Below are 47,219 nucleotides of genomic sequence, written 5' to 3'. Positions count from 1 at the left end.
GCGGCTCACCCCGGTCTCGCGCGTACGGCGCTGTTCGATCATGGCGTCAAAAGCCGCGCGGTGGTGGGTAGTCTCTTCAAGGTGTTGATGCCGTGGATCAGCCAGACCGCCGCCGCGGGTGAGTAATGACAACCCGTTCAGCGAAAGCCAGTTCAAGACCAGCAAGTACCAGCCCGACTATCCCGGGCGCTTCGAAAGCATTGTCCATGCCCGGCAGTGGTACCGCGCCTATGTCGACTGGTACAACCTGCAGCACCCTCACAGCGGGCTGGCTTCACCCCGGAGCAGGTCTTCACCGGCCGATATCGCGAGATTGCGGAGGTCCGTCAGCGAGCGCTCGATGACAGCTTCGAGGCGCACCCCGAGCGGTTCCTACGCGGACGCCCCAAGGTGGCGATGCCACCGGCCAGTGTCTCGATCAATCCGGTACAGCCCGATGACGACGACCCGGCCCCTACAGCGCGGTGAACTTCCCGACACTGGCGGCGGCAAGCGGCACCGCGACGAAATCGACACTAATTTTTAACGATCTGTCCGAATCAGGTTGACAGGTTCCGACTCGGTCGAGAACTGACGACGGGTGCGCTTCTCCAGCTTGGGGTTCGGCGTGACCTGATGGTCGGGCAGCTCGGTTGGCGGTTTAGGCATGATACGGGCTCCTGAACCTCGGGCTCTGATATTGAGCTTAACTCACTGAGCCGGTGTATGGATTCAGGTTGACACACAGGGTCATCAGCTGTTGGGTTATAGGCTTAACTGACTGGCATTAGCCAGTAAAGGCAGGCTTTCGTATGAGACGGGCGATGCAGCGGGGCTAGGCGGCTCTCGTCTGCCCTACTCGGCCATTACTCCCACTCGATCGTCGCTGGCGGCTTGCTGCTCACGTCGTACGTCACCCGCGATACACCGCTGATTTCGTTGATGATCCTATTGGAGACTTTCTCCAGCAGCTCGTACGGCAGGTGCGCCCAGCGGGCAGTCATAAAGTCGATGGTTTCCACGGCGCGCAGGGCGATGACCCATTCGTAGCGGCGGCCGTCGCCGACCACGCCGACGGATCTCACCGGCAGGAACACGACGAAGGCCTGGCTGGTCTTGTGGTACCAGTCGGCGTTGTGCAATTCCTCGATGAAGATGGCGTCGGCTTCGCGCAGGATGTCGGCGTATTCCTTCTTCACTTCGCCGAGAATGCGCACGCCCAGGCCCGGCCCCGGGAAGGGGTGGCGGTAGACCATGTCGTAGGGCAGGCCGAGTTCCAGGCCGAGCTTGCGCACCTCGTCCTTGAACAGCTCGCGCAGCGGTTCGACCAGCTTGAGCTTCATGGTCTCGGGCAGGCCGCCGACGTTGTGATGCGACTTGATCACATGCGCCTTGCCAGTCTTGCTGGCGGCGGATTCGATCACGTCCGGGTAGATGGTGCCCTGGGCGAGGAAGTCCACACCCTCGATTTTGGCGGCCTCGCGGTCGAACACGTCGATGAAGGTGTTGCCGATCGCCTTGCGCTTGGCCTCGGGGTCGTCCACGCCCTTGAGCTTGTTGAGAAACTCGTCCTCGGCGTCGACGCGGATCACCCGCACGCCCATGTGCCGGGCGAAGGTTTCCATCACCTGTTCGCCCTCGTCCTTGCGCAGCAGGCCGTTGTCGACGAACACGCAGGTCAGCTGGTCGCCGATCGCCTTGTGCAGCAGCGCGGCGACCACCGAGGAGTCCACTCCGCCGGAGAGGCCGAGCAGCACGTGGCGGTCGCCGACCTGGTCGCGCACGCGGGCGGAAAGGTCCTCGATGATCTTGGCCGGGGTCCACAGCTGTTCGGCGCCACAGATGCCCAGCACGAAGCGCTCGAGCAGGCGCTGGCCCTGCAGGGTGTGGGTTACTTCGGGGTGGAACTGTACGCCGTAGAAGCGCTTTTCCGGCCAGGTCATGGCGGCGATCGGGCAGCTCGGGGTACTGGCGGTAATGTTGAACGCCTCGGGCGCCTGGGCGACCTTGTCGCCGTGGCTCATCCACACGTCGAGCAGTGCGCTGCCGTCGTGGTCGACGTGGTCCTTGATGCCGCCGAGCAGGTCGTCGTCGCCGTCGACCTTGACCTGGGCGTAACCGAATTCATGCTTGTTGGAGCCCTCGACCCGGCCGCCCAGCTGCATGGCCATGGTCTGCATGCCGTAGCAGATGCCCAGCACCGGCAGGCCGAGTTCGAACACGCACTCGGGGGCGCGCGGCGAGCCATTGGCGACGGTGGATTCCGGCCCGCCGGAGAGGATGATGCCGTTGGGCGCGTACGCGCGGATCTCTTCCTCGGTGATGTCGAAGGCGCGCACTTCGGAATACACGCCGATCTCGCGCACGCGCCGCGCGATCAGTTGAGTGTACTGGGAGCCGAAGTCGAGGATCAGGATCTTGTGGGCATGAATGTCGGTCATGGAGGGGGCCACCGCCAGAGAAACGAGAAGGGACAAAAGGTAGAAGAAGGAAGGATGAAGGGGGAGAAGCCGTTTCTTCCCTCTTACCTCTTCCTTCTTCTTTATCTATTTTCGGGGCTGGTCAGCCAGCTCTGTAATTAGGAGCCTCTTTGGTGATCTGCACGTCGTGCACGTGGGACTCGGCGAAGCCGGCACCGGTGATCTGCACGAACTCGGGCTTGGTGCGCATCTCGTCGACGCTGCGGCAGCCGGTGTAGCCCATCGAGGCGCGCAGCCCGCCCATCAGCTGGTGGACGATGGCGCTCATCATGCCCTTGTAGGGCACGCGGCCTTCGATGCCTTCCGGCACCAGCTTCTCGGCGCCTTCGGACTTGTCCTGGAAGTAGCGGTCGGCGCTGCCCTGGCTCTGCGACATCGCGCCCATCGAGCCCATGCCGCGGTAGGCCTTGTAGGTACGCCCCTGGTAGAGCTCGACCTCGCCCGGGGCTTCCTCGGTGCCGGCCAGCAGGCCGCCGATCATCACTGTGCTGGCGCCGGCGGCGACGGCCTTGGCCAGGTCGCCTGAGAAGCGCACGCCGCCATCGGCGATCAGCGGGATGTCGTAGGGCTTGAGCGCCTCGGCGACGTTGGAGACGGCGGTGATCTGCGGCACGCCGACGCCGGCGACGACGCGCGTGGTGCAGATCGAACCCGGGCCGATGCCCACCTTGACGGCGTCCGCGCCGGCCTCGGCAAGATCCCGGGCGGCATCGGCAGTGGCGATGTTGCCGCCGATCACCTGCACGTCGGGGAAGTGCTCCTTGACCCAGCGCACCCGCTCGATGACCCCGCGCGAATGGCCGTGGGCGGTGTCGACCACGATGGCGTCGACGCCGGCCTCGGCCAGCGCGGCGATGCGCTCGGCGGTTTCCGCGCCGGTGCCCACCGCGGCGCCGACCAGCAGACGGCCGTCGGCATCCTTGGCGGCGTTGGGGTAGGTGCGCGCCTTCTCGATGTCGCGCACCGTGACCAGCCCGCGCAGGCGGAAGGCGTCATCGACGATCAGGATCTTCTCGATGCGGTTTTCCTGCAGCTTGGCCTTGATGGCGTCCAGCGGCGTGCCCTCGGGCACCGTGACCAGCTTGTCGCGAGGCGTCATGATCGCCTCGACGTGATCGCTGTGGTCGGGCTGGAAGCGCATGTCGCGGCCGGTGACGATGCCCACCAGCGTCTCGCCCTCGACCACCGGGAAGCCGGAGTAGCCGTACTCGTCGGCCATCGCCAGCAGGTCGGTGAGCTTGGCCTGCGGGGCGACGGTCACCGGGTCCTTGACGATCACGCTCTCGTGCTTCTTGACCTTGCGCACTTCGGCGGCCTGGGCGGTGATCGACATGTTCTTGTGGATGATGCCGATGCCGCCTTCCTGGGCCATGGCGATCGCCAGCCGGGCTTCGGTCACGGTATCCATGGCGGAGGAGACGAGCGGGATGTTGAGCGTGAGGTTGCGGGTCAGGCGGGACTTGAGGCTGACGTCCTTGGGCAGGACATCCGAGTAGCCGGGAACGAGTAATACGTCGTCGAACGTAAGAGCTTCTTGCGCCATACGTAGCATATCGGAAACACCCAATGAGCAGATGGTGGGAGACGGGGCGTTGGAGAGTTAATCGACCATTATAAACCTCGGCCGTTTCGCACTCAACGTAGCCGTGCGCGATTGCATCCTCGTGTCCGTGGGAGGCGCGGTGGGAGGAAGGCATTCCCGGCAGCGGCGGCACGGCAGCTCGGGTGGCCCATTCATCGCGAACAAGTTCGCTCCCACGCAACCCGGCCCGGATGGCCATGGGAGCGTGGGCTGGTGGTCTTGTGGGAGGGAACTTGATCCCGCTAGCGGCGGGCACATCAGCCTGGGTGCCCATTCATCGCGAACAAGTTCGCTCCCACAGGTTTCTTGCCCGTAGCTGGCCTCGGAGTCTGGCCTTGCAGGAGCCTGTATTTGTGGGAGCCTGCCTTTGTGGGAGGCGTATTTGAAGAAAGGCATTCCCGATGGCGGTGGCGCGGTGGCCCGGGAACGATTGCGCTGCTTGCCATGCGGCAAGTGCACACATAAACTATCCATAAATAGTTTTTGAGTGTACTTATGGACCAGATCACCGCTCGCGCCCGGCTCGACGACTGGGACCGCCAACATCGCTATGTATTTACCCTCTCGGACCTGGCCAAGATCTTCCCCGAAGACAGTCCGAAGACCCTGCAGGAAGGGATCAATCGACTACGCCGGTATGGCCTGCTCGAGGCAGCCAGCCGTGGCGTGTACGTCTACAAGCTGTCACGGCACCAGGACGCCGATCTGCTCGAGCGTATCGCCAAGGCCATGCGCCGCGGCGAATACAGCTATGTCAGCCTCGAGTCCGCGCTTTCGGAATATGGCGCGATCTCACAGATCCCTGTCGATCGGCTGACGGTAATGACCACCGGACGCAAGGGCGAGTATCGAACCCCTTATGGCACCATCGAGTTCACCCACACCAAACGGTCCATTCCCCAACTGCTCGACCGGATGCGCGATGTAGGGCGTCCCTTGCGGCTGGCGACACCCCAGGCTGCCTGGGCCGATCTCAAGCGAGTCGGGCGTAACACTCACCTTGTCGACCAAACGAGCCTGGCGAATGAACACTGAACGCGCCGACTTCGACGAACTGGTCGCCCCGCTCGAAGGCCCTGCGCCGGGATCGAACAGCCCGGAGTTTATTCTATAGATCCGGAAAGCCACCTCACCGCCAGGTGAGATACGCCAAACACAAATCGCCCCGATCTTTCGGACCGGGCGTCGTCGTTGCTACAGCGTAATTGCCCGGTCGTTTCGGGCCGCTGTTATCGCGATGCGCAACGCCTGATCAGGATTTTTCCTCGAGCATCTTCTCGCGCTCGCGCCGTGCCTGCTCTTCCGCGTAGGTGGGGAAGTCCACGTAGCCGCGGGCATCGCCGCCGTAGAAGGTGTTCGGATCGAAATCCGCCAGCGGCCAGCCGTTTTGCATGCGCTCCACCAGATCCGGATTGGACGTGAACGGGCGACCGAATACCGGCAGGTCGATGGTGCCTTCATCGATCAGCTTTTGCGCCTCGGCCTGATCCAGGTTGCCGGCGAGCAGCAGCGTGCCGTTGTAGGCGTCGCGGAACCGGCGCAGATAATCGCGGGGCATCGGCGCCATGCCCTGGCCGCCCTGGTCGTGCAGGTGCACATAGGCCAGGCCGCGCTTGTTGAACTCACGCGCCAGATGGAGGTAGGTCTCGCCGTTATCGTCGTACTCGGGCATGTCGAACAGCGTGCCATGTGGCGAGAGACGCACCCCGACACGGCGGGCGCCGATCATCTTGCTGACCTCGTCGACCACTTCCAGCAGCAGCCGGCAGCGGTTTTCCCGCGAGCCGCCGTATTCGTCGTCGCGGTCGTTGACGCCGGGATTCAGGAACTGCTCGAACAGGTAGCCGTTGGCGCCATGGATCTCGACGCCGTCGAAGCCCACCTCGCGTGAATTGACCGCCGCCTGGGCGAAATCGCGCACGATGTCTTTGACTTCCCGGGTTTCGAGCCGGCGGGGCCGGCTTGCCTTGAGCATGTCGGGCTGGCCGTTTTCGTTGTAGCCAAAGGCCATGCCGCCGGGCTTGTCGCTGGGGCCGACCGGCGCGGCGCCGGCAACCTGCACGGTAGTGTGCGAAACCCGCCCGACATGCCAGATCTGGGCGAAGAACACGCCGCCGCGCTCATGCACCGCGCGGGTCGCCTTGGCCCAGCCGGCGAGCTGGTCGGGGCCGAAGATACCCGGGTTGTAGAGATACCCCTGCCCCTGGCGCGAGATCGGCGTGCCTTCGGAGATGATCAGCCCGGCACTGGCGCGCTGGCGATAGTAGAGCGCCCCCAGCTCCGTGGGGATGTCCTCCGGGGCGCGGGAGCGGGTCATCGGCGCCATGACGATGCGGTTGTTCAGGCGGGTACCGGCAAGATCGAACGGTTCGAATAACGAAGCCACGTAGCGAACTCCTTTTAACGATGGGGTCTGGCCAAAACGAAAGCGAGCCACGGTGGCTCGCCGATGTAGACCAAAGTCTAGGAACTAATTAGCCAGTTAACAATGAATCTTGCCGACCGCCGCGATGCAGGAAAGCTATGGACAGGAAAGCGATGGCCAGGAAAGCGATGGCCAGGAAAGCGATGAACACCCTGGAACGGCATGCCGACCGGGTCATTCGGCGCTGGCTATCGGCGCTGACCAATGCACGACTGGAAGGGATGAACAGCTTGTTCCAAGCCGCCCGATCACGGGCTCGCGGGTACCGCAACGAGGGCTACTTCATCACCATGATCTATCTGATTGGCAGCCCGGTGGGGAGCCTGCTGGATCAGGCCAAATCCACATGAAACGACGAAGAGCCCTCAGGCCGTCTCGCCGATGGCCGTGACTTGCTCGGTTTTCTCGGCCTTTTCGATTTCCTCGACGCCGAGCATGCTGACGCCTGTCGCGTCGAGATCCGCCGCATCGGCGACTGCCGGCAACTGCCAGTGATTGGCGCTGAAGCCGCTATCGATCTGGATGCGCTCGGCGACCATATCGACGAAGCTGCGCACCTTGGGCGAGATCAGCTTGCCGCTGGGAAACACCGCGTTGAGCTCGGTTTCCTGCCCCGACCAGCCTTCCAGCACGCGATGCAGCTGTTCCCCTTCCGGGCCCCAGCACGCCACGATCTCGCTGGCCAGCATTAGTCCATGGCCCTCGACGAGCAGGCGACGCAGCACGAAGGGATCGTTGGCCACGGCGATGGGCTCGACCGCGACCTCTTCGTGGTGCGAACCGTTGTGCAATTGCCAGAAGTAACGCTGGTTGCGCCGGTCGCTGCTCTTCGCCAGGACCGGATGCCGGGCCAGCTCGTCGGGAGTGCGCGGCGCGCCGTGCCGGTCGATATAGCGCTCGCTGGCATACACGAACGAGCGGTAGCGGGCCAGCGGCCGGGCGACCAGGCTGGAATCCGGCAGGTTGCCGACCCGCAGCGCCACGTCGATCTGATGGGCGACCAGGTCCAGGTGCTCGTTCGACAGCACCAGGTCGATCCTGACCTCGGGATAGAGCTCGCGAAAATCGCGAACCAGCGTCGAGGTGAATTCCGTGCACATCGTGAACGGCGCGGTGACCCGCAGCCAGCCACGAGGGCTGCCCTCGAGCTGGTGCACGGCGCTTTCCGCCTCGCTCAAGTCCTGGGTAATCCGGCTGCAGTATTCGTAGTAGACGCCACCGGCCTCGGTGAGGCTCAGCCGACGCGTAGTGCGCTGCAGCAGGCGGGCACCCAGGCGCTGTTCGAGCCCCTGGATCTTGCGACTGACCGTGGTCTTGGGGATGCCCAGCAGCCTAGAAGCGGCGGTGAAGCTGCCCTGTTCCACGACCTTGGCGAAGATCAAGGCGTCGTTGAGATCCTGCACCATAGCGTTGTCCTTGCCGTGCGTGGACTTGAGGATACCGCGGGGCAACGGGGGCACGAAGACTATCCCGCCGCTGGAACAGTATTTCCCTCCAAACCCGACTAATCAAGTCGGGTTAATCTGTTTAATCTTTCCGCTCAACCAACACCGACTGTCGATTTTCTCCGCCCCGCAACGACTGTTGCGAAACCCGGGCACGACAACTATTACCCGCCACAAGCTGGCTGGCGTTGGTGCCGATAAGCGACTGGCTACAGAGGCCCACCCATGAACGTCCACAAGATGTTCCGTTCGTTGCGCCATCCGCGCGCGACGCTGACGATTCCCGCCCTGCTGGGGCTGGCCCTGCTCGCGGGTTGCGACACCCAGGCGGAAAGCCCCCAGCAGGCTCCGCCGCCGCCCCAGGTCAGCGTGGCCGAGGTGCTGGTGCAGGACGTGCGTTACTGGGACGAATTCACCGGCCATGTCGAGGCGGTGGAATCGGTCGACCTGCGTCCGCGTGTCGGCGGCTATATCGAGCGCATCAACTACACCGAAGGCCAGCTCGTCGAGGCAGGCGACGTGCTGTTTGTCATCGACCAGCGCCCCTACCAAGCGGAGTTGTCCCGGGCCCAGGCCGAGCTCAAGCGCGCCGAGGCGAATGCCGAGCTCACCCGCGCCCAGGCGGCCAGGGCCGAGACCCTGGCCAAGAGCCGCGCCATCGCCCGCGAGGAACTCGACCAGCGTCGCGCGGCGAGCGCCCAGGCGGCCGCCGACGTGCTGGCCTCGCGGGCCGGTGTCGCAAGGGCCAGCCTGGACATGGCCTACACCGAGGTACGCGCGCCGATCGCCGGGCGCACTGGCCGCGCGCTGGTCACCACCGGCAACCTGGTCTCCGAAGCCTCGCCGCTGACGACCATCGTGTCGATGGATCGGGCCTATGTGTATTTCTACGCCGATGAGCAGAGCTACTTGCGCTACGACGCGATGGCCCGTTCCGGCGAGCGCCCCAGCTCCCGCGAGGAGCGCACCCCGGTACGGATCGGCCTGGCCTCGGACAGTGGCTATCCCTACGCAGGGCAAGTGGACTTCGTCGACAACCAATTGAATGCGGCGGCCGGCACCATCCTGATGCGCGCCGTGCTCGACAATCGCGACGGCCACTTCGCCCCGGGCATGTTCGCCCGCGTGCAGTTGCGCGGCGGCAGCAAAGATCGCGCGGTGCTGATCGACGACAAGGCGGTGCTGACCGATCAGGATCGCAAATTCGTCTACATCGTCGACGCGCAGGGGCTCGCGGTGCGCAAGGACATCCAGCTCGGCCGCAAGGTCGATGGCCTGCGGGTGGTGGAGTCCGGGCTCGAAAGCGGCGATCGCGTGGTGGTGCGCGGCACGCAACGGATCTTCTTCCCCGGCATGCCGGTGGCCGCGCAAAGCGTCGCCATGCGCGATTCCAAGCCCTCGATGGAGCTTTCAGCGGCTCATTGACGAGCGCCTGACCTGTATCTACGGCTCGGGCAAGGCCCGGGCCGACGATGGAGTAATGTCCCATGGATTTCGCCAAGTTTTTCGTCGACCGGCCGATCTTCGCCGCGGTGCTGTCGCTCGTCATCTTCATTTCCGGTCTGATTGCGCTGCCGCTGTTGCCGATCGGCGAATATCCCGAGGTAGTGCCTCCATCGGTGGTCGTGCGCACCGTGTATCCCGGTGCCAACCCCAAGGTGATCGCCGAGACCGTGGCGACGCCCCTCGAGGAAGCCATCAACGGCGTCGAGGACATGATGTACATCAAGTCCGTCGCCGGCTCCGACGGCGTGCTGCAGGTCACTGCGACGTTCAAGCCAGGCACCGACGCCGACGATGCCGCGGTGCGGGTGCAGAACCGGGTCGCCCAGGCCCAGGCGCGGCTGCCCGAGGACGTGCGCCGCCAAGGCATCACCACGCAGAAGCAGTCGCCGGTGTTCCTGATGGTGGTGCACCTGACCTCCAGCGACGGCCGTTACGACTCGCTGTACCTGCGCAACTACATGCGGCTGAACGTGAAGGACGAACTGGCGAAGATCAACGGCGTCGGCGACGCGCAGCTGTTCGGCGGCGGCGACTACGCGATGCGCCTGTGGCTGGACCCCGACCGCATCGCCGCGCGCGGCATGACAGCGAGCGACGTGCTGCGGGCGGTGCGCGAGCAGAACGTCCAGGTGTCCGCCGGCCAGCTCGGGGCCGAGCCGATGGCGAACGGGAGCGACTTCCTGCTGCCGATCAACGCCAAGGGCCGGCTGGAGAGCGTCGAGGAGTTCGGCGATATCGTGCTGAAAGCCGGTGCCAACGGCGAACTGGTGCGCCTGGCCGATGTTGCCCGCATCGAGCTCGCCGCCGGCGACTACACCCTGCGCGCGCGCCTCGACGGCAAGAACGCCGCCGCCATCGGCATCTTCCAGGCGCCGGGCGCGAACGCGCTGGAGATCCGCGACAGCGTCGTCGCCAAGATGAAGGAGCTGCGTCCTACGCTCCCGCCCGGGGTCGAGATCCAGTCGATCTACGACACAACGATCTTCGTTCGCGACTCGATCGAGTCGGTCGTCACCACGTTGCTGGAAGCCACGCTGCTGGTGGTGCTGGTGGTGATCCTGTTCCTGCAGACCTGGCGGGCGTCGATCATCCCGCTGCTGGCGGTGCCGGTCTCGGTGGTGGGGACATTCGCGGTACTTTACCTGCTGGGCTTCTCGATCAATACGCTGACGCTGTTCGGCCTGGTGCTGGCGATCGGCATCGTCGTCGACGACGCCATCGTGGTGGTCGAGAACGTCGAGCGCCACATCGAGCTGGGCGCCACGCCACTGGCCGCCGCGCACCTGGCAATGAAGGAAGTCAGCGGGCCGATCATCGCGATCGCGCTGGTGCTGTGCGCGGTGTTCGTGCCGATGGCGTTTTTGACCGGCGTCACCGGCCAGTTCTACAAGCAGTTCGCCGTCACCATCGCGATTTCCACGGTGATCTCGGCAATCAACTCGCTGACGCTGTCGCCGGCCCTGGCGGCCATCCTGCTCAAGTCTCACGATGCGCCCAGGGACCGGGCCTCGCGGCTGATCGACCGGCTGTTCGGTTGGCTGTTCCGTCCGTTCAATAGATTCTTCAGCGCCAGCTCCTCACGCTACGAGAACGCCGTGTCGCGCACGCTCGGCCGTCGCGGCGTCGTGTTCCTGGTCTACGCGGTACTGCTGGTGGGCGCGGGCCTGATGTTCAAGACCGTGCCCGCGGGCTTCATCCCGGTACAGGACAAGCTGTACGTGATTGCCGGCGTAAAGATGCCTGAAGGCGCCTCGATCGAGCGCACCGATGCAGTACTCAAGAAGATGGCGGCGCTGGCCGACGAGACCGATGGCGTCGCCAGCGAGATCGCCTTCCCGGGCCTCAACCCGCTGCAGTTCACCAACACGCCGAATAACGGCGTGATCTTCTTTACCCTCGAACCCTTCAGCGAGCGCTCGCGCACGGCCGAGGAGATCACCGCCGAGCTCAATCGGAAGTTCGCGACGATCCAGGAAGGCTTCACCTTCGCGTTCATGCCGCCACCGATCCAGGGGCTGGGCAACGGCTCGGGCTGGTCACTGTTCGTCGAGGATCGCACACGGCTGGGCTACGGCGAGTTGCAGAGCGCGGTGCAGGCGTTCCAGGGCGCGGCGGCGCAGACCCCTGGGCTCGGCTATCCGATCAGCAGCTATCAGGCCAACGTGCCGCAGCTCGACGTCGACGTCGACCGCGCCAAGGCCAAGGCGCAGGGCGTGCCCTTGACCGAGCTGTTCGACACCCTGCAGACCTACCTCGGCTCCGCCTACGTCAACGATTTCAACATGTTCGGTCGCACCTGGCAGGTCATCGCGCAGGCCGACGGTGCGTTCCGCGACGAGGTGTCGGACATCACCAACCTGCGTACGCGCAACGCCGCGGGCGAGATGGTGCCGGTGGGCTCCATGGTCGAGGTGCGCCAGAGCTATGGCCCGGACCCGGTGATCCGCTTCAACGGCTACCCGGCCGCGGACCTGCTGGGCGATGCCGACCCGCGCGTGATGTCCTCGGGCGAAGCGATGGCCGTGGTCACGGCACTCGCCGAACAGACTCTGCCGGCGGGGATGGGAATCGGCTGGAGCGACCTGAGCTACCAGCAGTCCACCCAGGGCGGCACGGCACTGGTGGTGTTCACGCTGGCGGTGCTGCTGGCGTTCCTGGTGCTGGCCGCGCTCTATGAAAGCTGGACACTGCCGTTGGCGGTGATCCTGATCGTGCCGATGAGCATGCTTTCGGCGCTATTCGGAGTCTGGCTGGCCAGTGGCGACAACAACGTGTTCATGCAGGTCGGGCTGGTGGTGCTGATGGGCTTGGCGTGCAAGAACGCTATCCTGATCGTCGAGTTCGCCCGCGAACTGGAGATGCAAGGCAGGACGATCGCGGGGGCGGCGCTGGAAGCCAGCCGTCTGCGCCTGCGGCCGATCGTCATGACTTCGGTCGCCTTCATCGCCGGCACCGTGCCGCTCGTGCTGTCGTCCGGCGCCGGTGCGGAGGTGCGCTCGATCACCGGCATCACGGTGTTCGCCGGCATGCTCGGGGTGACCCTGTTCGGGCTGTTCCTGACCCCGGTGTTCTACGTGGCGCTGCGCAAGCTGGTCGAACGCGGCCACCGCCAGCCGCAGGCGAGCGACCAGCCGGCAGGAGGCGAGTACCGGGCGTGATGGAGCGTTGCGGCAGGCATGGCTTCCGACCTGACTGGTTCAGTCGCCGAGCTGTTCCTCGATCGCTGGCGAATCGAACGCCAGCCTTCCATGGATAGCCGCGACGCCCGCGAGCAGCGCGGCCATCGCCAGGCTGAAGCCTTTGAGGATTCTGGGGTTCCCGCGGCGCCTGACGCACGGCCCCCAGGTCGATGCTCGAGCGGGCGATCTTGATGGCCAGGTAGAGGATGTATCCGCAGCCCAGCGCGCCCACCATGGCGAGCATGTCGTCCTGCACCCAGGCGGCGCCGGCCCAGCCGAACAGCAGGAACAGGATCAGCATGGCCAGCCCCACCCCGAGGTAGAACCCCAGCGAGGCCCTGGCCTGGCCTTGGAGCCCGGCATTCAGGCCGAGCAGATTCACGGGCCCAGGCGTGTACATGACGCCCAGGGCATAGGCGACGATCGCTAACATGGCGGGCTCTCGGTTAGGGGGTGACGCTGCGCTGGTACTGGTACGGCGTCATGCCGTAGATGCGCTTGAAGCGGCGATTGAAGTGGCTGAGGTCGGCGAAGCCGTAACGGAACGCCACCTCGCTGGGCGGCGCGCCGGTTTCCAGGGCATGACGCGCGGCGTTGATGCGGCAGTTGATGACGTACTGGTGCGGCGTCATGCCGAACTGCTGCCGGAACAACCGCAGGAAATGGTATTTCGAGAGATGCGCGGCCTGGCTGAGGTCATCAAGCGACATATCCTCCTCCAGGTGAGTGAGCACATAGTCCTTGGCGCGTTTGAGCAGCGCATCGGGCCGGCCGGCGGTAGCACCCGGCTGGAACCGGCCGGCACGCTGGACGAGGCGTCCGGCGATTCGGTAGAGGGCATATTCCTGATCGATACGGCTGCCGACCTGCTGGGTGACCAGACGCACCAGTTCCAGAATGCCGTCACGCAGCAGCGGATCGTGGATCAAGGTATCCCGGCTTCTGAAGTGGCCAGCGCTCTCGCGCCCCGTCGCATCGGCGAACGCCGCCTCGAGCTGAGCGGTCGACACGTAGGCCATCACGTAGCCGAGCGTGCTGTCGCCGCCCGGCTGGCCGTCGTGCACCTCGCCGGGGTTGAACTGAATGACGTTGCCGGGCGGGCTGCGATGAAACCGGCCGCCGCTGAAGAAATCCTGGCGCCCGGCGAGAGTGACGCCGAAGGCGTACTCGTCATGGGCGTGGGGATCGTAGCGAAAATCGCTCATCGCCGCCCGCAGCACGGTAAGCTCGGGCACGTGCCGACTCTTGAAGAACCGAAACTGGCTGGTCTGCTTCGCCATGCCCCACCTCCCTGAATGCTGACCTGCCTAGCTTGGGCCGACCGACATGCCGGCGGCTTGGACATTATTGCGCAAATGGCATACGGACAGGATAAGTGCCTCCACGGTGCGTATGCTGAATAAACCACACGACGCAGGGAGCGGGAGCGCACATGGCCACTTCTTCATACCAAACTCGGCCGCGCGGAGGGCGCTGGCCAAGGCTTCTGGCCTGGCTGAGCGTGCTGGTGGCGATCTCTTCGGCGCTATTGCTCGGCGTCACGGGGCCGGCCCACCGGCTGGAACTGATCGACCTGGGCGCGGCTTTCGGACTGTTGCGCCAGGGGGCGTACCTGGCCCTCGGCGCGGCGGTTCTGGGGCTGACGACGCTGCTGGTGGCAAGCCTGTGCAGGCGGCTCAAGCCGGCGCTGGTGGGCGCCCTGGTGCTCGTCGCGGTGACAGCGATGATGATCGTGCCCTGGCAGATGCAGCAGCGCGCCCGAGAGGTACCGCCGATCCACGACATCACCACCGACATGCAAGACCCGCCCGCCTTCGTCGCCCTGGCGCCGGCGCGCAAAGCCGCGCCCAACGCCGTGGCCTACCCCGGCGACGCGACCGCGCGCCAGCAGCGCGAGGCCTATCCGGACATCCAGCCGATCACCCTGGATCTGCCGCTGGCCGAGGCGATGGACGCCGCCGAGGCGACCGCGCGGAATCAGGGCTGGGAGGTGATCAGGGTCGGCGATACCACGCTCGAGGCCACCGCGACCACCCGCTGGTTCGGCTTCAAGGACGACGTGGCGATCCGCCTGAGCGAGGTCGCGGACGGCGTGCGGGTGGACGTACGCTCGGCCTCGCGGGTCGGACGCAGCGACGTCGGCACCAACGCCGCGCGGATTCGCGCGTATCTGGCGGCGCTGAACCGACGCACTGAATAGGGACGCACTTCGGCTCACGAGACAACGCCCGGCTCCTGCAGCGCGGCGGCCTGGGCCACCATGCTCGTCACCGTGGCGCCGACCACGCGGATGGCCTCGGCCACCTCGGCGGTCATCGGCGAGGCGTAATTCAGACGCAGGCAGTGGCGGTACTTGCCGGAGGCGGAGAACAGCGAGCCCGGTGCGATGCGAATCCGCGAGACCGCCAGCCGCTCGTTGAGGCACACGCAATCGACGCCGGCCGGCAACTCCAGCCACAGCAGGAAGCCACCCTGGGGGTAGCTGACGCCGGTCCCGGCGGCACGTAGCGTTCGCCGATGATCTCGACGTTGTGAGCGCGCTGGAATACCCGCCCGCCGCAGCGCTCCCAGCCTCAGACATAGTTCGAGCCGACCAGGTAGGCCCGCTTCAGCTCCTGCGTCTTGTCAGCTTGGCCGCATGTCAGTTCTTCTTGCCCTCCGCGGCTTCATCCTACTCCTCGATCTTGTCGCCGGAGGGCGCCACCAGGTACCACTCGGCGCCAAAGCTGTCGACGTCCTGGCCATTTGTGTCGCCCGGGTTCTGGTCCTTATTATAATAATATACCGGCCAGCCGCCATAGGTGACCTGCATGGTGCCGTCGTCGCGCTCGACCGTGCCAATCCTGTCGGCCTGCACCTTGTCGCCGCCGGCCTGCGCTGGGTCCTGGACGATCAGGGGCGGCCAAACCGTGGCGCAATAGCCCTTGCATGTCGACTTCGCCTGCGAGCTGCCCCCACCCTGGGAATCGGCTTCGAACATGTAAAGGGACATGCCCTTGCCGTCCGTGACGTAGTCGCCGTACTCGGAACTGTTCTTCATCATGAGCTTGGTCTGGTCCTGCGCCCAGGATGGCGCGGCGGACAAGACGCCGAGCGCCAAGGCGGCGACAGAAATGAACATCGTGGTGCGCATGGGTGACTCCTTGGATTGGAACGGAGCAGGAACAGCTAGAATAAAGTATAAGAAGGATAAGCGCCCTTTTCCAACCCGGGTCAACAGACAATTCACGGGCGACGAAGGATCCTGCTGCTGCCACAAAATCTTGCTCGGCTCAGTCTCCGTATCGAAATTCCCCCTTGCCAGCACCGCTTTCCAGTCCAACCCAGACATCGAGCCAAAGGCTCTCCTGCCGTGCCCTGAGATGACAGCGTCAGAAGCATCGACACCTCGAATGAGCGTTACAACCCTTCGACGGCCAGCGCCAGGTTGGGCGTCAAGGGCAGTCGCGGCAGCAACGTGGCCTGGTAGGCGTGGTAGAGATCGGGCTTGACGTCGCTTTCGGCCGGATCGATCGCCAGCTGGCTATCGAGTTCCTGCTGCCAGCCGCCCCGCGCGCGATCGATGAACGTCGTGGCGATGAAATCCCACAATTGCCGATACCAGCGTTCGTAATGGGCCTCGTTGGTGCGCCTCAGGAACGCGGCCGCGGCGGTCAGTGCCTCGGCATGAGTCCAGTGGCGCCGCCGACGGGAATTCGGCCGGCCCTGCCAGTCCACGGTATAGGCCAGCCCCGACGCGCCGTCGCTAGCCCAGCCATCGCGCAGGCTGGCGTCGAACAGCTCCGCGGCGTCGGCAAACAGCCAGGGCGGTGCCGCCCGGCCGCGAGACTCCAGCGCCGCTTCCAGGTGCAGCATCAACCGCGACCACTCGAAGCCGTGCCCCGGCGTGGCGCCATAGGGGTAGAAGCCGTCGTCGGGCCGGTCGACGTTATAGTCCGGCCACTCGGACCAGTCGCCATGGAAATGTTCGAGAATCCGGTAGTCGCGGGCGGCGGCGTGACGATGAATCAGCCGCTCGACGATGGCCAGCGCCCGGTCGAGCCACGCCAGCTCGTCGCGCACATCGGCCAGCGCCAGGCACAACTCGACGCCGTGCATGTTGCTGTTGCCGCCGCGGTAGTCGGAGAGCTCGCTCCAGTCCTGGCTGTAACGCTCGACGAAAGCCTGCTCGTGGGCCGACCAGAAGCGGGTCTCGATCACCTCGACGACCTCGTCGAGCAGCGCGGCCGCGCCGGGGATGACGGCGTGGGCCGCGGTAGCGGCGCCGAGAGCGACAAAATGGTGGAGATAGCACTGCTTGGTGCGGTCCTCGGTGACGGCGGGATCGGCCGCGAACCAGCCGCCGTGACGCTCGTCGCGCAGCACCCCGCGAAGCGCGCGGATGGCGTGCTCGGCCAGCGCCGCGGCTCCCGGGACGCCCTGCAACGCCGCCAGGGCGTAGCTGTGCGCCATGCGCCCGGTGATCAGGGTGTCGGCCCCGGCGTCAGCGGGAATGCGCCCGTTGCCGTCGAGCGCCGCGAACCCACCGGAGGCCAGCCGCGCCTGGCGGTGGAAATCGAGCAGCGCGAGCCCTTCGCGGGTCAGCCAGTGGTGATGGAGGGCGCTATCGAGCCAGCGCCGGGGCTGTTGAGCAATCTTGTGGTTCATCGCAATCATGCCTTGTGCAACGAGCGGAACTCGGCTTCGCCTCGGCCGTTGACCACACTACCACCGTTGGAGTGAGGCGTCTGGCCGCGGTGAACCGGCGTCGAGGCTTGCCGGAAGTCGTCTACAAAACACATCTTTCCGTAACCAGCACTGACATTGATGGCCAGCCATCCGACTGTTTTCACTTATACAAATAAAACTTATTCTTGAACAAGCGTTTACTAATCGCCTGTGCGTCGGCAATGACCGACACACTCTCCCCGCCTCTCTGCGCTGGCCGTCAACACAGCCGCCACTCGCTTGCCTGGGGTTTGCTTCGCTGGGTAGCATCCCGCCTCGCTTGAGCCCGACACACAAAGGCAACCCTCGGCAACAAGGATTCCGGTACGCAGTGTCTCACCGGGGCTGCCACCGACAGCGGGCCTGGCATGACTTCAAGGGCAACGGATCTGCCAGAAGCGTTGAAGCTTTACTGGAGACATTGCATGAGCAGCACCCTGACTATCGATCAAGGCATCACGGCCCGCCAGCTCGAAGCGCGGATCGATGCCGCCCCGGCAGACGCCAAGCTGGTCTTCGGCACGGGCGAGTACCGGTTCGACGAAGCCATCACCATCACCCGCTCCGATATCTCCCTGATCGGCGCCGGTTCGGACAAGACCACGCTGACCTTCACCGACGAGGCGCTGGACAATGGCGATGAGCAGTTCGCGCTTCGCCTGGATGGCAGCGATAGCGACACCGTCGGTACGCTGACCTCGAGCGTCGACGATGGCGAGCGCCAAATTCGCCTGGATGGCGGTCGCAACCTCGAACCGGGGGATACCCTGCGCCTGTGGCAGGACAACGACGCGCAATTCTTCGAGGCGATCGGCGACACCTCGTGGCGCGAGCAGAATGCGCCGCTGCGCACCAGCATGGCGCAGGTTGAAGATGTCGAGGGCAACACCGTGACCCTCGATCGCGGTGTGCACTTCGATTTTGACGCTGGCAAGACCCATGTCGAGCGTATCGATGCGCTGGAAAACGTGCGCCTCCAGGGCTTCAGCGTCGGCTTCGAGCTGGGCGATGCGGACGACGACGTCTTCGAGAATACCTTGAGCGATCTCGAGGGCTATCTCGGCGTTTCGCTCGAAGGCACGGTGGCCAGCCAACTCAACGATATTCAGGTGCTTGACGGGCCTTCGGTGGCCTTTCACTTCGCCAAGACGCTGGATACCCATGCCGAAGCCACCGAGGCGCATGGCGCCTTCAACAAGGGCAGCGGCGGTAACGGCTATGCCTATGAATTACGCGAAAGCTACGACGGCAGCTACACCGACCTCGCCGACAGTGGTATGCGTCACGGCTTGCTGTTCGCTTCCTGGCGCTCGTCAGTGGGCAACGAGGTCGAGGTTCGTTCCACCGATCGCGATATCAATTTCCACGGTGGGCGCGATCATGACAATACCGTGCACGTCGAACAGTCAGTACGCGGGGCCGACACTATGTCGACCTCGCTGTGGCTCAACGAGGGCGGAGTCAGTTGGGGTGCGATTACCGATGCGGACGCCAACCAGGTCACCTTCGACTACGTGCTAGGTTCGCGTCGTGACGATGAAATCCAAGGCAGCGACCATGGCGTATTCTTGAACGGTCAGCTCGGCAACGACACGCTCATCGGGGGCAAGGGTGACGACATCCTGCAGGACGGCCCGAGTGATGACTGGGGAGATGACCTGCTCGATGGCGGGAGCGGAAACGATACGGCGCTATTCGCTCAGGAATATGATGCCTATGACATTGATTTCGATGATGACCAGACCGTCATCGAAGAAGGTGGTAGTAAAACCACGCTGGTAGATATCGAGCAAGCCATCTTCGCCGATGGAACCGAACTCGACATTGACAGTGGTGATACGTCCACAGGCAGCAGTAACGAAGCGCCCTCCGCTGAATCGATTCTTGACGACAACGACTCGGACGAGGATGAAGAGGACGACGCACCATCTAGCCGGGAAACCACTGACAGTGGGACGTCATCCAAGGACGAGGACGAGGATATTGATGCACCGGAGTTAACCCTCGATAGCGAAGTCCACAGCGCTTGGTCTGGAGGCTATATGGCGGAGGTCTTCGTCGAGAACACCTCGGACACCACGCTTAGCAACCCCGAGCTTCACTTCGACCTATCGGAAGATCTGGACAAGCTCTGGAACGGTCAGGTCAGCGAAGTCGACGACGGCTATCAGGTGACCCACGATGGCTCCCTGGCCCCCGGCGACGTCTGGCGCTTCGGCTTCAAGGCCGATAACGCCAATGGTAGCGGCGACGACTTGGCCACTGGCGAGGCGGCGCCGCTGATCGGCCTGGAGACGCCCTCGTTCGACCTATCGATCCTGTAAGCCTCGCCGGTCTCCGAGCGAAGCTCCAGGGCTTCGCTCGTTTCGTATCCCTCCGCCTTTCGTGAGCGGACGCCGCTCAGCCGTGCGGGTCGAACAGACGGACTTCGCGGATATCGATCTGGTCCCAGACCCGTCCGGTCATGTAGGGCTCGGTTTCCAGCCAGGCATCCAGCGCCTGGCGATCGGGGAAGGCGAAATGCGCGTTGGAGCCAACCATTTTGCCGGCCTCGTCGAGGATCGCCCCGCCGCTGAGAAAATGCCCCTGGGCGGCGAGCCGGCGAACGCCCTCCAGATGCGCCTCGCGATTGGCCAGGCGCCGCTCGAGCGCCTCATCGTCGGTGTAGTCGTAAGCCACCACGGCGTATTGCTTCATGCTCACCTATCCGTTCTTGCCCATGAATGTGCCGGATAGCATAGCGTTCTATCTCCTCAACGGCGCGCTGGCGGCGCATGTTAGCCGCCTACTTAGACTGATTGTCGCACCCCCAAGCCCCATCGGATCAACTAGCTCTTCGCGCTTTTCGCCTCTTCGTTGCGACGCCGCTGACGATAGCCATATGTGGCGTTTCTGACGGTTTCTTCGTCTTCCAGGCCGGCCCCCAGGGCGCCGACGATGGTGGCCACGGAGGTCGCAAGCCAGGCGAGAACGATGTAGTCGAGAAGGCCGGCCGCATGGCCGAGATTCGATTCCAGCATGTTGGCCGGAACGAAAACGAGCACCGCAAGGAAGAACAGACCGAGTAGGATCGCGTAATAGAAGACGACACCGGCGCTCAGCGTCAATACGGTGACCGCGTTGTAGAGTCGCGCCAAGTGTGGCGAGAACGCTTTTTTAACCGGCTCCCACAGGTTATGGGCGAGGATGATCCAAGTAATCATGGCCGTCATGGCGACGCCCATCAGCAGGACGAGACGTGGCCAGCCATAATTGGCGCTGAGCTGCCAGAGTGTGGGAAACACCAAGCCATAGGCGCCGGTCGCGAACGCGGCGGCGATGACGCCCTTGAACGCGGGGAAGATGGTCCAGGGGCGGTTGGCGCGCACCATGCCGGCGAGGATGCGAAGGTTGCCGTTGATCCAGGTGTCGGCGATGAAGCGAACGTCGAATGACTCCCCCTCGCCGGCTAGCGTTAGCCGACGAATCGGGAACAGCTTCTCGTAGAGGTGTTTGCCCAGCAGCTGCCAGGCGCCTTTGCCACGCAGACTCTCGTGAACCTTGTGGGATTGCTCGGTACGCCGCTCTTGGCGAAGGCGGTCCTCTTCCGAACTGCCATGATGCATTTCGTTGGCCAGTTGCAGTATCGCTTCGTTCAGGCGGCGGCGTAGCGCGGTAATGCCGAAGGTAGGCAGGGAGATCAGCGCCACGCCATGCACCTTGCTGGTTTCAGCGATCACGAAGCGCTCGTGCTTGTAGATCGGCAAATCAGTGATACAGATCGCATAGTCCCACTGCCGATGCCGCTTGTACTCGCGCATACTCTCGATGATATCGGTGGAATCCTCTGCGGCGCCGATCAGCGGATCGACGACCAGCTGCACCTCCCAACTCAATCGGTCGTCGACGTAGTTGGCCAGGAGTTCGGGCAACTGGCCGGTCACCCGCTCGGCCATCTCGGCGGACATCTCGGGGGCGGGTACCAGGCCCACCACTCTCCGGTGCGCGTCGACCGTCGGACTCCCTCCTCCTCCGGGCTCCCTGACGTGGGCCTCGTTTGGGGCCTTGGACATAAGCGCTCCTCGACGATTGGGCTACTGCAATTAGAGTGCAATTCTAGGGAAGTCGCAATCGAACAGGGCCCTGCAAGGACCCGCCCTGGCATATCCAGGCTTCCATGAAGGTCACCACGCCGCGAGTCACGCTATAGTCGTTGTTCATGCTTTATTGGCCGCTTGATTAGGGGAGCACATGGCGGATCTGTTGTGGTACCAGTACGCGCTGATCGGCTTGATCTTCGCCTGGAGCGGTTTCGTGCGCACCAGCCTGGGGTTCGGTGGCGCGGTACTCGCCCTGCCCTTCCTGCTGCTGGTCGTCGATGAGCCGCTGTTATTCCTGCCGATCATTGCCATTCAACTGCTGATCTTCTCGAGCTGGATCGCCTGGCGCGGTCATCGCCAGCTGCGTGCCGCCAGCGGATCGACCGCGCCCGAAAGCAACATCGACTGGCGCTATCTGACCAAGGCACTGAAGATCATGATCGTGCCCAAGCTGATCGGGGTGGTGGGCCTGCTGACGCTGCCAGGCAACATCATGACCACGGTGATCTTCGTGATCGTCATCGTCTACGGGGCGAGCTATGCGCTGAACAAGCCGTTTCGCAGCCAGAGCAAGACCCTGGATTGCGTATTGCTGGCCCTCGGCGGCTACGTCAGCGGCACCTCGCTGATCGGCGCGCCGCTGATCGTCTCGGTCTTCGCCAGTCATGTCGCCAAGCATCAATTGCGCGATACGCTGTTCGTTTTGTGGTTCATCCTGGTGGTGATCAAGATGGTGTCGTTCGTGATCGCCGGCGTGGACCTGCAGTTGATCCATCAGCTATGGCTGCTGCCCTGCGCGCTGGTCGGCCACCTGCTCGGCGAGCGCGTTCACCGCTACATGCTCTCGGCCGACGCCTCGGTCTTCTTCCGCGTACTGGGGGTGGTGCTGATCCTGGTCAGCGTGGTGGGGCTGATCAGCGGCGTGGGGTGAGAGTCGACATGCGGCGACGACAGGACGGTTCGTCAGTCTTTGATCGCCGAGCCGTTCGCACCCAGGCTGCAGGGTATAAGCTCGGCGGACCGGCGATAGGCTCATCCCTCGGGTAACGAGCGTTGGCAGCGCGAATGGCCGTTGGCCACTGGGCCACGTAGGATTGCGTTAGGCCTCGACGAGAACCCGACATGCCCGTGCGCCGTTATTCCGTGATGCTGATTCTGACCCTGAGCGTGGCACTGCCATGGATGGCTGCGGACCCCGTGCGGGCCAGCGAAACCCAGATGGCCGAAACCGCCGAGCGGAAAGCCGAAATACTCGAACAGCAGGCTTCGGCCGAGCCCAACGAGACGCCACCCGCCCCCCGCCAGGCATTGACGCCAAGCGGCGTACAGGCAGTCGACCCGCAGGGTGACGCCCCGCTCGACGACCCCATTACCTGCCTGTCGCGAACCATCTATTGGGAGGCTCGCGGTGTCGGTGCCAGCGAGATGGAAGCGGTCGCCAATGTAGTGATGAACCGGCTCGGCGATGCCGATTTCCCCAACACGGTCTGCGAGGTCGTCCGCCAGGGCTCCGAGCAGGGCAATTGCCAGTTCTCCTGGTGGTGCGACGGCCGTTCGGACAGCGCCTTCGAGGAACGGGCCTACGCCGAGTCCAAGAAGATCGCCCGTCGCGCGCTCAACGGATCGCTCGCCGACGCCACCAATGGCGCGCTGTTCTTCCATAGCAAGAGCGTCACGCCCAGCTGGGCGAGCCAATTCACCAAGACCGCCGAGACCGACGCGTTCGATTTCTATCGACCGGATGACGGCTAGCCGGGCTTGAGCCGCCCAGGCGACTTCATGATCGCTCGACGTCCGGCTGCGCGCACTCACGGGCCGCTGTCTTTGGCGGGTTAATTTATTAGCCAACAAACGATATACTCACTAGCGACTAGCGCGTTACCGGAGGCGGCTCCGGAACGCCGGCAGCTGAATACGCTCCACGGCCCGACCGACAAGGCCGTGGAGCGTCGTTTATGCGCCCATCCCAGCAATACAACGCCCAAAGGAAGACCGTGTTCGTTCCCGATACGCAGGCGGCGCGCCCGCGCCGCAGGTTCAGGTCATGAGTCAGGTGGAGCAGCTGTTCGAGCGTTACGGCCCGCGCTACAAGCTGTGGGTCACGCTCACCGTCATGCTGGGCCTGGTGGCGCTGGGCATGTCGATCACCATCGTCAACGTGGCGATTCCCTACATCAAGGGCGCCTTCGGCATGAGCGATTCCCAGGTGCAGTGGCTTTCCACCGGCTTTCTGGCCTCGACCACGGTATCGCTGCTGGTCGCGCCGTGGCTGGTGTCCGCCATCGGCCAGCGCGCCACCTTCATCGGCCTGCTGGCGGTGTTCATCGGCGCGTCGATCCTCGGCGGCCTGGGCCAGGGGATGATGGCGCTGATCGCCGCGCGGGTCGTCCAGGGAGCGATGACCGGGCTGATTCGTCCGGTCGCCATGCAGGCGCTGTTCGCCGCCTACCCGCCCGAGGGGCGCGGCATGGCCATCGCCATGTACGGCATGTGCCTGGGTCTGCCGCTGACGCTGGCCACCGTGATCGGCGGCTGGCTGGTGGAGAACTTCACCTGGCGCTACGTATTCTTCATCACTCTGCCGATCTGCATGGCGGCGGCGGTGATGGGCTACTTCTTCCTGCCCACCCGCGAACACAAGGGGCCGCGCCCGCCCTTCGACTGGGCCGGCGTGGTGCTGCTGTTCGCCGCGGTGTTCGCGCTGCTGGCGGCGCTCTCCAACGGCCAGCGCTGGGGCTGGTACGACCCGCGCGTGCCCGAGCTGGTGCTGTTCGCGCTGGTCTGTGCCACGGTATTCGTGGCCTGGCAGAAACGTACCGCGCATCCGCTGCTCGACCTGTCGATCTTCGGCTACCGCATCTTCGTGGTCGGCACCCTGGCGATGCTGCTGTTCGGCGGTTCCTTCTACGGCATCATGTACCTGCTGCCGCAGTTCGTGCAGTCGGTCCTGCATTACAGCCCGGTCACCGCCGGGCAGATATTCCTGCCCTCCACGGCGGTACTCGGCGTGCTGGTGCCGCTGGTGGGCTGGCTGAGCGATCGCTACCCGCCGCACTGGATCACCCTGCCGGGGCTGGCCTGCACGCTATTCTCGGTATGGCACATGGCGCAGATGGACTGGAACACCTCGTTCGCCTACCTGGCCGGTGCGATGGCGGTGATGTCGGTGGGCATGGCGTCCTTTCCCCCGCCGACCCTGTCAAACGCCATCGCCGCCCTGCCGCGCCATTTGACCGGCCATGGCTCGGGGGCGATCAACTTCGCCATGCAACTGGGCGGGGCACTGGGCACCGCCGGGCTGGTGATCCTGCTCGATCGTCAGACCGTTCAGCACGGCCAGCATCTCAACGCCGGCGTGACTGCCGGCAACGCCATGGCCCAGCAGCAACTCGGCGAGCTGGCCGAGCTGGCCGCTCGCCTGGGCGTGTCGGCCACGCATCAGCAGGCCATGGCCGGCTACCTGATGGGGCGCGTGGAGGCGATCTGGGCATCGATTCTGGCCTATCAGGATGGTTTCTGGCTGCTGGTCGGCAGCCTGATGATCGTCACCATTCCTTCCATACTGCTAAGCCGCTGGCAACGGGCCGGTCAGGCTTGACCCGCACTCGTGATTGTCTCAAGGATCCCTGAACATGACATCGTCGTCGACCAACCCGCTACGTCGTTTCACCACCAAGGCCAAGTATCAGCTCGCGGGTCTCGCGATCGTGCTGATTCTGGTGCTGCTGTGGGGCGCCCAGGCGATCTATTACGGCCTGTCCCACGTCAGCGCTCAGGACGCCCGGGTCATGGCCAGCCAGGTCACCGTCAGCAGCCGTCTGTCGGGGTGGGTCACCGGCTTCTCGATCACCGAGGGCGACCGGCTCGCCAAGGGCGATACGGTGGCCCGCCTCTACAGCGAACCCGACGCGCAGGAGCTCGCGATGCGCAAGGCCAGTGTGGCGGCCATGCAGGCGCGACGCGATTACGAGCAGGCCCGGCTCGAGCTCGCCGAGAAGCAGTTCCAGGGCGGCTTGAACATCGCCGCCCAGCAGCTCGAATCGTTCAAGGCCGCCGAAGCCGCCGCCAAGGCGCGGCTGGTCCAGGCGCGCAAGGATTATCAGCGCTCGGATGCGCTGCTCGACAAGCGCTCGATCTCGCAGCAGCAACGCGACGAGAACTATTATGCCTATCTCGCGGCCCAGGCCGAGTACCGCCAGGCGCAACAGCAAGTGGCCGTCGGCCAGGCGCAATCCGACAACGCCCATGTGGGCTTTCTCAACGGCGCGCAGATGCCACTGCCCAACCCATCGGTGCTGCGTATCCAGCTACGAATCGCCGACCAGGAACTGGCCCAGGCCCAGGCAAAGCTCGAGCAGGAAAAGCTGCGCATCGCCGATCTTCAGGTACCCAGTCCAATCGATGGCGTGGTCAACAAGACGCTGATCGACGAGGGCGAATACGTCAGCGCCGGCCAGCCGATCCTGATGATGCACGACCCCGATAAGCTGTGGGTCGAAGCCAACATCAAGGAAACCGACATCGGCGAGTTGCGTGTCGGTCAGCCGGTGGCAATCAGCGTCGACGCCTACCCCGACGCGACCTTCGCGGGCCACGTCAGCGTCATTGGCCGCGCCGCCACCAGCCAGTTCGCGTTATTGCCGAACCCCAACCCCTCGGGCAACTTCACCAAGATCACCCAGCGCATCCCGGTGCGCATCGCCCTCGACGACGGCCCCATCGAGCTGATCGGCCCGGGGATGATGGTGGAGGCGAACATCGACGTCAGCGACGCCAAACCTCGCCAGCATGCAGGCTGAGCGGGCCGGCATCGACCTGCGCCCGCCTGACCGATTGCTATCCGACACTCTGACGCCCGGGCTGGGCGTCACGGGCCGTCGTCGGACGCCGCTTCGTCACCCTGTGTCCGCCGGTCAGGCGTCCTTGCCCTTCTTCTCGCTTTCGCTTTCGCCTTCACCCTCCGGCTTGGCCGAGCCCTGGTGGCTCAGCGGCGTGGCGCGGTCGAGACGCGGGTGGTTGTTGCGGAACTCTTGATGCGGATCGTCTAGGGCATCCAGCGCCTGGACGGTATAGGTCAGCGCATGGATCGCTGCCAGCACATCCTGGGTATTGCCGGTCTCGGAGATGGTGTGCATGTTACGGATCGGAAAGCCGATCGAGGTGGCGGCGCAGTCCACCGCCGCCAGCACCCCGGCCATGCCGTCGGTGCCGGTATCGACACCGACCATGTCGCGCTGCATGGGGATGTCGTGTTGCTTGGCGGTGCTCTCGACGATTCGGTTGAGCTGCTCGCTGACGATCGCGCCCACCGCCATGGTGAAGCCCTTGCCCATTTCCAGCGGCTGCATGCGCCGGTCGCCGATGCCCGGCGCCGCCACGTAATCGTGGTTGACGTCGACGCCGATCAGCACGTCCGGCTCGAGCTCCCCGGCCAGCACGCGGCTACCGAAGCGGCCGATCTCCTCGTAGCTGGCGATGGCGAACAGCACCCGCACCTGCCGGGTGCCGCCCGCCTCGGCGATCAGCCGCGCGACCTCGCTGGTGACGAAGCAGCCCAGGCCGTTGTCCAGGTAGGCGCCGTAGAAGGTGTTCGGGCTGAAGCCGCGGCGGATGGGACGATCCATGATGATCGAGTCGCCGGGGCGCACGCCGAGATTCAAGACCTGCTGCTTCTTGTGCTCGCCGTGGATCTGCAGCTCCAGGTAGAGCTGCTCCTTCTTGATGCCCTTCTCGCCGGAGCGCACCGCCGGGTCGGCGAAGTGGATGGCGCCCAGCGCCTCCACCGTGCCGCCCTGGATCACCCGGTAGCTGCCGGGATTCTCGGGATCTTCGCTGAACAGCTTGACCTCGTGGCCAATCAGTACCGTAGGCAGGAAGGAGTCGCTGTTGATCCAGATCTTGCCGTCGTCGCCGATCGAGCGCACCTGCATGCGGATCTTGTCGGCATGCCCGATCAGCATCACCTTGAACAGGTCGTCACGGCCGGGATGGGTATCCAGCACCACGCCGGCATGGCCCTGATACTGGTGCAGTTGCCAGTCGCCGGGCGCGAACGACTCGAACTGCGGCTTGAGCACGCCGTAAGTCATCGCGCCTTCCAGCCCCACCGGGCTGGGTGCGTCGAGGATCTCGCGCATCAGCTTGAACTGCTGCTCCGGCATCGGCCGGTTCCAGGGTTGATTCGTCTCGCTCATCGACTCGCTCTCTTGCGGATTCATGTTCTTCACTGCAAACGCTAGCGTAGAGCGATCCTCAGCGCGAGAAAACGATTTATGGCAGCGGGGGCCTGCTCCCGATCAAGGTCCCGAATCGCTCATGCCGGCTCGTCTTCGTGCGATGAAGGCTCGAAGAACGACTCGCCGAGCCAGTAGTCCAGCCCTTCGACCCAGCCCGCCGGCCCCGGATTGCGGGTGCGATAAAGGTGCGGATTGGCGATGGTGACCGGCCGGCGATGCGCGCCGCGAATCAATACCGCCTGGTCCACCGCCTCGAGCATCGAGGTGTCGTTGGGGCCGTCCCCCAGGCCCAGGGTCGCGGGCACCTCGCCGCGCAGCGCCTCGAAGCGGGCCATCAGCCAGCGCAGCGAGCGTCCCTTGTCGACATCGCCCACGACATGCCAGAAACGCCCGCCGCGAGTCAGCGTCAGCCCGTCGTTGTGCAAGGCTCTGCGGAAGATCTCCAGCGCCTCGTCGCTATCGTCCCAGAGCAGCGGCTCGCTGCCCTCGCGGATGCGCGACTGACGGGCCTGCGGCTCGTCGAGCCCGGTCGCGCGCATGATCTCATCGACGGTCATCTCGCGCATGCAGCGGTAGCGCAGCTTGAGCCGCTCGCGCAGCACCTCGAGACGCCGCCACAGGAAGTCGCTGTCCACGCTCGGCAGCTTGATGCACAAGCCGTCGAGGTTGCGCGGGTCGCGATCCAGCCGGGCGTGCTGCCAGCTCGCCGGCAAACCGATCACCGCACCGTTTTCGGCGATGAACGGCGCGTCGCCGAGCCCCAGGTCGAGCCGCAGCGCCATCAGCTCGGCGCGGGTCTTGCTGGTTACCGGAATCACCGGGACACCGGCCTGTTTCAGGCGCTTCAGCCACGCCACGGCGGGTGACCAGTCATAGCTGTAGTGATCGAGCAACGAGCCATCCAGACCGGTGAAGATCAGGCGCGGGCGTTGTGGCGTGGGTTGCGTCATTACGGCCTCCAGGAATGCGTGGCGACTCGCGAGCCAGCGGGGATCCGATCACTCCCTCACGATAGCCGATACTTGCGCTTCGTTCAGGTACCCGAAAGCGCCTGCGGATCGGCGCGACGCCAGAGCGGCCACGGCGTCAGTTCGGACCCGGCGCGGCCCGCCGGAACGGAGGGTCGACAGCCCGCCCATTGGGCGCTGAAAAATGCTAGTATCGGGGCCAAATTATCTTCAAGAAACGAGTGATTCCCGACATGGAAAACACATCGCATTGCATCCTGGTCATGGGGGTTTCGGGATCGGGAAAGTCGCATATCGGGCGCGACGTGGCAGCATCGATCGGTGCCGAATTCGTCGACGCCGACGATCACCACAGTGCGCTGAGCATCGCCAAGATGTCGCGGGGCGAACCCCTCAACGATAATGATCGTGAGGGCTGGCTGGCCACGCTAGCCGACATCTTCAAGCGGTATAGAAGCGAGAACCGCCACGTGGTCGTCGGTTGCTCGGCACTCAAGCGTCATTATCGCGACGTGCTGCACCAAGGAGCGCCCAACCTGAAGATTCTCTATCTCCACGGCAGCCGCGAAGTCCTGTTGCAACGCCTCAACAGCCGCGGATCGCACTTCTTTTCCGGCGAGCATATGCTCGACAGCCAGTTGAGCACGCTGCAGCCACCGACTGCCGACGAGGCCTGTCGCATCGATATTCGCGAATCGCCCAAGGCCATCGTCGAGCAGTTCGAAAGCTACCTTCGTCTCGAATGAACTCGCCCACCGGCCATGCAATCTGGTGGTTTTTGAGAGAGGGACTTGCTCCCAAATATCAAGGCACCGAGCCCTGAACCCGGGAGCTTTTGTGGGAGGGAACTTGTTCCCGATTATCAAGGCACCGAGCCCTGAACCCGGGAGCTCTTGAGTGGGCGTCTAATGCCCATGCCGTTCCGCCAAGGCACACAGACCGGCCAGCGTCGCCTGGTCGCTATCGATCTCGCGGACGCCGAAACCCACTGCAGTCATTGCCCGACGATAAAGCGCGTTGAGGGTACTCGACCCGACCAGAATCACCTCGCCGGCTTGCGGATGAATACGTCGCTGGCTCAGCACTTCGCTGCCGATGGTCACCCCCGAGAGATAGCTCCCCACCTGCTCGCTGGCCAACCCTGCATAGAGGTGACGACTGCGCGCCTCGAACAGCGCGTGGAGTATGCCCGCCGGGTGACCGGCCGCCTCCAGCCCCTGGTCGAAGGCCGCCGCATCGAACTCGGCCGACTCGCGTGCCGGCTCGCCGGGCAGGGTGTGAAAGCGCACCGCATGATAGAGCTCGCCGGTCATTGCGGTGGTGAAATCGACCAGTTGCGCGTCGGCAAGCCGCGCCCACTTGCTGTGCGTACCCGGCAGGCAACACAGCGCCTCACGGGTAGCGCACAGCGATAGCGCACCGAAGGCCTGGATCTCCTCGCCGCGCATCACGTCGACATGCTCGGCAGCGACGATCTTCACCCCGGGCACGATCCAGGCATTGTCGACCCCCGGCGCGGCCACGACATGTGCCGCCAGGTCGGTGGCGCTCACCGGTAGATCCAGCTGCGGGGCCTCGCTCCAGCCGCGCTTGGAACCGACCATCCCGGCCAGATAGATCGGCACGCTTTTAGCGCCCGACGCCGCGCCGCCCTCTTCTTTAGCGCCCGACGCCGCGCCGCCCTCTTCGCGCCAGTCGCCGACCTGGGCGGCGCAGTAGTGCGGGAATTCGGCGCTGGAGAGCGAGCGCAGTCCCGCCTCGGAGCGTCGGCTATCGAGGCATTTACCGCTCTCGCGATCGACCAGGAAGGCGCGAAAGTTGCTGGTCCCCCAGTCGATGGCGATCAAGCGAGCGGGGCTGTCGTTCGCTGCTGCGCTCATGCGTCGGCCTCGCGCTCGAGTTCCGAGGCCTGGCTCAGGCCCTCCTTGACGCGCCGCCACTCACTGATCAGCCCGCGCGCCTTCTCGCCGACTTCATCGGCCGACCAGCCGGGTCTGTAGACACTGCCGCCGAAGCCGAAACCGTCGATCCCGGCGGCGATCCAGTCGCTCATGTTGTGAATGTCGATGCCGCCCACCGCGAATATCGGCAGGTCGAGCGGCATGACCGCCTTGATATCCTTGAAGTAGGCCGTGCCCAGGCTGCCGGCGGGGAACAGCTTCAGCGCCGTCGCCCCGGCCTGGGCGGCGGCCAGGGCCTCGGTCGGGCTCAGACAGCCGATCATCGGTGCCAGCTCGAGCCTGGCGGCTTCGCCGACCACCAGCGGATCGCTGTTGGGAGTGATCACCAACGGGGCATCGAGATCCGCCAGACGCTGGCAGACATTGGGATCGAGCACGGTGCCGGCGCCGATCACCACGTCGTCGGGGCAACGCTTGGCGATCCGCTCGAGGCTTTCCCACGGGCGCGGCGAATTGAGCGGAATCTCGATCATTCTGAAGCCCGCCGTGACCAGCGCATCGAAGATAGCGTCGATCTCGTCCGGCCTGACGCCGCGCAGGATCGCCACCAACGGTAACTTCTCGAGAGCCGCATCGAGTGCGGCCCGGCGTGTCTCGTTCATAATTGCCTCCTTTACCACTCCGCTATCGAGCCATCCTCGTGGGTCCACACCGGGTTGCGCCAGCGATGGCCGACCTTGGCGCGCTCCTCGACGAACGCCTCGTCGATCTCCACGCCCAGGCCGGGACCCTGCGGAATCTCGCAGAAGCCATCCTTGATCGACAGCGCCGACTTGTCCACCAGGTAATCGAGCACGTCGTTGTCCCGATTGTAGTGGATGCCCATGCTCTGTTCCTGAATGAAGGCATTGTGGTTCACGGCATCGACATGCAGCGAAGCCGCCAGCGTCAGCGGACCCAGCGGGCAGTGCGGTGCCAACGCTACGTCATGGCAGGAAGCCAGCGAGGCGATCTTCATGCCTTCGCTGATTCCCCCGCAGTGCGAGAGATCGGGCTGGACGATATCGACCATGCCTTCGGCGAGCAGATCGCGGAACTGAAAGCGCGTATGCAGCCGCTCGCCGGTGGCGATCGGATAGCCCAACCCGGTGGCGATATGCTTGAGGCTCGGTAGGTGCTCGGGCAATACCGGCTCTTCGACGAACATCGGGTGATAGGGCTCGAGTTCGCGCAACAGGGCCTTGGCCATGGGGCGATGCACGCGGCCGTGAAAGTCGATGGCGATGCCGACATCCGGCCCCACCGCCTCGCGGGCCTCGGCGACCCGGGCCACCGCTTCGTCGACCTTGGCGTGCGAATCGACGATCGCAAGCTCCGGCGTGCCGTTCATCTTGAACGCCGTGAAGCCCTGCTCGACCAACGCCTTGGCGCCGACGCCCACCTCGCTGGGCCGGTCGCCGCCGGTCCAGGCGTACATGCGCATCCGGTCGCGCACCTTGCCGCCCAGCAGCTGATAGACCGGCACGCCCAGGTCGCGCCCCTTGAGATCCCACAGCGCCTGGTCGATACCGGCGATGGCACTCATCAGGATCGGCCCGCCCCGGTAGAAACCGGCGCGATACAGGGTATTCCAGAGATGCTCGATACGATGCGGATCCTCGCCGATCAAATAGTCGGAAAGCTCATGCACCGCCGCCTCGACGGTGGCCGCGCGACCCTCCACCACCGGCTCGCCCCAGCCGTAGCAACCCGCGTCGGTCTCGATCTTGAGGAATAGCCAGCGCGGCGGCACCTGCCAGGTTTTCAGCTTGGTAATTTTCAAGAGTCACCTATTCAGAAATTTTGCCATCTCGGGAATAAATTCCCTCCCACAAAAAGCCCACCAGTTCGGGGTTCGTGGGAGCGAATTCATTCGCGATGGGGTTGGCCGGTCACACCAGCCACATGGCCAGGTTGGGGAAGAACAGCAGCGCGAACAGCACCACCAGCTGAATGGCGATGAACGGCAACAGCGACATGAAGATGTCCTTGAGGCTGATGCTCGGTGGCGCCACGCCCTTGAGATAGAACGCGGCCGGGCCGAACGGCGGCGACAGGAACGACACCTGCATGTTGACCGCGAACAGGATACCGAACCAGATCGGGCTATAGCCGAGCTGCTCGACAATCGGCACGAAGATCGGCAGCGTCAGCATCGCCACGCCGATCCAGTCGAGGAACATCCCCAACACCAGCAGGATCGCCATCATTACCAGCAGAATCACGATCGGCGCCACGTCGAGCCCCAGGATCACACTCGAGATGAAGCGGTTGCCGCCCATCAGATTGTAGACCCCGACCAGCGCCGCCGCGCCGATGCCGATCCAGATGATCATGCCGCAGGTCATCAGCGCCTGATTCAGGCTGGCATGCAGCATCTTGAACGAGAACTCGCCGCGCGAGATCACCGCCAGGAAGACCCCGAACACACCCATCGCCGCCGCTTCGGTCACCGACGCCACGCCACCATAGATCGAGCCGAGCACCAGAAAGGCAATCAAGCCGGGCACGATGATCGCCCGCAGCGCCTGCCAGCGGTTGGAGAAGGTTTCCTCGCGGTCGGCCTCGGTCAACGGCGGTCCCAGCTTGGGATTCTTCAGACAGCGCACCAATATGTAAGCGATATAACTGCCCATCAACAGCATCGCCGGGGTGATCGCCGCGGTGAACAGCTCGGCGATCGACACGCTGGCGATCAACCCGTAGATGATCAAGACGATCGAGGGCGGCATCATCGTGCCCAGCGAGCCGCCGGCGCACACCACGCCGATCGACAGGTGCTTGTCGTAGCCCAGGCGCAGCATCTGCGGCAAGGCCAGTATGCCCAGCAGCACGATCTCGCCGCCGATGATCCCCGACAGCGCGGCCAGGAAGAACGCCACCACCACGGTCTGGATCGCCACACCGCCGGGCAAGCGGCCGGCGAATACCCGCATGGCGTTGAACAGATCCTTGGCGATTCCCGAGCGGTCGAGCAACGAGGCCATCAACACGAACATCGGCACCGCCACCAGCGAATACTCGGTCACGAAACCGTAGACACGGGTGGTGACCAGCGGCAGGGCCATCTCGCCGAACCAGCCGAAGGTGAACGCCAGCGCCACCAGGCCGGTAATGAAGGCCAGCGGCAGCCCGGTGACCAGCAGGGCGAAGATCGCCACGACCATCAACAGTGTTCCGTCGGCAATACTCATCAGACCGCTCCCTCATCGCTGGGCGCCGGGGCCGGCTTGCCGCGCAGCGACTGAATCAGGTGAATGAAGGCCTGCACGCACATCACCATCAACGCGACCATGATCATGCCCTTGACCAGCGCCGGGAACGGCGGATTCCAGGCCGTGCCGGAGCGTTCCAGCGACCATTCGCCCAAGGGGTTGTGGGAGGCGTCCCAGAACATGGTGTAGGCGGCATAGCTCATCACCAGGCAGAAGCCGAAGGTCACAAGATCATTGAAACGATCGAGCCACAACTTGAAGCGCGGCCCGACACTGTCGTAGAGCACCCGTACGCGAATATGCCGGTTACTGGCCAGCGCCGCCGGCCCGCCCAGCGCAAACGCAATCGCCACCAGCATCACCGTGGACTCGTGAACCCATGAGGTCGGCGAATTGAAGCCATAGCGCATGACCACCTCGAACACACTGATGGCCATGGCAATGAAGATCAGCCAGGCAGCGCCGCGGGCACACCACAGCACGCCACGGTCGAAGGCGCTGCGCGCCACATCCGGCGCCGACTCGGGCTCGCTCGGGACCGCGGCGGCCCGGTCGTCGTTACGGGATTGGGAAGACATGGAATGTACTCTCCACGATGAAAATTCGGGTCGTCGTGACGCGCGACGAGGCCCCAATGGGCCCCGTCACGTTCAGCTGTCACGGCATGCCGAGATCAGGATTTGTCGGCGGCTTTCTCGCTTGCCTTGGCGGATGCGCTGTCTTCGGCTTGCAGAAGGTTCTGATTTTCCAGATAGCTCACCACGGACTTGTAGAACTCCTGAGTGATTTCATTCTTGTCGGCCCACTGGCTCCATTCCTTCTTGGCGATGGCGCGAAACTTGGCGCGCTCCTCGGCGGGTAGATCGACGATAGTGATGTCCGGATCCTGGCGTGCTTCGCGTACCGCCTGGAGGTCACGCGTCTTGAGCTCGCCGACCATCTTGTAGGCCATGGCATCCACCGAGGTGGTCAGGATGGCCTTGAGATCTTCCGGCAGCCCGTCCCAGATCTCCTTGTTGAGCGACACGGCGACCATCGGCAGCGAATGGAAGCCCGGATAGCTCGGATAATTGGCAAACTCGTGCAACCCCTGGGCCTGGTTGGTGGCGAATACCGTGTAGTCGGCGGCATCGATCACGCCCTTCTCGAGCGAGGTATAGACTTCGGACCCCGGCAGATTGACCGGCGTCGCGCCTGCTTTCTCGAAGACGTTGGAGACCATGCCCTCGGGGGTACGCAACTTGAGCCCCTGAAGATCCTCGACGCTCTTGATGGGCCGGGTCGAGGGAAGTGATTCGAGGCCGGTCGCCGCGGCGCCGATCAGGTGAACGCCGTACTGTTCGGCCAGCTTGTCGTAGATTGCCTCGCCACCGCCGTTGTTCATGTAATCGAGAAAATTGTAGGGGTCGCTCCAGGCCCCCACCAGGTTGCCCATCATGCCGAACGCCGGGTTCTGGCCGCTGAAGTAGCTGGGATCGGTCAGATGGCCCTGGAGGATGCCGGAGCGCACCGCCTGCAGGGTCTGGTTGGCCTGAACGACGGCACCGACCGGCAGGATTTCAATCGAGATACGGCCGTCGGACATCGTCTCGACGTTCTCGGCCCACTGTTTCTTCATCTCGAACTGCGGCTCGCCCGCGGTCTCGGATGTCTGGAAGGTCCATTCGTATTCGGCGGCCTGGGCACTGAAGGCCATGGCACCGAGAACGGCAGCGGTTAGCGTCTTGAGCGGAGTGCTTAGCGTCATGGGATAGGCGTCCTTTAATCGCTTGTTATTTGGGTTTCGAGAGTGGGAAGTTGACGGGTCAAGTCCTCGAGGCCGAGATCCCGCCCGGTGCGATCCAGCACCACCAGCGCCGCTTGTGCGGCCTGTTCGGGTTGCCGCAGACGGATGGCCTCCATCACGCGGCGATGGCGTTCCATACTGTCGTTGAGTTCGTCGGCGCTATGATTGGAGCGCTCGACCAGCAAGGCGATCGCCGGCTTGAGCACATGGCTGATCTGAGCCCAGACCAGATTGTGCGAAGCGGCGAACACGGCTTCATGGAATGCCACGTCGTATTCATCGTGCGTCTGCCCCTGCCAACATAGGCCCTCATCGTCGAGGGCGCGAATCATGCCCTCGTAGGCGGTCTCGATGGCGAGCAGATCGACGGCGGTGGCGTTCTCCGCGGCCAGCCGGGCGACGAACGGCTCGACGGCGACCCGGAAGGCGAATATCTCGCGCTGAATGCGCGGGTTGGGCTGGGCGAAACGCGCCATCCAGGCGCTGACCTGGGGATCGAGCAGGTGCCATTCCTGCAGCGCCCGCACCCGCGTGCCCTGCCCCGAGATACGCTTGAGCAGACCGGCGGCCACCAGGGTCTGTAGCGCGCTTCGCACGGTACTGCGACTGACCCCGAACTGCTCGCACAGGTCCAGTTCCCTGGGCACGAACTCCCCCGGCGCGTAGCGGCCACTGAAGATGGCTTCGGCGAGGTATTCGGCTATGTCCGGTCGCGGGCTGCGACCTGTGGCGGCAGGGGCGTTGCTCATCGGATCCCGACGTTTCCTTGTAGGACTAGATACTGACTATGTCCGACATAGAATCAAACAATCGCCGGCACAGCGCCTTTATCCTTTGGTCGACCATGGCGGGGCCAGGCCAACCCCATCACGGCTGAATTCGCTCTCGCGAAACCCTTCCGCGAACTCAGCGCTTGAGGTTTTTTTGTGGGAGGGAATTTATTCCCGATAGCGGAGGCACCGGCTCGTAGCTCGTAGCTCGTAGCTCGTAGCTCGTAGCTCGTAGCTCGTAGCTCGTAGCCAGAATGCTAGACTGCCCTTCCCACACTGCCCGACCTGCGAGGCCCGCGATGGACGACACCGGCACCCCGACCCTTTCGGTCAGCGAGCTCAACCGCCAGGCGCGGATGCTGTTGGAGCGCGGCTTCGGCGACTGTTGGGTCGAGGGCGAGGTCTCGAGCGTGGCGCGGCCGGCTTCGGGGCACGTCTACTTCACCCTCAAGGACGATCGCGCCCAGTTGAAGTGCGCGCTGTTTCGCAACCGCGCGCGCTTCACCTCGCCGCTCGACAACGGCGACCAGGTGCGGCTGCGCGGCAAGGTGTCGATCTTCGAGCCGCGCGGCGATTACCAGATGATCGTCGAGGCAGTGCAGCCCGCCGGCCAGGGCGCGCTGCTCGCCGCCTTCGAACGCCTCAAGCGCCAGCTCGACGCCCAGGGCGTGTTCGCCAACCAGCGTCCGCTGCCCTGCCCGCCGCGCCACCTGGCGGTGATCAGTTCGGCCAGCGGCGCGGCGATCCGCGATGTGCTGGCGGTCTTGCAGGCGCGCTGGCCGCTGGTACCGGTCACGCTGCTGCCGGTGCCGGTCCAGGGCAAGGAGGCGGTGCCGGCGATCATCCGCGCCATCGCCATCGCCAACCGGCTTGCCGAGATGCCCAACGGTCCGGGCTTCGATGCGCTATTGGTGACTCGCGGCGGCGGCAGCCTGGAGGATCTGTGGGCGTTCAACGACGAGCACCTGGCGCGGGCGATCTTCCATTCGCGGCTGCCGGTGATGGCGGCGGTGGGCCACGAGGTCGACACCACCCTGGCCGATTTCGCCGCCGACGTGCGCGCACCGACACCCTCCGCCGCCGCCGAGCAACTGGTGCCCGACCAGCGCGACCTGCGCCGGCGCCTGCAGGATGCCGAACGCCGCCTGTTGCGCTGCCAGCGCTCGCGCCTGGAGCGCGAGGCGCAGTGCCTGGATCATCTGCGCGCGCGGCTGCGCCATCCCGGCGAGCGGCTGACCCAGCAACGCCAGCGCCTCGCCCAGCTCGAAAGCCGCCTGAGCCGCGTCATGGATCAGCGCCTGCGCGGCGAACGGATGCGTGTCGAGCATCTGCAACGCCGGCTGGCCGGCTACGATCCGTCGAACCGCGTGGCCCGCGCCCGCGGCCAGCTCGACGGCCTGCAGCAGCGGCTGTATCAGGCCATGCCGCGCCAGCTCGAACAGCGCCGCCAACGGCTCGGCGCCCTGGCCCGCGAGCTCCAGGCGGTCAGCCCGCTGGCGGTGCTCGGGCGCGGCTATGCGATCCTCGAGGACGACGAGCGGCAGGTGGTGCGCAGTGCCGCCGACACCCAGCCGGGCCAGATGTTGACCGCGCGGCTTGGCGAGGGACGCCTCAGGCTGGAAGTGAAGCGGCGGCTGCGCAAGGGCTGAGCGTCCGACAGACGCTTAGTGGCACTCAGGCCTGATTGAGCTGCTCGGCGTCGGCGCCAGGCTTGAAGGCGCCGGGTTCCAGCGAGTGGCGGCCCAGCAGCTTGTAGAAGTCGGTGCGGTTGCGCCCGGCGATGCGCGCCGCCTGGGTGACGTTGCCTTCGGTGATCTTGAGTACCTTGATCAGGTAGCTGCGCTCGAAGCCGGCGCGGGCGTCGTTGAACGACGGCAGCGCGTTCTCCTCGGCGGCCAGCGCCTGGGAGACCAGCGCCTCGGGAATGATCGGCGAACTGGTCAGCGCCACGCATTGTTCGACCACGTTGACCAGTTGGCGGACGTTGCCCGGCCAGGCGCTTCCGGCCAGCAGGTTGAGCGCCCCGGAGGAGAAGCCCTTGACGAACGGCTTGTGCCGCGCGGCGGCCTGGGTGACCAGGTGCTTGGCGAGCAGCGGCACGTCCTCGGCGCGCTCCTTGAGCGGCGGCAGGCGCAGGTTGACGACGTTGAGGCGGTAGTAGAGATCCTCGCGGAAGTCGCCCTCGGCCATCGCCCGGTCGAGATCGCGGTGGGTCGCCGAGATGATCCGCACATCCATGGGAATCGAGGTGGTCGAGCCCAGCGGGCGTACCTGGTGGTCCTGCAACACGCGCAGCAGCTTGACCTGCAGCGGCAGCGGCATGTCGCCGATCTCGTCGAGGAACAGCGTGCCGCCGTCGGCGGCCTGGAACAGCCCTTCGTGCTGGCTGATCGCGCCGGTGAAGGCGCCCTTGGCGTGGCCGAACAGCTCGCTTTCCAGCAACTGCTCGGGCAACGCGCCGCAATTGATGGCAATGAACGGCTTGTCGGCCCGGGAGCTGGCCTGGTGAATGGCGCTGGCGAGCAGCTCCTTGCCCGAGCCGGAGGCGCCGGTGACCAGTACGCTGACGTCGGAGCCGGCGACCATCCGCGCCTGCTCGAGCACCTTTTCCATGTGCGGGCTGCGGGTGATGATCGCCGAACGCCAGGCATCGTCGCCCTCGACGCTGGGACCGGGGGTCTGGGTCAGGGCGTCGTCGATCGCCGCGAACAGCTCGTCGCGGTCGACCGGCTTGGTCAGGAAGCTGAACACGCCCTGGCGGGTGGCGCTGACCGCGTCGGGAATCGAGCCATGAGCGGTGAGGATGATCACCGGCAGGCCGGGAACGCGCTTTTGCAACTGCTGGAACAGCGCCATGCCGTCCATCTCGTCCATGCGCAGGTCGGAAAGCACCAGGTCGGGGCGCGCCCGCTCCAGGCACTCCAGCGCCTGGCGGCCGTTATCGGCGGTAGTCACCCGGTAACCGCGGCTCTCCAGACGCATGCCCAGCAATTTGAGCAGGCTGGGATCGTCGTCCACCAGTAGGATGTGGGCTGCGTGCTTCACGGTGTCGCTCCTCCGCTCTGTGAAAAGTGCTCGCCGACTTTTCAGGCAAAGCTTAGTTCAGGGCGCCAGCCGCCCTCTGGGGGCTCGGACTATTGCTGGCGCGAATTGATGCTTTGTTCGATCGCCGTCAGCGCGTCGAGCTTCTCGGCCAGCGCGTCGCGCTCCTGGATCGCCTTGTTGCGCGCGCTCTTGCTGGCAGCGATCTCGTCGAGCAGCGCGCGACGACCCTCGAGGCCGTTGAGCCATTGGCGCAACAGCGGCTGCAATTCACTGGGCGCGGCGGCCAGGTCGGCCTTGTAGAGTTCCGAGGCATCCTTCCAGCGCTCGCGTTCAGCCCACGACAGCACCACTGCGCGGGCCAGGCGCTGGCGCGCGGTATTGCCCTCGAGTTCGGCCAAGGTGTTCTCGCGCCACACGGCATCGCCACGCTGGGCGGCCAGGCCGAAAGCGATCCACGATTCGATCAGGCAGCTGTTGGTTTCGAGGCTGGGTATCTCGGACAGGCACTGGTCGGTCGTCATGTCGAGGGGCTCGTCGCGCTGCGATAACAATTGCTGGCAACCGGCCAGCACAAGCGAAACGCTCAGCACGCCGGCCATGAGTATCGGATGCTTCATTGATCAGTTCCTTGCGTCATTGCTTACCGCTGTGAGCCTGGCTTGCGGCGTATTGGTCTCGTTGCCCGCTTCGGCATTCCACGGCAGCGTCAGCCGAAAACACACGTCGAGCGGGTCATCATCATTGAGCGTGAGCGTCCCGTTCTGGGCTTTGGCGCAATCGGCGGCTACCGACAGGCCGATACCCGAGCCCTTCAGCGCGCCCTTGCGTCGCGCCCGGCCCTGGTAGAATGCATCGAACAGCTGTCCGCGATCCTCATCGGCGATCGGCTCGCCGCTGTTGGCAACCTCGATCGCCAGCGTGCGGCCACGGCGCTGGGCGCGCAGCTCCAGGTCGCCGCCATCCTCGCCGTAGGCAATGGCATTCGACACCAGGTTGTCGAGAATGCGCATGGTGCGGCTGCGATCGGCGCGCCATTCGAGCGGTTGATGGTGGGCGATCACCTGCATGCCCTTCTTCTCCAGCGCCAGCTGATGCTTGGCGAGGACTTCCTTGATCACCGTGGCGATATCGAAACGCTCGTTGATCACGCCCTGATTGTGCTGTAGCAGATTGTAGTCGAGCAGCTGTTCGATCAGGGTCTGCAGCTCCTCGCCACTGGCGTCGATCAGCTCGACGATTTCGCGCTGGCGCGGGCTCAGCGCGCCGGCCACGTCGTCGCTCAATAGCGCCGTGCCTTCGCGCACGCTGGCCAGCGGCGTCTTGAGCTCGTGCGACATGTGGCGCAGGAATTGCTGCTTCTGGGCCTCGAGCTCGTTGAGCCGGGCCGATAACCAGTCCAGCCGCTCGCCGAGGCTGACCAGCTCGGCAGGGCCCTGGATATGGTGCGCCAGGGGCGGCTCCGCCCCGCTGCCCAGGCTGAGAATGCGCCGCTCGAGCTGGCGGATCGGGCGGATGATCAGCCAGGTGAACAGCAGCATCAACAGCAGGCTCGCCGAGACCAGCGCTGCAGTCTGCAGCCATAGCCGCCGCTGAACCTCGCCGGCGCGATCGCTGATCGACTCGATGCGATTGTCGATCTGGCGGTTGGTGGCCTTGCGCAGCGCCTCGGTATGCGTGGCGAAGCTGGCGAACCGGTCGAGTTCTTCACTGACTGCCTCGGGGGTGAGCGCGGGGAGCCCGGTAAGCCAATCGAGCTGTTGGCGCAACGCGATCAGGTCGGGATTGCCGGGCAGCAGGCGTTGATGCTCGTCGAGCAGCTTGGAAAACGCCTCGGCCTTGTCGCTGAAGATCTCCATCAGGCCGGGTTGCTCGACGACCGCATACTGGCGGGCACTGCGCTCCATCTCCACGGCCAGATTGGAGAGTTCGCGGGCCCGGCGCGTCTGATCGACGGCCTGGCGCGCGCTGACGTTGGCCAGTTGCGAGAGTTCCGACAAGACTTCGCCGGCCTGAAACATCAGGACGGCGAGGGGCAGCATCACGACCAGAAAGGCCAGCAATACGAGCTGCAATAGCGAGCGCGGGCGCCAGCGGCGCGAGACCTGGGAGGTCATGGAAACAGTTCTATGCAGAAAGAAGGTCAACGTCATTCATTCTCTCCGCACAGCATAACAGAGTTACCGTTCGGGTAAGCGGTGGGACACCGGTGCTACGAAAAAAGCGGGCCGGCAGAGCCGGCCCAAGGTACGCAGGGAACTGAAGGGTCATGTGAGTACTCATGATGATCTGCCTGGCCAGACACGCATGAGACTCGGAGTCGGCTCCCCGTGGGAGCCCGAAACCGTGAAATCGCCTTGAGTCTGCCAGGGACTGCGATTTCACTTCTGGCGGCGAACCGCCTGGCTTCGTCCGGTTGACGCGTCGCCTGGGCGTCGCGCCGTCAATATGTCCCCCGTAAGGGGGAGTGGCATCCTTGCCTGGGCATCCATGCCCTACAGGTACACATCCTTGCTGGCTAGCAGTACCCGTCTCATCGCAACCTAAGTCACACATCGCGTGGAGCAGACGCTACCGAGCGGTTGGCGGTCTCGGCACAGGGTCGTGGAAGACCGCCTGGAGCCCGGTCGGGTAGTGGATCGAGCCGTTGAACCACTTCCCGTTGCTCGCCCTATATCATTGCGAATGGCGTGCCAGAACGATAGTTAATTATTTAATTTCAATAACTTAAAAATAGAATATCTGATTGCCGGAAGCTTGGCGCGAAGAAAGCATGGCAAGAAGCGCCATTGCACAGCGCAAACTGTCTGCAATCGAAGACACTCCCAGGAAGCTACGCACAAACACTTTTTAATTCATAAGCTTGACGCGTATCCATTTAGCAACGATCGGGCAGAAGCGAGCATGACGGGTACAGCCCGAGCGCTGAACGGGCCCCAAGGCGGGCTCAATTCAGGCTTTTGACGAGGATCTTCGACTTGCGGGCATAGTTGTAGGCCTCGCGGCGTAGCGGCGGCAGCGATTCGATATCCGCCAGCCCGAAGCCGTGCTCGAAGAACCAGTGGGCGGTATGGGTGGTCAGCGCGAAGAGCGCGGCGATCCCGTCGCGCCTGGCGCGTCGCTCGAGCTCGGCGAGCAGCAACGCGCCGCGTGCACCGCCACGATAGTCGTCGTGCACGGCGACACAGGCCAGTTCGGCCATGGCGGCGTCGTTGAACGCATGCAATGCCGCGCAGCCGATAATCATGCCGTCGCGCTCGATGACCAGATAGTCGTCGATCTCGTGCTCGAGGCGTTCGCGCGAACGCGCCACCAGCATGCCGCGCTCCTCGAGCGGGCGTAACAGCTCGAGCAGGCCGGCAATGTCGCCAAGCCCCGCCGGGCGCAGCTGCTCATAGCGATGCTGGGTGATCATCGTGCCCACCCCGTCGCGGGTGAACAGCTCGCCGAGCAGCGCGTCATGGTCGTGCCAGGAGATCAGATGGGTGCGCGCCACACCGTGCCGCGCCGCCTCGCAAGCCGCCGCCAGGTGGCGGGCCAGCTCGCTGCCGGCCGCGGCGGCCTCACCGAGCGGCCGGGCATCGCCCGGGGTCAGCTGGCGCTGCAACGCCCCGCTGTCGTCGCGCAGGCCGTCGGCCTCGCCGAGCAGGATCAGCTTGTCGGCCTTGAGCGCGACGGCGGCCTGCTGAGCCACCTCGGCGGCGTCTAGGTCGAACACCTCGCCGGTGCTGGAAAACCCCAGCGGCGGCAGTACCACCAGCGTGCCGCGGTCGAGCAGCGACTCGATGGCGGCGGCACGCACCCGGCGCACTTCGCCGCTGTGGTCGAAGTCGATACCGCCGCGCACGCCCAGCGGCTTGGCCATTACCAGGTTGCCCGACACCGCGGTCAGCTCGACGCCATGCAACGGCGTGTTGGGCAGCCCCAACGACAGCCGCGCCTCGAGCCACAGCCGCTGTTCGGCGGCGACACGCTCCACGCAGCGCATGATCGCGTGGTCGACGACCCAGCGCCCGGCGTGACGCTCGGCCACGATGCCCGCCGCGTCGAGCGCCGCGCCGACCTGCGGGCGGATGCCGTAGATCACCACCAGCCGCACGCCCAGGGTATGCAGCAATGCCAGGTCCTGGATCAACTGCTCGCCGCGCCCGTTGGCCATCGCTTCGCCCTCGATGAGGATGACGAAGGTACGCCCGCGATGGGCGTTGATGTAGGGCGATGAGTTGCGGAACCAGTCGACGAAGGGAAAGCGCGTGTTCAAGCCGGGCCCCCGGAGGCGGAATGTAGATAGCGACCACGCATCGCGGCGCATGGCGGGTATACAGCGACTATATCAGACGCGCAAAAACGGCGGCACCTTTCGGGTGCCGCCGTTCGGGCTCCGAGCGCCAGGTTCGGGGCGCTGTAAAGAGCGGCTTCGGGCTTCGGCAGCATTTAGCTCGCAGCTCGCAGCTCGCAGCTCGCAGCTCGCAGCTCGTCGCTCGTCGCTCGTCGCTCGTCAGCCAAACATCCCCTTGAACATGAAGAAGAACAGGATCGCCAGCCCCGCTCCAGCCGGCAGGGTAATCAGCCACGACATGATGATGGTGCCCAGCACCCGCAGGTTGAGCGCCGCCATGCCGCGCGCCAGGCCCACGCCGAGCACCGCGCCGACCAGCGTATGGGTGGTGGAAATCGGCAACCCGGTGCCCGAGGCCAGCACCACGGTGGTGGCCGCGGCCAGCGTCGCGGCGAAACCGCGACTCGGGGTGAGCTCGGTGATGCCGGTGCCGACGGTGGCGATCACTCTGTGGCCATAGGTGACCAGGCCGATGACGATGCCGCCACCGCCCAGCACCAGCACCCACCAGGGCAGCGCCGCGGCCTTGCCGATCTCGCCGCTGGACTGGACCACGCTGATCACTGCGGCGAGCGGACCGACGGCGTTGGCGACATCGTTGGAACCGTGGGCGAAGGCCATGGCGCAGGCGGTGAACATCATCAGCACGCCGAATATCCGCTCGACGCTGGAAAAGCCGAAGCTATCGCCGCGACGCTTCTTGTCGCGATTGACGCGATTCTCGAGAAAGATCCCCAGCACCATGATCGCGACCCCGATGGCGATCGAAATCAGCAGACTCTCGACGAATGAAAAGTCGGCACCGACATGCGACAGCCCCTTGACCAGCGTGACCATCGATATGATGAAGCCGACCAGGAAGATGTAGCCCGGGACATAACGTTTGGCTGCGGCGAACGGGTCGCGGTTTTCGAAGATCAGCAGTTGCACCGAGCGGAACAGCACGAAGCCGATGGTGCCGGCCAGCAGCGGCGATACCACCCAACTGGCGGCAATCTTCCCGACCTTGGGCCAGCTCACCGCATCGAAGCCCAGCCCGGCGACCGCGAAACCGACGATCGCGCCGACGATCGAATGAGTGGTCGACACCGGCCAGCCGCGGGTCGAGGCAATCAACAGCCACAGCCCGGCGGCCAGTAGTGAAGCCAGCATGCCGTAGACCAGCAGTTGCGGTTCCTCGGTCAACAAGGTGGGATCGATGATGCCCTTGCGGATGGTCTCGGTGACCTGACCGCCGGCCAGCCAGGCGCCGAGGAATTCGAAGACCACCGCGATCAGGATCGCCTGGCGGATGGTGATGGCCTTGGAGCCGACCGAAGTTCCCATGGCATTGGCGACGTCATTGGCGCCGATCCCCCAGGCCATGAAGAAACCGAAGATGCTGGCGAGGATGATGAATACATCGCCGTACTGCGCAATGATGGACATAGGCACGCGTTCTTTTGGGTGGCGTGAAGCGAGACCGGTGCGCGTCGAGCGCCGCAGCCTCAGCGTGCGGTCAGGATCTGCAGACGGCTGCCGACGCGTTCGGCGCGGTCGGCGAGATCGCCAATCCAGTCGATGATGTTATAGAGGAACATCACATCCACCGGCGGCAGCTTGGCTTCGAGTTCGAACAGCTGGCGGCGAATGGCGATCTCCTGGTCGTCGGCCTGATGCTCGAGTTCGTGCAACTCGCGGATCAGGTTGTGCATGAGGTCGGAGACATTGCGGCCGAAGCCGGATTCGAGCAGCTCCTCGAGCTCTTCCAGCGCCTTGCGCGCCTGCGCTACGGTAGCCACGGCGGTACGCAGGTAGTCGCGCATCGGCTGGGCCATTTCCGCCGGCACCTGCATGCGCCGGCCCAGCATGATGCCGGTGATGTCCCGCGCCTTGTTGGCGATCTTGTCCTGCACGCTGATCAGTTCCAGCAGGTCGGAGCGCGACACCGGCAGGAACAACGTGTTGGGCAGGTTGAGCCGCAACTGGGTCTTGAGCATATCGGCGTCGTGCTCAAGATCGGTGACCGCTTCGCGATACTTGGCGGCCTCGTCCCAGTCGCCGGCCTGGGAGGCGTCGAAGAAGGGCAACAGTTGATCGGCGCACTCACTGGTCTTGACGATGTGCGCCAGCAACGGCTGAAACGGCGATCGCCCGAACAACGACGAGAAGGGGTTGGAAGTCACCATGAGCATCATTCGTCGGTTGGAAATGGCGGCGACAGTATAGTGACTGCGACACGCAACGTCATGAAAAATTAATCGCTTTTACTTGCAAGAGAGCGTCACGATGGCTAGGGAAATCGAACTCAAGCTGGTCCTGGGCGAAAGCGCAGCCCAGCGGCTCGCCGCTCATCCGCGTCTCGCCGGGCTCAGTGCACGTCGCGAAACGCTGATCAACAGCTACTACGACACGCCCGCCGGCGATCTGCAGCGTCAGCGCGTGGCGCTGCGCCTGCGGCGCACTCCGCAGCGCATCCTGCAGACTCTCAAGACCGCCGGCGAAGGCTCCGGCGGGCTCTCCTCGCGCGGCGAATGGGAATGGCCGGTCAGCGAGCAGGCTCTCGACCTTGCCGGTCTCGCGGCATTGCCGCCGATGCAGGCGCTCGGCCGCGACGTGCTGCTCGCTCTCGAGCCACGCTTTGCCACCGACTTCGCGCGCACCCGCTGGCTGGTCGAAGACGCCGAGGCGACGATCGAGGTTGCCCTCGACCAGGGCGAGATCCGCGCCGGACAACGCCGCGTGGCCATCGACGAGCTGGAACTCGAGCTCAAGCGGGGCGCGCCGAGCGAGCTGTGGCGACTCGCCGAGGCGCTCGCCGAGCATGTCGCGCTGCGTCCGGCCAATGCCAGCAAGGCAGCCCGCGGTGCGCTGCTGTGCGATGGCCGCCGGCCGACCCTGGCCAGCGCCGCCGAGCTGCGCACCGCCACGCCGCGACAGCGTTGCGACCTGGCGATCGCCGCTCTCGATGCCTTGAGTGACAGCGGCGAGCGTGAATGCCTATCCCGGGCCCGGGAGGCCTTTGACTCGCTCGCCGACGATACCAGCCTGACCACGGCGATCCGCCAGCCGGCCCGCCGGCTCATCGACGCCCTCGCCGAGCCGCAATGGCTGACGCCCTCGTTCGGGCAGCACAGCCTCGCCCTGCTCGCTGCGCTGGATGCGCGTTGAGCCGCCCCCATGGGCAGTGCGCTGTGGAGCGCCCTTGTGAGAGCATGCAAGTCATGGAGTGGCTTACGGTGAGCCCAAACGATTGGTTTAGGAAAAACTTATGGTAACTATTCAGCTCATGCCGCCTGATCCTGGTCGTCCTGTCGCATGAAGGTGGGCACCTCGCCGGCAAACAGTTGCTCCAGCGCCGTATGCGCCGCCATGCCTTGCTTGACCGCGGTGGAGAGGAAGCTGCGCATCCGGCAGAAGATCTCGGCGCCCTCCCAGGCGCGAAAACAGCCCGAGATCTTCTGCTGCACCTTGGTCATCCGCAGGTCGCGCTCCCCCTGGTTGTTGGTGAAAGGCGCGGCGGGATCCTCGAGAAAACGCAGCACGTCGTCCTCGTACGCCT

At 64.8% G+C, this 47,219-nt stretch carries 40 protein-coding genes and 2 pseudogenes; 14 read left to right on the top strand and 28 right to left on the bottom strand.

The genetic code is table 11. The annotated features are described in order from the left end of the window. The first annotated feature begins 118 nt into the window (after positions 1-118). Complete coding sequence (locus tag K7I12_RS17725) at positions 119-526, top strand: integrase core domain-containing protein (protein ID WP_442908061.1); 408 nt, start codon at positions 119-121, stop codon at positions 524-526. On the opposite strand, the gene K7I12_RS17540 is transcribed toward K7I12_RS17725, so the two are convergent. The 3 genes from K7I12_RS17540 to guaB all read right to left on the bottom strand — a co-directional run bounded on the left by K7I12_RS17540 (position 523) and on the right by guaB (position 4,011). Continuing rightward, a complete protein-coding gene (locus K7I12_RS17540; RefSeq protein ID WP_268871179.1) occupies positions 523-648 on the bottom strand; it encodes a hypothetical protein in 126 nt (41 codons plus the stop codon). The two genes, K7I12_RS17725 and K7I12_RS17540, sit on opposite strands and share 4 nt — an antisense overlap. Positions 649-845: 197 nt before the next feature. Beyond that, a complete protein-coding gene (gene guaA / locus K7I12_RS13755; protein ID WP_231664465.1) occupies positions 846-2,420 on the bottom strand; it encodes a glutamine-hydrolyzing GMP synthase in 1,575 nt (524 codons plus the stop codon). A gap of 121 nt (positions 2,421-2,541) precedes the next feature. Then, positions 2,542-4,011 carry an IMP dehydrogenase gene (guaB, locus tag K7I12_RS13750; RefSeq protein WP_231664464.1) on the bottom strand — a complete coding sequence of 490 codons (1,470 nt, stop codon included), beginning with the start codon at positions 4,009-4,011 and terminating at the stop codon, positions 2,542-2,544. Between the two features lie 525 nt (positions 4,012-4,536). On the opposite strand from guaB, the gene abiEi reads away from it, so the two are divergent. Next, positions 4,537-5,076, top strand: coding sequence for a type IV toxin-antitoxin system AbiEi family antitoxin (gene abiEi, locus K7I12_RS13745; RefSeq protein WP_231664463.1), 540 nt, complete (start codon positions 4,537-4,539; stop codon positions 5,074-5,076). Positions 5,077-5,293: 217 nt separating this feature from the next. Here abiEi and K7I12_RS13740 read toward each other — a convergent pair whose 3' ends face one another. Then, a complete protein-coding gene (locus tag K7I12_RS13740) occupies positions 5,294-6,427 on the bottom strand; it encodes an alkene reductase (protein ID WP_231664462.1) in 1,134 nt (377 codons plus the stop codon). Between the two features lie 164 nt (positions 6,428-6,591). Here K7I12_RS13740 and K7I12_RS13735 point away from each other — a divergent pair. Then, positions 6,592-6,816: pseudogene (locus K7I12_RS13735) on the top strand (transposase); the annotation flags it as partial. 15 nt (positions 6,817-6,831) lie between these two features. Here the strand turns inward: K7I12_RS13735 and K7I12_RS13730 are convergent. Further along, positions 6,832-7,926, bottom strand: a complete 1,095-nt coding sequence (locus K7I12_RS13730) for a LysR family transcriptional regulator (protein WP_231664461.1) — start codon at positions 7,924-7,926, stop codon at positions 6,832-6,834. Positions 7,927-8,136: 210 nt separating this feature from the next. Between K7I12_RS13730 and K7I12_RS13725 the strand changes: the two genes are divergently transcribed. Then, positions 8,137-9,336 (top strand): efflux RND transporter periplasmic adaptor subunit, encoded by a 1,200-nt coding sequence (locus K7I12_RS13725; RefSeq protein WP_231664460.1) that lies wholly within the window; start codon positions 8,137-8,139, stop codon positions 9,334-9,336. A 62-nt stretch (positions 9,337-9,398) separates the two neighbouring features. Then, on the top strand, positions 9,399-12,575 hold the full coding sequence (locus K7I12_RS13720) for an efflux RND transporter permease subunit (protein WP_231664459.1): 3,177 nt from the start codon (positions 9,399-9,401) through the stop codon (positions 12,573-12,575). Positions 12,576-12,774: 199 nt separating this feature from the next. Here K7I12_RS13720 and K7I12_RS13715 read toward each other — a convergent pair. Both K7I12_RS13715 and K7I12_RS13710 read right to left on the bottom strand, forming a co-directional pair. Next, positions 12,775-12,996 (bottom strand): annotated as a pseudogene (locus tag K7I12_RS13715) (transporter); the annotation flags it as partial. Between the two features lie 46 nt (positions 12,997-13,042). Further along, a complete protein-coding gene (locus tag K7I12_RS13710) occupies positions 13,043-13,876 on the bottom strand; it encodes an AraC family transcriptional regulator (protein ID WP_231664458.1) in 834 nt (277 codons plus the stop codon). A gap of 152 nt (positions 13,877-14,028) precedes the next feature. Between K7I12_RS13710 and K7I12_RS13705 the strand changes: the two genes are divergently transcribed. Next, entirely contained in the window at positions 14,029-14,796 is a 768-nt protein-coding gene (locus K7I12_RS13705; RefSeq protein WP_031384134.1) for a DUF1499 domain-containing protein, read from the top strand. Positions 14,797-14,810: 14 nt separating this feature from the next. Here the strand turns inward: K7I12_RS13705 and K7I12_RS13700 are convergent, their stop codons facing one another. The 3 genes from K7I12_RS13700 to K7I12_RS13690 all read right to left on the bottom strand — a co-directional run bounded on the left by K7I12_RS13700 (position 14,811) and on the right by K7I12_RS13690 (position 17,243). Continuing rightward, the gene (locus K7I12_RS13700) at positions 14,811-15,023 is read right to left on the bottom strand and encodes a hypothetical protein (RefSeq protein ID WP_231664457.1); all 213 of its coding nucleotides are present in this window, start codon (positions 15,021-15,023) and stop codon (positions 14,811-14,813) included. A gap of 244 nt (positions 15,024-15,267) precedes the next feature. Then, on the bottom strand, positions 15,268-15,729 hold the full coding sequence (locus K7I12_RS13695) for a COG4315 family predicted lipoprotein (RefSeq protein WP_051907466.1): 462 nt from the start codon (positions 15,727-15,729) through the stop codon (positions 15,268-15,270). Between the two features lie 266 nt (positions 15,730-15,995). Then, positions 15,996-17,243: an AGE family epimerase/isomerase gene (locus K7I12_RS13690; protein WP_231664456.1), complete on the bottom strand. Its 1,248-nt coding sequence runs from the start codon at positions 17,241-17,243 to the stop codon at positions 15,996-15,998. Between the two features lie 485 nt (positions 17,244-17,728). Between K7I12_RS13690 and K7I12_RS17535 the strand changes: the two genes are divergently transcribed. Continuing rightward, on the top strand, positions 17,729-19,627 hold the full coding sequence (locus K7I12_RS17535; RefSeq protein ID WP_269438683.1) for a cellulose binding domain-containing protein: 1,899 nt from the start codon (positions 17,729-17,731) through the stop codon (positions 19,625-19,627). 76 nt (positions 19,628-19,703) lie between these two features. Here K7I12_RS17535 and K7I12_RS13680 read toward each other — a convergent pair whose 3' ends face one another. Together K7I12_RS13680 and K7I12_RS13675 are read right to left on the bottom strand one after the other, a co-directional pair. Further along, positions 19,704-20,000, bottom strand: a complete 297-nt coding sequence (locus tag K7I12_RS13680) for a YciI family protein (protein WP_231664455.1) — start codon at positions 19,998-20,000, stop codon at positions 19,704-19,706. 131 nt (positions 20,001-20,131) lie between these two features. Beyond that, the gene (locus K7I12_RS13675) at positions 20,132-21,238 is read right to left on the bottom strand and encodes a hypothetical protein (protein WP_231664454.1); all 1,107 of its coding nucleotides are present in this window, start codon (positions 21,236-21,238) and stop codon (positions 20,132-20,134) included. 295 nt (positions 21,239-21,533) lie between these two features. Here K7I12_RS13675 and K7I12_RS13670 point away from each other — a divergent pair, with 295 nt between their 5' ends. From K7I12_RS13670 to K7I12_RS13655, 4 genes are all read left to right on the top strand, one after another. Next, positions 21,534-22,313 (top strand): sulfite exporter TauE/SafE family protein, encoded by a 780-nt coding sequence (locus tag K7I12_RS13670; RefSeq protein ID WP_231664453.1) that lies wholly within the window; start codon positions 21,534-21,536, stop codon positions 22,311-22,313. 191 nt (positions 22,314-22,504) lie between these two features. Then, positions 22,505-23,134, top strand: coding sequence for a cell wall hydrolase (locus K7I12_RS13665; RefSeq protein ID WP_231664452.1), 630 nt, complete (start codon positions 22,505-22,507; stop codon positions 23,132-23,134). A 292-nt stretch (positions 23,135-23,426) separates the two neighbouring features. Then, complete coding sequence (locus tag K7I12_RS13660) at positions 23,427-24,980, top strand: DHA2 family efflux MFS transporter permease subunit (RefSeq protein ID WP_231664451.1); 1,554 nt, start codon at positions 23,427-23,429, stop codon at positions 24,978-24,980. A gap of 34 nt (positions 24,981-25,014) precedes the next feature. Next, a complete protein-coding gene (locus K7I12_RS13655; RefSeq protein ID WP_031384158.1) occupies positions 25,015-26,181 on the top strand; it encodes an HlyD family secretion protein in 1,167 nt (388 codons plus the stop codon). Positions 26,182-26,295: 114 nt separating this feature from the next. Here the strand turns inward: K7I12_RS13655 and K7I12_RS13650 are convergent, their stop codons facing one another. Further along, positions 26,296-27,576: a M28 family peptidase gene (locus tag K7I12_RS13650; RefSeq protein ID WP_031384159.1), complete on the bottom strand. Its 1,281-nt coding sequence runs from the start codon at positions 27,574-27,576 to the stop codon at positions 26,296-26,298. A gap of 119 nt (positions 27,577-27,695) precedes the next feature. Continuing rightward, positions 27,696-28,568, bottom strand: coding sequence for an HAD-IIB family hydrolase (locus tag K7I12_RS13645; RefSeq protein ID WP_051907469.1), 873 nt, complete (start codon positions 28,566-28,568; stop codon positions 27,696-27,698). A gap of 251 nt (positions 28,569-28,819) precedes the next feature. Here K7I12_RS13645 and K7I12_RS13640 point away from each other — a divergent pair, with 251 nt between their 5' ends. Beyond that, positions 28,820-29,332, top strand: a complete 513-nt coding sequence (locus K7I12_RS13640; RefSeq protein WP_031384161.1) for a gluconokinase — start codon at positions 28,820-28,822, stop codon at positions 29,330-29,332. Between the two features lie 159 nt (positions 29,333-29,491). Here the strand turns inward: K7I12_RS13640 and K7I12_RS13635 are convergent, their stop codons facing one another. The 7 genes from K7I12_RS13635 to K7I12_RS13605 all read right to left on the bottom strand — a co-directional run bounded on the left by K7I12_RS13635 (position 29,492) and on the right by K7I12_RS13605 (position 36,276). Next, positions 29,492-30,466 (bottom strand): 2-dehydro-3-deoxygalactonokinase, encoded by a 975-nt coding sequence (locus tag K7I12_RS13635; RefSeq protein WP_231664450.1) that lies wholly within the window; start codon positions 30,464-30,466, stop codon positions 29,492-29,494. Next, the gene (locus K7I12_RS13630; RefSeq protein WP_231664449.1) at positions 30,463-31,149 is read right to left on the bottom strand and encodes a 2-dehydro-3-deoxy-6-phosphogalactonate aldolase; all 687 of its coding nucleotides are present in this window, start codon (positions 31,147-31,149) and stop codon (positions 30,463-30,465) included. Before K7I12_RS13630 ends, K7I12_RS13635 begins: the two co-directional genes overlap by 4 nt. Before the next feature lie 11 nt (positions 31,150-31,160). Then, positions 31,161-32,309: a galactonate dehydratase gene (gene dgoD, locus K7I12_RS13625; protein ID WP_231664448.1), complete on the bottom strand. Its 1,149-nt coding sequence runs from the start codon at positions 32,307-32,309 to the stop codon at positions 31,161-31,163. Positions 32,310-32,418: 109 nt separating this feature from the next. Further along, on the bottom strand, positions 32,419-33,720 hold the full coding sequence (locus K7I12_RS13620; RefSeq protein ID WP_231664447.1) for a TRAP transporter large permease: 1,302 nt from the start codon (positions 33,718-33,720) through the stop codon (positions 32,419-32,421). Beyond that, complete coding sequence (locus K7I12_RS13615) at positions 33,720-34,319, bottom strand: TRAP transporter small permease subunit (RefSeq protein ID WP_031384166.1); 600 nt, start codon at positions 34,317-34,319, stop codon at positions 33,720-33,722. Before K7I12_RS13615 ends, K7I12_RS13620 begins: the two co-directional genes overlap by 1 nt. A 95-nt stretch (positions 34,320-34,414) precedes the next feature. Further along, positions 34,415-35,488 carry a TRAP transporter substrate-binding protein gene (locus K7I12_RS13610; protein WP_231664446.1) on the bottom strand — a complete coding sequence of 358 codons (1,074 nt, stop codon included), beginning with the start codon at positions 35,486-35,488 and terminating at the stop codon, positions 34,415-34,417. Positions 35,489-35,502: 14 nt separating this feature from the next. Continuing rightward, entirely contained in the window at positions 35,503-36,276 is a 774-nt protein-coding gene (locus K7I12_RS13605) for a FadR/GntR family transcriptional regulator (RefSeq protein WP_031384168.1), read from the bottom strand. Between the two features lie 320 nt (positions 36,277-36,596). Between K7I12_RS13605 and xseA the strand changes: the two genes are divergently transcribed. Further along, a complete protein-coding gene (gene xseA / locus K7I12_RS13600) occupies positions 36,597-37,946 on the top strand; it encodes an exodeoxyribonuclease VII large subunit (RefSeq protein ID WP_231664445.1) in 1,350 nt (449 codons plus the stop codon). Between the two features lie 25 nt (positions 37,947-37,971). Here xseA and glrR read toward each other — a convergent pair whose 3' ends face one another. The 6 genes from glrR to K7I12_RS13570 all read right to left on the bottom strand — a co-directional run bounded on the left by glrR (position 37,972) and on the right by K7I12_RS13570 (position 45,846). Continuing rightward, positions 37,972-39,342, bottom strand: coding sequence for a two-component system response regulator GlrR (gene glrR, locus K7I12_RS13595; RefSeq protein WP_231664444.1), 1,371 nt, complete (start codon positions 39,340-39,342; stop codon positions 37,972-37,974). A gap of 89 nt (positions 39,343-39,431) precedes the next feature. Continuing rightward, positions 39,432-39,959: a hypothetical protein gene (locus tag K7I12_RS13590; protein ID WP_031384171.1), complete on the bottom strand. Its 528-nt coding sequence runs from the start codon at positions 39,957-39,959 to the stop codon at positions 39,432-39,434. Positions 39,960-39,962: 3 nt separating this feature from the next. After that, the gene (locus K7I12_RS13585; RefSeq protein ID WP_231664443.1) at positions 39,963-41,492 is read right to left on the bottom strand and encodes a sensor histidine kinase; all 1,530 of its coding nucleotides are present in this window, start codon (positions 41,490-41,492) and stop codon (positions 39,963-39,965) included. Between the two features lie 794 nt (positions 41,493-42,286). Continuing rightward, a complete protein-coding gene (gene argA, locus K7I12_RS13580) occupies positions 42,287-43,600 on the bottom strand; it encodes an amino-acid N-acetyltransferase (protein WP_231664442.1) in 1,314 nt (437 codons plus the stop codon). A gap of 237 nt (positions 43,601-43,837) precedes the next feature. Next, the gene (locus K7I12_RS13575) at positions 43,838-45,106 is read right to left on the bottom strand and encodes an inorganic phosphate transporter (protein ID WP_231664441.1); all 1,269 of its coding nucleotides are present in this window, start codon (positions 45,104-45,106) and stop codon (positions 43,838-43,840) included. Between the two features lie 59 nt (positions 45,107-45,165). After that, positions 45,166-45,846, bottom strand: coding sequence for a TIGR00153 family protein (locus tag K7I12_RS13570; RefSeq protein ID WP_031384175.1), 681 nt, complete (start codon positions 45,844-45,846; stop codon positions 45,166-45,168). A 100-nt stretch (positions 45,847-45,946) separates the two neighbouring features. Between K7I12_RS13570 and K7I12_RS13565 the strand changes: the two genes are divergently transcribed. Then, positions 45,947-46,828 (top strand): CYTH domain-containing protein, encoded by an 882-nt coding sequence (locus K7I12_RS13565; RefSeq protein ID WP_231664440.1) that lies wholly within the window; start codon positions 45,947-45,949, stop codon positions 46,826-46,828. Positions 46,829-46,944: 116 nt separating this feature from the next. Here K7I12_RS13565 and K7I12_RS13560 read toward each other — a convergent pair. Then, a partial coding sequence (locus K7I12_RS13560; protein ID WP_231663845.1) for an IS66 family transposase occupies positions 46,945-47,219 on the bottom strand: 275 nt, incomplete at its 5' end.

This window comes from Halomonas sp. IOP_31 (assembly GCF_021151495.1).
GTDB lineage: Bacteria > Pseudomonadota > Gammaproteobacteria > Pseudomonadales > Halomonadaceae > Modicisalibacter > Modicisalibacter zincidurans.
The sequence above is the reverse complement of the archived record's forward strand: the minus strand, read 5'-3'. Positions and strand labels throughout refer to the sequence as shown.

Coding starts and splice junctions, on each gene's coding strand:
- K7I12_RS13565 (WP_231664440.1), top strand. CDS start 45,947: ATGGCTAGGGAAATCGAACTCAAGCTGGTCCTGGGCGAAAGCGCAGCC.
- K7I12_RS13710 (WP_231664458.1), bottom strand. CDS start 13,876: ATGGCGAAGCAGACCAGCCAGTTTCGGTTCTTCAAGAGTCGGCACGTG.
- K7I12_RS13655 (WP_031384158.1), top strand. CDS start 25,015: ATGACATCGTCGTCGACCAACCCGCTACGTCGTTTCACCACCAAGGCC.
- guaA (WP_231664465.1), bottom strand. CDS start 2,420: ATGACCGACATTCATGCCCACAAGATCCTGATCCTCGACTTCGGCTCC.
- K7I12_RS13690 (WP_231664456.1), bottom strand. CDS start 17,243: ATGAACCACAAGATTGCTCAACAGCCCCGGCGCTGGCTCGATAGCGCC.
- K7I12_RS13645 (WP_051907469.1), bottom strand. CDS start 28,568: ATGACGCAACCCACGCCACAACGCCCGCGCCTGATCTTCACCGGTCTG.
- K7I12_RS17540 (WP_268871179.1), bottom strand. CDS start 648: ATGCCTAAACCGCCAACCGAGCTGCCCGACCATCAGGTCACGCCGAAC.
- K7I12_RS13610 (WP_231664446.1), bottom strand. CDS start 35,488: ATGACGCTAAGCACTCCGCTCAAGACGCTAACCGCTGCCGTTCTCGGT.
- guaB (WP_231664464.1), bottom strand. CDS start 4,011: ATGCTACGTATGGCGCAAGAAGCTCTTACGTTCGACGACGTATTACTC.
- K7I12_RS13615 (WP_031384166.1), bottom strand. CDS start 34,319: ATGTCTTCCCAATCCCGTAACGACGACCGGGCCGCCGCGGTCCCGAGC.
- K7I12_RS13725 (WP_231664460.1), top strand. CDS start 8,137: ATGAACGTCCACAAGATGTTCCGTTCGTTGCGCCATCCGCGCGCGACG.
- K7I12_RS13675 (WP_231664454.1), bottom strand. CDS start 21,238: ATGGCCGAGCGGGTGACCGGCCAGTTGCCCGAACTCCTGGCCAACTAC.
- K7I12_RS13570 (WP_031384175.1), bottom strand. CDS start 45,846: ATGGTGACTTCCAACCCCTTCTCGTCGTTGTTCGGGCGATCGCCGTTT.
- K7I12_RS13720 (WP_231664459.1), top strand. CDS start 9,399: ATGGATTTCGCCAAGTTTTTCGTCGACCGGCCGATCTTCGCCGCGGTG.
- K7I12_RS13705 (WP_031384134.1), top strand. CDS start 14,029: ATGGCCACTTCTTCATACCAAACTCGGCCGCGCGGAGGGCGCTGGCCA.
- xseA (WP_231664445.1), top strand. CDS start 36,597: ATGGACGACACCGGCACCCCGACCCTTTCGGTCAGCGAGCTCAACCGC.
- K7I12_RS13670 (WP_231664453.1), top strand. CDS start 21,534: ATGGCGGATCTGTTGTGGTACCAGTACGCGCTGATCGGCTTGATCTTC.
- K7I12_RS13605 (WP_031384168.1), bottom strand. CDS start 36,276: ATGAGCAACGCCCCTGCCGCCACAGGTCGCAGCCCGCGACCGGACATA.
- K7I12_RS13620 (WP_231664447.1), bottom strand. CDS start 33,720: ATGAGTATTGCCGACGGAACACTGTTGATGGTCGTGGCGATCTTCGCC.
- K7I12_RS17535 (WP_269438683.1), top strand. CDS start 17,729: ATGAGCAGCACCCTGACTATCGATCAAGGCATCACGGCCCGCCAGCTC.
- K7I12_RS13680 (WP_231664455.1), bottom strand. CDS start 20,000: ATGAAGCAATACGCCGTGGTGGCTTACGACTACACCGACGATGAGGCG.
- K7I12_RS13640 (WP_031384161.1), top strand. CDS start 28,820: ATGGAAAACACATCGCATTGCATCCTGGTCATGGGGGTTTCGGGATCG.
- K7I12_RS13665 (WP_231664452.1), top strand. CDS start 22,505: ATGCCCGTGCGCCGTTATTCCGTGATGCTGATTCTGACCCTGAGCGTG.
- K7I12_RS13585 (WP_231664443.1), bottom strand. CDS start 41,492: ATGACGTTGACCTTCTTTCTGCATAGAACTGTTTCCATGACCTCCCAG.
- K7I12_RS13650 (WP_031384159.1), bottom strand. CDS start 27,576: ATGAGCGAGACGAATCAACCCTGGAACCGGCCGATGCCGGAGCAGCAG.
- K7I12_RS13695 (WP_051907466.1), bottom strand. CDS start 15,729: ATGCGCACCACGATGTTCATTTCTGTCGCCGCCTTGGCGCTCGGCGTC.
- K7I12_RS13635 (WP_231664450.1), bottom strand. CDS start 30,466: ATGAGCGCAGCAGCGAACGACAGCCCCGCTCGCTTGATCGCCATCGAC.
- K7I12_RS13660 (WP_231664451.1), top strand. CDS start 23,427: ATGAGTCAGGTGGAGCAGCTGTTCGAGCGTTACGGCCCGCGCTACAAG.
- K7I12_RS13575 (WP_231664441.1), bottom strand. CDS start 45,106: ATGTCCATCATTGCGCAGTACGGCGATGTATTCATCATCCTCGCCAGC.
- abiEi (WP_231664463.1), top strand. CDS start 4,537: ATGGACCAGATCACCGCTCGCGCCCGGCTCGACGACTGGGACCGCCAA.
- K7I12_RS13630 (WP_231664449.1), bottom strand. CDS start 31,149: ATGAACGAGACACGCCGGGCCGCACTCGATGCGGCTCTCGAGAAGTTA.
- K7I12_RS13590 (WP_031384171.1), bottom strand. CDS start 39,959: ATGAAGCATCCGATACTCATGGCCGGCGTGCTGAGCGTTTCGCTTGTG.